Source organism: Pseudomonas sp. FW305-96 (assembly GCF_058783825.1).
In genome coordinates, this window is sequence record NZ_JBYSYW010000025.1 from 1 (window position 1) to 55,582 (window position 55,582).

Here is a 55,582-nt window from a genome sequence, read left to right on the forward strand (position 1 = left end):
GTACCTGTGGGAGCCGGCTTGCCGGCGATGGGCTGCATGGCAGCCCCACAAACGCGAAACTGACAGGCAATCAGCCCGCCCGCTCACCACTGCCGCTTGTCCGGCCGTGTCAGCCCAAGTTTTTCGATCTTGTAGCGCAGCATATCCCTCGACAACCCCAACAAACGCGCCGACTTGGTGACGTTCCAGTCGGTGCGATCCAGGGTACGACAGACCATATCGCGCTCCATGTCCGGCAAGCTTGCCGCTGCCGGGGGCTCGTGGCGCGGCGCCTCGAATGCCAGCACCTGCGCCGGCTGTGCCAGCGGTTCGTCGACCAGGGTCATGCACAGGTTCAGCTGGTGGGCGCCGATCACCTCGCTGGGCGTCAGCAACACCGTCTGTTCGAGCATGTTGCGCAGTTCGCGCACATTGCCCGGCCAGCTGTAACCCAGCATCAGCGCCTCGGCCTCGGCCGAGAAGCGCAGGTTGGGCTTGCCATAGCGCCGCCCGTGGTGGGCCAGGAAGTGCCGGGCCAGGCGCAGGATGTCCTGGCCACGGGCAAACAGGCGCGGCACCTTGAGGGCGATGATGCGCAGGCGGAAGAACAGGTCGCGGCGGAACTTGCCCTGCTGGACCATCCGCTCCAGGTTGCAGTTGGTGGCACTGATCACCCGCAGGTCGACCTTGCGCTCCTTGACCGCGCCGATGCGGCGGATGGTGCGGTCCTCCAGCAGTTTGAGCAGCTTGGCCTGCAGCACCAGGTCCATCTCGCCGATCTCGTCGAGGAACAGGGTGCCGCCGTCAGCCGCCTCGACCAGGCCCACGCGACGCTCCTTGGCATCGGTGAACGCGCCTTTTTCGTGGCCGAACAGTTCGGCCTCCAGCAGGTTGGCGGGAATCGAGGCGCAGTTGAACTCGATGAACGGCCCCTTGGCCCGGCTGCCGTCGAAATGCAGGGCGCGCGCCACCAGCTCCTTGCCGGTACCGGTCTCGCCCTCGACCAACACCGGCGGCAGGTCGCCGCTGGCCATGCGCCGTTCGGCATCGAGCAGCTGCTGCAAGGTGTGCTTGAGTTCTAGCATGGCCGGCGACTCACCGATCAATGCCTGCAAACCGGACTTCTGCGCCTCGCGTTCCTGGTAGAACGACAGCGTGCGCTCCATGCGTTCGGCGGCCAGGGCCTTGTCCAGCATCAGCTTGAGCTCGGCCAGCACTACCGGCTTGGTGAGGTAGTGGAACGCGCCCTCCTTCATGGCCAGCACGGCGTCTTCGACGTTGCCGTAGCCGGTCATCATGATCACTTTGAGCTCCGGCGCCTGGGCTACCAGCGAGCGCAACAGGTCGTGGCCGCTCATGCCGGGCAGCGAATTGTCGGTCAGCACGGCGTCAGGCCGGGCGCGCTTGATCTGCTCCAGCGCCAGTTCCGCGCTGTGGCACACCGTGACCTCGAACCCTTTGAGGTTCAGGTAGGTGCGAATGTTGTCGGCAAGGATTTCATCATCCTCGACCACCAGGATGCTGTGCTCCATGGTCCCCTCCCGCTGCAATATTGAAAGTCAGGCTGACGCGGGTTCCTTCCTCTTCGCGGCTGGTCAGTTCGACCGCGCCGCCAAAGCGTTCCATGATCCTTTTGACCAGGGCCAGACCAACCCCCAGGCCGCCTTGTTTGGTGGTGAAGAACGGCTTGAACACCATGCGCCGCTGCTGCTCGCTCATGCCCTTCCCGGTATCGCTGAGCTGCAGTTGCGCCTGCTGCCCCTCCAGCTGGCGCACCTCGGCGCGCAGCTCGCCGCCTTGGGGCATGGCCTCCAGGGCATTGGCAAACAGGCTGTTGAGGATCTGCGTCAGTTGCAACGGTTGGCTGGCCACCCATTGCGTCGCAGGCCCGACGAAGGCGAAGCGCACGTTGTTGCGCTCGATCTGCGGAGCGAAGGCCTGCCGCGCATCCTCGATGGCCGCCACCAGGTCGACCGACTCGGCTTCGTCGCTGGTCGGGCGCAGCGATACCAGCAGGTCGCGGACCCAGCGCGACATGCGATCGACCTGGGTAATGATGTCACCGATGTTCTTCTGCGCCGCCGGGCTGGCGATGTCCTGGGCCAGTTCTGCGCTGGAGCGGATATTGGCCAATGGGTTGCGCAAACTGTGAGCCACCGCCGAGGACATCTCGCCCAGGGCCACATAGGTCTCGCTGGCCACCAGGCGGTCTTGCTGGTGATGCAGCAGGCTGGCGGCGCGGCGCACGATCCAGAACAGGCCGAAGTAGATCAACGCCCCTCCGACCAGGGTGGAAGCCCAGATCAGCACATAACCGCGATGGATGCGCCGCACCAGGTCATGCGGCTCCTTGTAGATCTCGACCATCGCCAGCACCTGCTCGCCCTGGCTGTCGAACAGCGGGATGTAGTTCTCGATGAACAGGTGCCGGGGCTCGCGCTGGAACTTCTGCTCTTCGCGGTCCTCGTCGGCCTTGTGATAGCTGGCCGACACCGACTTGCGCGAGCGGAAGGCCCGCTCCAGATCGTCATCTTCATCGATGCGCTTGCCGATCAGGTGCGGGTTGGTCGACCACACCACCGTGCGGTCGCGGGCATAGACATTGGCCAGCAAGGTGTCGGGCAGGTGCTCGACGTGGTCGAGGAACTCCACCCGGGTCGACTCGGCCAACTGCGGAGTGAACTGCAGGTGCTGCTGGTCGAGGCGCGGATCGAGCAACTCGCCCATGGTGATGCCCGGCGGCAGCTGCGAGTGCCGCACCTCGGCCTGGGCCATGGCCTGGATGAACTGGGCGGTGAGCATGGCGTCGCGCTCGACGCTGTCGCGCACCACGAAACGTGTCGACACATAGCCCAATCCACCGGCGACCGAGGCGATGATCAGCAGGCTGACCAGCGAGAACCAGCGCAGCAGGTTGAACTCGTGCAGCGGCGTTGCCAACCCGCTGGCGGGAGGCGCGGCCTTGTCGGGGGCACCGTTTTCGAGCGTCTGCATCGCGTCGTTCCCACCTGAACGCCGATGAGGTTCACCGGCATGCTGCTCTGCTACCGGTGGTAGCAAAGTGATTCCATCGAACCTTTGCTGAAGGTGTCAGCGCGGGCTTGCGAGAGGTCTAGCAAAAAACCAGCCAGCAACTTGAATTTATGATTTTTCTTTATAAATCATTATGTTGAAGATCATTATTAATCTTGCTTGTTGGATAATTCCCCACTTTTGGGTAACGGTCACCCATTTTTGATAATATCCTTATAAATCAGTGTATTGGACTCAATATCTATAGCTTAAGGTTAAGTTGATGCCACCCGAAAATTCAGCTGTACCCGGGTCCCTGCCCCCTCACGACTGCTCAACCGCACCGAGCCGCCGAAGCGCTCCATGATCCTTTTCACCAGCATCAGCCCCACGCCCACGCCGCCTTGCTTGGTAGTGAAGAATGGCCGGAAGGCCATGCGCTGCTGTTGCTCGTTCATGCCCTTGCCGGTATCCGAGAGCCGCAGGCTCAGATTACGCCGATCATTGCGCACCACTTCAACACGCAGCTCGCCACCGGCCTCCATCGACTCCAGGGCGTTGGCGATCAGGCTGCTGAAGATTTGCCCGAGCAGCGCCGGCTGGCCCAGCACCTGCACGCTTGGCAGCTCAGGCAGCAGCAACCGCACGCCGCCGCGCTCCAGCGCGTGGGCAAACGCCTGCAAGCTGTCGCGCAGGCTCTGGGCTACATCCACCGCCACGGCTTCATCGCCAAGCGGGCGCAGCGATTGCAGCAGCTCACGCACCCACTGCGACATGCGGTCGACCTGGCTGATGATGTCGCTGATGTTCTTCTGCGCCGGGCCATCGTCGAAGGCCTGGGCCAGCTCGGCGCTGGAGCGGATGCTGGCCAGCGGGTTGCGCAGGCTGTGGGCCACCGCCGACGACACCTCGCCCAGGGCCACGAAGGTTTCGTTGCCGATCAGCCGCTTCTGCTGCACCGCCACCAGCCGGGCGGCGCGGCGCATGATGCCGTACAGACCGACATACACCAGGCCGGCACCCGCGGCGATGGCCAGCCAGATCAGCAGCAGGCCGTGCTCGATACGCACGATCAGATCATGGGGTTCCTTGTAGATCTCGACCATCGCCATGACGTTTTCGCCGTCGGCGTCGAACAAGGGGATGTAGTTCTCGATGAATAGCTGCTCGGGCGGGGTGACGAACTTCTGCTCGCTGCGCGCCTGCTCGAAGTCGTGGTAGCTGGCCGACACCCGCATCTTGTACTCGAATGCCCGGTCAAGGTCGTCGTCCGATTCGATCAGTTTGCCGATCAGCGCCGGGTTGCTCGACCAGATCACCGTGCGATCAGGGGCGTAGATGTTGGCCAGGAGCATGTCCGGCAGGTGCGCGATATGGTCGAGGAACTCGCCACGGGCCCGGCGCCGGGCCTCAGGGTCGACATCGGGCAAGGCATGGTCGGTGCGCGGATCAAGCAGCTCACCCATGGTCCGCACGTTGGGAATCGAGACATGGCGCACTTCGGCGTCGGCGATGGAGGTGATGAACTGGGCGGTGAGCAAGGCATCGCGCTCGACGCTCTCGTCAATGATGAAGCGGCTTGAGATCAGGCCCAGGCCAACCCCCACCGACAGGATGATCGCCAGGCTGACCCAGGCGTACCAGCGCAGCAGGTCGAACGGCTTGCGCGCCTGGCCGATTTCGGCGGGCAGCAATGTGTCGGGACGGGGGGCGAGGTCCATGGCGGGCTCCGCGGCTGGGCACCTCTACAGGTTATAGCCCAGAGTTGGGGAAAGCATGGGTGAGGTGAGGCTATTGAGCGCGTGAGGGCCGCCAGGTGCTCACCGCAACCCTTACAGGCGCTGCAAGGATCACGGAGAACACCTTGCCGCTCAAAGCGGCGCATCCCCAGCCAGCCCGCGCAGCAGGCGATAGTCGCGCAACACATTCGGCACGTAGCGCAGGGTCTCGGCGAACGGCGGCACCACCCGCCCACGGCTGAGAACCGCCTCAGGCCCCGCGTTGTAGGCCGCCACGGCCAACGTGATGTCGTTGTCGAACAGCGTGAGCATGCGCTTGAGGTAGCGCGCCCCTCCCTGCACGTTGGCCTGTGGATCAAGTACATCCTTGACGCCCATCTCCTTCGCCGTGTCCGGCATCAGTTGCATCAGCCCCGCCGCGCCCTTGGCCGAGCGCGCCTTGGGGTTGTAGCCGGACTCGGCCTTGATCAGCGCGTGCAGCAACGCCGGGGGCACACCGTGGGCCAACGCCGCGGCCGCCACCAGGTCGGCATAGGGCCGCCCGGTGATCAGTTGCGCATTGACTGGCCCGCCCGCTGTCGCACGTTCGCTGATGACCCGGTCGTAATGCCGGCCAGGCCGGTGCACATTGGACAGCACGAAGCCGCCCTTGCCGTCGCTGGAGACATAGATGTCGGCTTGGACGCCGAACGCCATCAGCCCCGCCGCCAATCCCAGGATCAGTCCTCGCATGTCGTTCGCCTCCCGCCGCAAATAACCCAAGCGTGGCCCCCGATGTGGGGGAGATGCCCCGTTAACCCGGGCTTTTCGACTGCGACGCAAGCCGCGTGCCGCCCGCCGCAGCCCATGGCGCAAGGGCCCGGCGCAGACGTGCACGGCTGTTGCATATCAGGGATAAATGCAACGGAGGGTTTCACCATGCAACGCAGCATCCGTCCCCAACGCGGCTTCACCCTGCTCGAATTGTTGGTGGTGCTGGTGGTGCTGGGCCTGTTGGCCGGCATCGTCGCGCCCAAGTACTTCAGCCAGCTGGGCCGCTCCGAGGCCAAGGTGGCCCGGGCACAGATAGAGGGGTTGGGCAAGGCCCTGGACCTCTACCGCCTGGAGGTCGGCCACTACCCCAGCAGCGAGCAGGGCCTGCAGGCCCTGGTGGTCGCGCCTGGTGGCGAAGCGCGCTGGTCGGGCCCCTACCTGCAGAAGACCGTGCCACAGGACCCTTGGGGCCGCCCCTACATCTACAAACAGCCCGGCGAGAACGGCGGCGAGTACGACCTGCTGTCGATGGGCAAGGACGGCCAACCCGGTGGTGACGGCGAAAACGCCGAGATCACCAGTTGGCAATGAGGACCCCGGCCATGCGCTATCAGCTCAAGGCCCTTGGAAGCCAGGGCGTGGTGCAATTGCAGGTGGAGGCCGAGGACAGCGACCAGGCCCGGCGCCAGGCCGAGGACCAGGGGCTGCGCGTGCTCAGCGTGCGCAGCCAGGGCCTGGCCCTGCGACGGCGCACGACGGCGTTCGACCTGATGCTGTTCAGCCAGGAGCTGGCCACCTTGCTCGGTGCCGGCCTGCCGTTGATCGACGCCCTCGAGAGCCTGGCCGAGAAAGCCCCGGGCGGCGCCACGCGCAAGACCTTGGAGCAACTGGTGCGCCAGCTCTACGAGGGGCGCTCGCTGTCCCAGGCCCTGGCCCTGCAGCCGCGGGTGTTCCCGACCCTGTACGTGGCCTTGGTGCAGTCCAGCGAACGCACCGGCGCCCTGGGCGACGCCCTCACCCGCTACATCGGCTATCGCCAGCGGCTGGATCTGGTCCGCCAGAAGCTGGTCGGTGCCTCAGTCTACCCGCTGCTGTTATTGCTGGTGGGCGGTGGCGTGGTGCTGTTCCTGCTGGGGTACGTGGTGCCCCGCTTCAGCCTGGTGTTCGAGGGCATGGGCACCGAACTGCCGTGGCTGTCGCGGGTGCTGATGCAGATCGGTCTGTTCCTGCATGCCCAGCAACTGCCCCTGGGGCTGGGCACGTTTGTCGGCGTCGGCACCCTGGTCGCCCTGCGCCGCCAGCCGGCCGTGCGCCGTGGCGCCGGCCGCCTGTTGCGCCGACTGCCCGCGCTGCACCAGCGTCTGATGATGTATGAGCTGGCGCGCTTCTATCGTTCGCTGGGGATTCTGCTGCAAGGGGGCATCCCCATCCTCACCGCGCTGGGCATGGCCCGCGGCCTGCTAGGCAGCACTGCGGCAGAGGGCCTGGAGCAGGCCAGTCAACGAGTCGCCGAGGGCCTGCCGTTGTCCGATGCGCTGCAGGCCGGCCAACTGGTGACCCCCGTCTCGCTGCGCCTGCTGCGTGCCGGCGAACAGTCGGGCAACCTGGGCGAGATGCTCGAGCGATGCGCGGATTTTCACGACCAGGAAATAGGGCGCTGGGTGGAGTGGTTCGTGAAGCTGTTCGAGCCATTGTTGATGACCTTTATCGGCCTGCTGATCGGGCTGATCGTGATCCTGATGTACATGCCGATCTTCGAGCTGGCATCGAGTATTCATTGAGCAGCCAAGGGTCTGCGGGGGCGGTTCCCACGATTGCCGCGATTCAGTAGTCGAACCGCTCCACAGCCCGCCGCCGCTCGTTGTCATCGCGCCGGTCATAAGCGGCCGTGGTCTGGATATTGGCGTGGTGCGCCAGCTTCTGCGCGATCGACAGGTCGTGCTCCTCGATCACCCGGGTGATGAATGCCCGGCGAAAATCATGCGGCATGATCTTCGCCCCCACCTGTGCCCCGCGCTGGCGGGCGATGTAGTAGATCGCGTGCTTGGTGATGCGCGCGCGGGTGATGTGGCTGCCACGACGGATGCGATTGAACAGGAAGCTGTCGTCGCGCTCGCCGGCCGGCAGGTGCTGGCGGCGCAGGTCGAGCCAGGCCTGCAGCTTGTCGAAGGCCCAGGCCGGGGCGTACTTGACCAGCTGACGGTTGCCCTTGGCCAGCACTTGCACGCTGCGCTCCTGGAAATCCACCTGGTCAAGGTTCACATCGACCGATTCCGATTTGCGCATCCCGGTGCCGTAGAGCAACGCCAGGATGGCCGCGTCACGCACACCCTGAGGACGCGGGTCGGCGGCACACACGTCCATCAGCTCGCGGATCAGGCTGCGCCGCAGGTTGCGCCCCGGCGGCAGGCGGCTACCGCCCGCTGGCTTGACCTCGCGGATCATCAACAACTGTTCGTGCTCGATCAAACCCTGGCGCCAGGCCTCGTTCATCACTCCACGCACGGCATTGACGTACAACGACGACGTGTTGGGCGCATAACCATCGGCGCGCAGCGCCGCGACCAGGGCGATCACATGGCCGGGTTCGAGGCGGTGCCAGGGCACCTCGGCGATATCGCAGTCGCCAAACCCCAGGCGGTCGGCGGCGTCCTGCAGGATGTAGCGCATGGTCAGCTGGCTGGACGGGGCCAGGCGGGCGAGGTACTGCAGCAGCGGATTGCGCAGGAGGTCGGTCACAACGGGGATCCTGTAGCAAAGCCGCCCTGGCGTATAGAGGCAAAGCGGCGCAAAACGAGTCATTTAAACCATGATCAAGGTCAAAATGACCAGAAACAAATTAAGTCATAATGACACAAAGCAGTGCCATCACCTTGATATTCAAGGATTTTGAACGCTGGCATGGTTCGTGATGGTACCCCATTCAACCGTTTCGATCGAACCAAGGTCCTCGCCATGCTCGTCCAGCCGATCACCGCCCGCCCCCGTCAGGCCCTCTGGGCCCTGGGTTTTCGACCCTTCTTCCTCGGCGGAAGCCTGTTCGCCCTGGTTGCCCTGCTGCTGTGGGCCGGCGTGCTGGTCGGCGCTTACGCGCTCGAGCCGGCCGGCGGAATGCTCGCCTGGCACCGCCACGAAATGCTGTTCGGCTTCGCTGTGGCTATCGTTGCCGGCTTCCTGCTCACGGCGGTGCAGAACTGGAGTGGCATCCCGGGTCTCAGTGGCCGACCACTGCAGGGGCTGTTTCTGCTCTGGCTGCTGGGTCGGGCAAGCTGGTTCCTGCCCTTGCCCGCCTGGCTACTGGTGCTGATTGAGGGCGCGTTCCTGCCCCTGGTGGCGCTGGCCCTGGCGCGGCCGATCATCCAGCGTCGGCTGCGCAACAACTACCCCATCATCGGCCTGGTATTGCTCATCGCGGCTTGCCAGTGGCTGACGCTTATAGGCTGGCTGCGCGACGACCCGCTGTGGCAACGGCGAGGCGTGCTGGCCGGGCTGTGGCTGGTGGCGGCGATGATGAGCGTGATCGGCGGCCGGGTCATTCCGTTCTTCACCCGCCGCGGCCTGGGCAACATGAGCCCGGCACCGGCCCGGCCCTGGCTGGACCGCGCCTGCCTGCTGGGCAGCGTGGCGCTGCCGCTGACCTATGTGCTGGGGCTCAACGATGCATCACACCCCCTGATGGCCGTGCTGTTCGCCGCCCTGGCGGTGCTGCATGGTGTCCGCCTGGCGCTGTGGCACGACCGTGGTCTGTGGCATGTGCCGCTGCTGTGGTCGCTGCACCTGGCCTATGCCTGGCTGATTCCCGCCTGCCTGGGGTTGGCGCTGTGGCATGCCGGGGTGCCGATCAACCCTAGCCTGGCCGCCCATGCGCTGACGGTCGGCGCCATGACCGGGCTGATCGTGGCGATGATGGCGCGGGTCAGCCTGGGGCATACCGGACGCCCTCTTCAGGTACCCCGCAGCATGAGTTGGGCATTCGCACTGATCCAGCTGGCGGCACTGGCCCGCGTGATCGTGGCGCCGTTCACGCCGCTGGGGCTGGGGTTGTCGGTATTGTTCGGCAGCGCGGCGCTGCTGCTGTTCCTCTGGCACTACCTGCCTATCCTGCTGCGTGCGCGGGTGGACGGCATGCCGGGCTAGCGGGCTTGCCCCGCGACAGGGCCGCATCTGGTCTACAGTTGAAGCCACGTTCAACCGCCAAGGGACCGCATGGCCTTCCACCACCTCACCCGCACTCACCCACGCCTGAGTATCGCCACCCTGGCCGGCCTGCTCGGCGGCTGGCTGATCCCCGCCGGCGATACCGTGCAGCACATCCTCGTCGGCTGGAACATCGGCGTCTGGCTTTACCTGGCCATGGTCCTGTGGCTGAGCCTGCGGGCCAATGCCGAGCGGGTACGCAAGGTCGCCCGCATCGAAGATGAAAACGCCGGCCTGGTGCTGATCACCGTTTGCGTCTCGGCCATCGCCAGCCTGGCGGCGGTCACCCTGCAACTGGTGTCCAGCCGCGGCCTGGAAGGCAGTGCGCTGGCCTTGCACTACCTGTACACCGGGCTGACGGTGGCTGGCTCCTGGTTGCTGATAGGCTGCATCTTCAGCCTGCACTACGCCCGACTGTTCTACACCGGTGACCGCCATGAGCCCCCGCTGCGCTTTGCCGATGGCGAGCGCAACCCGGACTACTGGGACTTTCACTACTTCTCGTTCACCATCAATGTCGCCGTGCAGACCTCCGACATCGGCGTCGGCGGGCGGGCCATGCGTCGGGTGGTGCTGGCCCACTCACTGGTAGGCTTCGTGTTCAATACGGCGATCCTGGGTTTCACCATCAATATCGCGGCCGGGCTGCTCGGCCAGGGCGCGTGAGGCACAGTTGCGGATGCGCTGGCATACCTGTGCCAGCACCTGCGCCTCGAGCACCAATCCCAGCCGCACATGCCCCGCTGCGCTGGGCCCGAAACCATCACCCGGCAACAGTGCCACGCCCTCTTCGTTCAACAGACGCTGGGCGAACGCCTGGGCGCTGAGCCCGGTGCCACGTATATCGAGCATCACGAACATGCCCCCGGCTGGCTGATGTGCATGGATGCCGGGGCAGTCCTCAAGCGAGGCGCACACCCGGTCGCGGCGCGCCCGGTACACCTCACGCATCCGCCGTACCTCATCTTCAGCCTGATCCAGAGCCACGCAGGCCGCCTGCATGACGAACTCCGGCAGGCCGAACAGCATGCTCATCACCAGGTTGCCAAGGTGTCGGGCGAACTCCGGCGGCCCGATCACCCAGCCGACGCGCCAGCCACTCATGGCGTGGGACTTGGACAGGCTGCCGATCGACACACAGCGCTCGGCCATACCCGGCAGGCCCAGCGGATTCGGTGCCTCGCCGTCGTACAGCAGTGACTGGTAGACATCGTCGCAGATCAGCCACAGGTCGTACTCCTGGCACAACCGCGCCAGACACTTCAGATCGGCCAGGCCGATTGCCGCCCCCGTGGGGTTGTGCGGGCTGTTGAGCAGAAGCCCGCGAGTGCGCGGCGTGATCGCCCGGGCCACGGCCGCTGGGTCCAGGCGGAACCCCTGCTCCGGCCGCACCGGAACCTGCACGGCGCGCGCGCCGCAGGCACCGAATACCGTGTGATAGGTGACGTACATGGGCTCGGCGACGATTACCTCATCATCGGCCTCGAATAGGCACTGGAAGGTTGCGAACAGCCCGCACTGTGCCCCGGCGGTCACCACCACCCGCTCGGCGTCGACGGCCTGCTGGCTGTGGCGCGCAACGGCCTGGCGCAGGGCGAGGCTGCCGCGTACATCGCTGTAATGGGTTTCGCCCTGGCGCAGGCTGGCAATGGCGGCCTCGACCACCGAGGCTGGTGTGTCGAAGTCCGGATCGCCCACCGACAGCAGGAAGATCTCGCGCCCCTGGCGGCGCTGCTCGAGGGCCTGATAGTGGATGTCCCAGGCCGCGACTGCGTGACCGGCGATGCGTTGGGTGAGCGTGGAATACCGCATGACTGTCTCCCTGTCTGCCGGCCTGCACCGCTGGTCCGAAAAGCGCTGACGGTAAACATAGCAGAGCGCTGCTGGCTGCCAGGCGCTGGCCCACGGGGAAAACGTTTGCCTGCCCCCTGCGCGCCCACCGTTCATCGTGACAGGACTGTGACCGCCGTCATGCATTAGTACATCTGCCATATTTTCCAGCGAATACTGCCATGGCAGGTGCTAAGGTTAGAGTCCTGACGGCCAGGACGGCCTAGGCTGTTACCGCTTTGCAATCACCACGTTCACGAACAAGGAGGCTGGCATGAACAAGATGACGTTCCCCAACGCCTGCCAGGTGATGCGTTGGCATTTTCATCCGCTGGGTTTCGAGGCCAGCATGGATGCCCCGCGCAGCATGGTCGCCCGGCTGTTCGACCGGGCCACCGGCGAAACCCTGCTGGCCATTGCCGGCATTCCCTGCGCAACCATCATGCACGCCGCCGATGTCGAGCGGATCATCGAGGCCGTGGAGGCCGAGATGGAGACCTTCGACCTGCTTGTCAGCCCACTGCGCAGCGCTGTCTAGCCTTCCTGGGCCTGACGCGCCTTGAGCGCCTGCAATCCTTTCATGAACTGCTCGGGCGGCACCGGCTGGCCGAGCAGATAACCCTGCAGCGAATCGCAACCCAGGCGGGTGAGAAAGTCCTGCTGGCCGTCGGTTTCCACGCCTTCGGCGACAATGCGCAAGCCCAGTGCCTGCCCCAGGGCGACGATGGCCGAGACGATCGCCGCGTCATCGCTGTCCTGCTCCAGGTCGCGCACGAAGCCGCGATCGATCTTCAGCTCGTTGGCCGGCAGGCGCTTGAGGTACATCAGGCTGGAGTAGCCAGTGCCGAAATCGTCGATGGACAGGTCCACGCCCATGTCCGACAGGCGCTGCAGCACGTGCAAGCTGGCATCGGCATCGCGCATGGCGGTGGTTTCGGTAATTTCCAGGGTCAGGCGATTGGGCGGCAGGCCGTTCTCATCCAGTGCGCGGGCCACGCTGTCGACCAGCCCGGTATGGCAGAACTGGATGGCCGACAGGTTGACCGCGATCCGCCACTCTTCATTGCCCTGGTCCAGCCACTGGCGCATCTGCCGGCAGGCCTCACCCAGCACCCACTCGCCGATCGGGATGATCAGCCCGGTCTTTTCCGCAAGGCCGATAAAACGGTCCGGCAGCATCAGCCCATGTTGCGGGTGCTCCCAGCGCAGCAAAGCCTCGGCACCGATGGGCAGGCGCTGCACGGCGTCGAACTTGGGCTGATAGTGCAAGCGGAACTGGCCATGCTCCAAGGCCGTGCGCAGGTCCTGCAACAGTTGCAGCTGCTGGCGCGCGTTACTGTTCATCGACGCATCGAAGAAGCTGTAGCCGTTCTTGCCGGCGCTCTTGGCGTGGTACATGGCGGCATCGGCGTTGCGCAGCAGTTCGTGCTGGTCCAGGCCATTGCCGGGATACAGCACGATGCCCAGGCTCGCCGACAGCTGCAGGTCGTGCTCGGCCACACGGAACGGCTTGGCCATCAGATTGACCTGCTTGGCCGCGACGTTCATGGCGTCGTCCGGCTCGTCCAGCTCCACCAGCAGCACGAATTCGTCGCCGCCGATGCGCGCCAGGGTGTCCTGGCTGTGCAGGTGGCCGCGCAAACGCGCCGCCACTGCCTTGAGCAGCAGGTCGCCAACATGGTGGCCGAAGGCATCGTTGACGGGCTTGAAGCCGTCGAGGTCGATAAACATCAGCGCGAAGCAGCCGCCCTGCTCCGCCACGCGGCCGACGGCCTGGGCGATACGGTCGGCCAGCAGCGTGCGGTTGGGCAGCCCGGTCAGGGTGTCATGCAGGGCCAGCTGGGTCAGTTCCTGGTTGGCCAGGGTCAGCGAGCGCGCCAATTCCGCCGTGCGCGCCTCCAGCCGAGCGTCAAGCACCGAAGTCAGCAAGGCCACCGCCAGCACTGCCAGGGTGGTGATCAGCACCAGGTAATCCAGGCCGTCGCCCGCGAGCCCCGTGGCAAGTGCGCCGCAGAAGCTGCCCGCCGGGAAGTTGGCCGCCGCCATGCCGGTGTAGTGCATGCCGACGATGGCGACCCCCATCACCACCGCCGCCACGCCACGGATCTGCCGTACATAGGGCGTGTGCTGGCGCAGGCGGAAGGCTATCCATAGCGCCGCCGCCGAAGCGCCCACCGCAATGGCCAGGGAGGCGCTGAACAGCGTCGGGTCGTAGTCGATGCCCGGCTGCATGCGCAGTGCGGCCATGCCCATGTAGTGCATGCAGGCGATGCCGGTGCCCATGATCAAGGCACCGAAGGCCAGTTGCAGCCACGGTAGTTTCGGCTGGCTCACCAGCCACAGGGCGAAGCCCGACGAAGCCACCGCGATCAACAACGACAGGCCAGTCAGCGCAGTGTCGTAACCCAGCTCGATGGGCAGGCTGAACGCCAGCATGCCGATGAAGTGCATCGACCAGATGCCAATACCCATGGCCAATGCCCCGCCGCCCATCCACAGGTACACCGCCCGGCCCTTGGCCGTGGCAATGCGCCCGGTCAGGTCCAGGGCCGTGTAAGAGGCAAGGATGGCCACGCACAGCGAGATCAACACCAGCGAGGAGGAGTAGCTACCGATCAGCATTCGCACGTCCAGGAACGAACCGGGGAGGCCCGGGAAAAGCCGATGATTGTACTCAAGCTTTGCTGAAACGCACGGGGTTTTCGCGCTTCGCCATGGATCCAAAATCCACTCCGAAGCCCCGCAGTGAAGGGGTTAGAGCGTTTGTGCGAGTAACTGAAGGCATAATGCCACTTGTCGTTTGCTTCTGCTCATGGCGTTGATCGCGGGCGAACCCATCGATCTGGCATCCCTGACCACGAGAAACACCAAGCCAAGCGAAGCGACTCCGGCTAAGCTCAACACACCAACACGCCGTTCCCGGAGCCTGCAATGGCCACCCTGTCCAGGCATGCAGTGCCGCTCGCCCTGCTCGCCATCACCCTGTCCGTCTCGACTGGTTGTTCGAACAAGCACACCAGCACCCGCTACGCCGCCCAAGGCGCCAATTGCTACGCCAAAGCCCTGCCCAGCAGCGGCGAAGGCGGCCTGGCCTTCGGCGCGACACTGGCCATGGCGAGCAGGAAGTCGCTGGACAGTTGCATGCGCTACGCCGGCAGGTCCGGGGGCACGCCGCGAACCTGTCAGGTCGTCGTGGCCAAGTGCAAGAGCTGAACTAGCCTGACGCTTCTTCGATCAGCGCGGCCACCTCACCTGCCCGCGAAGCCAGCGACGCGTGGCTGGCATCCAAGGTGATGACTTTGCGCGCCTGCAGGCGCGCGGCCATCATTTGCTGATTGACCGGGGCGATCATGTGGTCCTGGCTGGAAATCTGATACCACGAGGGCCTGTGCTTCCAGGCCGGGTCGCTGATGGTGTCACCGAAGGTACTCGCCAGCGGCGCCTTCTGCGTCACCGCCATGACCCATGCCTCATCCACCGACAGATCCTGGCAAAAGCTTTCGTGGAACTTGTCGGCCTTGATCCACAGATAGCCATCGCTGTCCGGCGCAAGGTTCGCTACCGCGATGGGTGGATGCTGCTGTGTCAGCCCACCAGGGCTTTCACCCGCGTCTGGGGCAAAGGCCGCGATAAAGACCAGTCCCTTCACGTTCGCGGCGTTGCCGGCCTCGGTGATTACCGCCCCACCGTAAGAGTGCCCTACCAGCAGCACCTCGCCTGGCGCCTGCGCCACCATCTTGCGGGTGCGTTCGGCATCGTCGGCCAAGGACGTCAGAGGCAGCTCCACGGCGCGCACGTCTTTGATGCCCTTGCGCGCCAGCTCGACAATCACCTTTCCCCAGTGGGCGGCCCCGCCCCAAAAACCGTGTACAAGCACGACAGTAGGCTGGCTCATGAGAATACCTTCGCGAGAAAACAAGGATGGGGTTTCGCCACAACAGCATAGGCCCAAGAGAACGTGGCCTTAGATCAAAGGCATCGGACAGGGTGCCGACTAATGACGCAATCGCTTCACTTGCCGGCCTGCTGACGCTGCCAGCGCTCCAGGTTCTCGGCCACCAGTTTCTCGGGCAAGGGCCCCGCCACCAGCTCCCGCATCTTGCGCGCCAGCGCTTCGCGCAGCGCCGGCTGGTTGCAACCCGATTTGTGCGACAGCGCCAGGTACAGCCCTTCGCTGGACACCGGCGGCTCAAGTACCTCCAGTTCCTTTTCCTTGCCCAGCGCGCGCGCCAGGGCCATGCCGGGGTACTGCTCGAAGATCACATAGTCGCTGCGCTTGAGCAGCAGCTTCTGGAAAGCCTGGGTAACGCTGGGCACCGCTTCGAGGTCGAGCTGCGCCCGGGCGTAGTCGTCGAACGCCTGGCCATGGCTGTTGTTGACCAGCGTCCCGCCACGTCGCCCTTTCAGGTCGGACCAGTCGCTGTAGGCGAAGCCTTCGCCCTTGCGCACCCAGACCACACTGGAATTGAACAGGAATGGCGGGCTGATGAAGTCGGTCAGCAGTTCGCGCGCCTGGGTGCGAAAGTAGCCGGCCAGCATGTCGATGCGTCCGCTGCTCACTTCCTCCTGCGCCCTGGACCACGGCCCGACATACATCACATCCACCACCAGGCCGAGGTCCTTGGCCACCTGCTTCAGCAAGTCGGCATTGGCGCCGATCAGTTGCGCGGGGTTATGCGGGTCGCGCCAGAGATAAGGTGGGTACTCCGGGTTGCCGGTGGCGGTGAGGTGCTGGCAGTTGTCCGCGGCAAAGCCGCGCAGTGGAACCACGGCCAGCAGGCACGACAACCACACAGACAGGCCCAGACAACGTCCGCTCATGGCGCTCCTCGTGCAATGGATTACGCCACCGACGACGTGGCCTTACACAGTTTGCACGAGAAATGGCCGAACGCCACGTGCCATGTGGCGAACTGTGATGCGGTACAGCGTCACGGGCAAAGTCACCAACAGCAGGTCACTGCTCGGCCAACTCCGTCCGGGCATCCCAGCCACCGCCCAGCGCCGCGATCAACTGCACGCTCGCCACCAGCCGCCCCTGCAACAGCGTCAACACGCTGCGTTCACTGCTCAGCGCCGTGGTCTGCACGTTCACCACGTCCAGGTAACCGATCAACCCGGCCTTGTACTGGTTCTCGGTCAAGCGCAACGACTCCCGCGCCGCCTCGAGCGCTTCCTGCCGGACAACGGCTTCGTCGCCGTACACCTTGAGCTGCACCAGATAGTTCTCCACCTCCTTGAAGCCATCCAGCACCGTCTGCCGGTACTGCGCCACGGTCTGGTCGTACACCGCCACGGTGCGGTCCACCTCGGCGCTGCGCTTGCCGGCATCGAACAGCGTCAACGCCAACTGCGGGCCGACGGACCAGTAGCGGTTGGGCAGCTCGATCCAGTTGTTGAAACTGCTACTGGAGTACCCGCCATTCATGCTCAGGGACAGGTCGGGGAAGTACGCTGCCCGGGAGACGCCGATATTGGAGTTGGCCGCCATGACCTTGCGCTCGGCCGAGGCGATGTCGGGCCTGCGCTCGAGCAACTGCGACGGTAGCGACACCGGCACCTGCGGCAACGCCGGAATGTCGCGGGTCGCCGCCAGGGCGAAGTCGGCCGGTGCCTTGCCCATCAACACGGCAATGGCGTTCTCGTACTGCGCGCGCTGCCAGGCCAGGTCGATCAGGTCGGCCTGGGTGCTCTTGAGCTGGGTACGCGCCTGGGCTACGGCATCCGGCCCGGCAACCCCGGCGCGGTACTGGTTCTCGTTCATCTTCAACGACCGCTCATAGGCCGCTACCGTGGCCTCGAGCAAGCGTTTCTGCGCGTCGATCACCCGCAGTTGCAGGTAATTCTGCACCAGTTCCGACTGCTGGCTCAGGCGAATGGCCGCCATATCGGCCAAGCTGGCGTCGGCACTGGCTTCGTTGGCGTTCATGGCTTCACGCAGCTTGCCCCACAGGTCGATCTCCCAGCTCACGCCGAGTTGCGCGTTGTAGGTGTTGCGGATGCCGCTGCTGTTGTTCGACAGGCTCGAGCTGGAGCTCCCGGTGCCCTGGGCCGAACGGTTCTTGCCAGCGGTGAGGTTCAACGAGGGGAACAGCGCGGCGCGGCTGCTGCGCACCAGTGCCTGGGCCTGGCGGTACTGCGCCTCGTACTGCGCCACCGTCTGGTTGCTGCGGTTGAGCTCTTCCACCAGGGCATCGAGCTGTTTGTCGCCATACAGCTCCCACCACGCCCCGCGGGCGATGGCATCGGACGGGTTGGCCTGGGTCCAGCCCTGGGCCTGCTTGAACTGCGCCGGAGTGCTGATCTCCGGGCGGTGATAGTCCGGGCTCAAGGTACAGGCGCTGAGCATGGCCACGCACAACCCGGCGCTGACCAGGCGCGAGCCGCGCCCTTGGGTCAGCAGCCTGAGGGCGCGATGGATTCGGGTATGGGCAAAGTTCATAGCGGGGTATCCAGGGCAGCGTCGGTGCGCACGCCGCGCCAGCGGTTGAACCGGTGGCGCAGGCGATCGAGGTACAGGTAGACCACAGGCGTGGTGTAGAGGGTGAGGATCTGGCTGAACACCAGGCCGCCGATGATGGTCAGGCCCAGCGGCTGACGCATCTCGGCGCCCTCGGCGCGGCTGAGCAGCAGCGGCAGCGCGCCGAGGATTGCGGCCAGGGTGGTCATCAGAATCGGCCGCAGGCGCAGCAGGCAGGCACGGCGGATCGACTCCTCCGGCGACAGGCCTTCATGGCGCTCCAGCTGCAGGGCCAGGTCGATCATCAGGATGGCGTTCTTCTTCACCACGCCGATCAGCAGAAACAGCCCCAGCAGCGAGATCAGGCTGAATTCGCCACCGGTCAGGTACAGCGCCAACAAGGCGCCGACCCCGGCCGAAGGCAGAGTGGAGAGGATCGTCAGTGGGTGGATGTAGCTCTCATAGAGAATGCCCAGCACCAGGTATACCAGCACCAGGGCGCCAAGAATCATGAACGGCTGGCCTTCGGCGGTCTTGGTGAAGGCGTCGGCATCGCCACCGAGCTTGGCGATCACCGACTCGGGCAGGCCGAGCTTGGCCACTGCCCGCTCCAGCGCGGCCAGGGCCTGGTCTGGGCTGTAGCCTTCGGCGACATCGAACGAGATGTCCTCGGAGGCGAACTGCCCTTCGTGGCTGACGCGGTCGTTGGCCAGGCTGTTCTCGTAGCGGGCGAAGGTGGACAGCGGCACCCGGGCGCCATCGGCAGTGATCACCTGCACTTGCTCCAAGGTACTTGGGTCCCAGGCGTATTTCGGGTTGATCTCCAGCACCACCTGGTACTGGTTGAGGCTGTCGTAGATGGTCGAGATCTGCCGCTGGCTGTAGGCGTTGTTGAGCACTGCGGTGACCATATCCATGTCGATGCCCAGGCGCTTGGCCTGGTCACGGTCGACCACCAGGGTCACCTGCTGGGTGCCGGCGCCGTCGTGAGCGTCGATGGCGGTCAGCTCGGGCAGTTTGCGCAGTTCGGCGGTGACCTTGGGGAACCACTCGCGCAGAGCGGCCAGATCGCCGCTCTGCAGGGTATAAAGGTACTGCGAGGTGGTCTGGTCGCGACCGCCGCCACCGAGTTGCAGGTCCTGGTCAGCCATCAGGTACAGACGCCCGCCAGGGATCTTCGGCAAGTCCTTGCGCAGGCGATCGATCACCTTCTGCGCATTCTCCTTGCGCTCGCCGATCGGCTTCAGGCGCACCAGCACGAAGGCGTTGTTGGTGCCGCTGTTGCCGCCAATGAAGCCGGCGACGCTCTCCACGGCCGGGTCCGCGAGCAGAGCGCGGCGGTAGATTTCCATCTTCGGCTGCATCACGGTGAACGACAGGCCGTCGTCGCCGCGGATGAAGCCTTGCAGCTGGCCGGTGTCCTGCTGCGGCATCAGGGTCTTGGGTACCACCACGTACAACGCGATGTTGAGCACGATGGTGGCCAGCAGGCTGAGCAGGGTCAGGCGCCTGTGGCGCAGCGCCCAGCCCAGGCTCCGGTCGTAGCCGGCGACCATGCGCTGGTGGATACGGTCGCTCCAGCGTTGCAGGCGGGTCTGCTGCTGCGGGCCATGTACCTTCAGCCAGCGCGAGCAGAGCATCGGCGTCAGCGTCAGCGACACCACCAGCGAGACGATGATCGCCGCCGCCAGGGTGATCGAGAACTCCTTGAACAACCCGCGCACGATCCCGCCCATGAACAGGATGGAGACGAACACCGCCACCAGCGAGACGTTCATCGACAGCAGGGTGAAACCGACCTCCTGCGCGCCCTTGTAGGCGGCCCGCATCGGGCTCTCGCCTTTCTCGATATGCCGGGAGATGTTCTCCAGCACCACGATGGCATCGTCCACCACCAGGCCGGTGGCAAGGATCAGCGCCATCAGCGACAGGTTGTTCAGCGAGAATCCGCACAGGTACATGACCGCGAAGGTGCCCACCAGCGACACTGGCACCGCCAGGCTCGGAATCAGCGAGGCGCGGAAGTTGCCGAGGAACAGGTAGACCACCAGGATCACCAGCACCACGGCGATCAGCAAGGTGTGCTCGGCCTCCTTCAGGGTGGCCTTGATCACCGGCGAGCGGTCCATGGCCACGTTGAGCTTGACGCTGGCCGGCAGCAGCGACTGCAACGCCGGCAGCTCTGCCTTGATCTGCTCGACGGTCTGGATGATGTTGGCGTTGGTCTGGCGGTTGACCACCAGCAGCACCGCGCTCTCGTCGTTGAAGAAGCCGCTGTTGTAGCGGTTCTCCACGCCATCGCTGACCTTGGCCACGTCCGACAGGCGCAGGATCGAGCCATTCTGCTGGCGGATGACGATGGGTTTGTAGTCCTCGGCCTGCTCCAGCTGGTCGTTGGCGCGCACCTGCCAGTTGCGCTCGCTGTCCTCGACGAAGCCCATGGGCCGGCGCTGGTTGGCATTGGCCACGGCGGTGCGCACATCGTCCAGGGACAGGCCGTACTGGTTGAGCAACTGCGGCTCGAGCTCGATGCGCACCGCCGGCAGCGAACTGCCGCCGATCTGCACTTCCCCAACCCCGCTGACCTGCGACAGGCTCTGGGACAGGATGGTGTCGGCCAGGTCGTACAGCTTGCCCTTGGACAGCACCTGCGAGGTCAGTGACAGCACCATGATCGGCGCCTGGGACGGGTTGATCTTCTTGTAGGTGGGCATGCTGCGCATGCCGCTGGGCAGCAGGTTGCGAGTGGCGTTGATCGCTGCCTGCACCTCGCGTGCCGCGCCATCGATGTCGCGGCCCAGCTCGAAGCCGATGATCACCCGGGTCGAGCCCTGGTTGGAACTGCTGGTCAGGGTAGTGACGCCGGCAATGGCGCCGAGCTTGCGCTCCAGCGGCGTGGCCACGGTGGACGCCATGACCTCGGGGCTGGCGCCAGGCAGGCTGGCCTGCACCACGATCACCGGGAAATCCATCTGCGGCAGTGGCGACACCGGCAGCAGGCCGAAACTCACCCCACCCAGCAGCATGATCGCCAGGCTCAGCAGCATGGTGGCCACGGGCCGGCGAATGAACGGTCCGGACAGGTTCATGCTTCGGCCTGCCGCGCATCGTCAACCGGGCGCCAGCGACGTGCCAGGCGGTCGAAGTACAGGTAGATGACCGGCGTGGTGAACAGGGTCAGCACCTGACTCACCAACAGGCCGCCGACCATCACCAGGCCCAGCGGCTGGCGCAGCTCGGCGCCGGAACCGGTGGCGAGCATCAGCGGCACCGCGCCGAACAGCGCGGCCAGGGTGGTCATCAGGATCGGCCGGAAGCGCAGCAGCGCCGCCTGGTAGATCGCATCACTCGGGCTCATGCCTTGATGGCGCTCGGCCTCGAGGGCGAAGTCGATCATCATGATCGCGTTCTTCTTGACGATGCCGATCAGCAGGATGATGCCGATAATGGCGATCATGCCCAGGTCGTTGCCGCTCAGCAGCAGCGCAAGCAACGCCCCTACCGCCGCCGAAGGCAACGTCGAGAGGATGGTCACCGGGTGGATGTAGCTCTCGTAGAGCACGCCGAGCACGATGTACATGGTCACCACGGCGGCAAGGATCAGCAGCAAGGTACTCGAAAGCGAGGCCTGGAACGCCTCGGCGGCGCCCTGGAAACGGGTCTGCACGCCGATCGGCATGCCGATGTCCTGCTGCACCTGCTCGATCACCTTGACCGCCTCGCCCAGGGACGCGCCATGGGCCAGGTTGAACGACATCATCACCGCCGGGAACTGGCCGATGTGCGAGATGGCCAGCTGGGCCTGGCGCTGCTCGATGCGCGCCAGGGCCGACAGGCGCACCTGGCCGCCGTCGGCGGCCTTGACGTGGACCGCCTCCAGGGCCTGCGGGCCGAGGTTGGCCGCGGTCTGCGACTGCAGCACCACGCGGTACTGGCTGGCCTGGGTATAGATGGTCGAGATCTGCCGCTGGCCGAAGGCGTCGTACAGGGCGTTGGTGATCTGCGCCACGGTGATGCCGAGGCGGCTGGCCATGTCGCGGTCGATCACCAGGTACACCTGCAGGCCCTTGTCCTGCAGGTCGCTGGCCACGTCCTGCAGTTCCGGGCGGTCCTTCAGTGCCTGCACCAGCTTGCCGCTCCACTCGGCAAGCATGTCGGCATCCGGCGAGCTGAGGCTGAACTGGTACTGGGTGCGGCTGACCCGATCCTCGATGCTCAGGTCCTGCACCGGCTGCATGAACAGGCGGATGCCGACCAGCTTGTCGAGCTGCGGCTGCAACCGGCTGATCACCTCGGCTGCCGTCACGTCGCGCTCACCATGGGGCTTGAGGTTGATCAGCAGGCGGCCGCTGTTGAGGGTGGCGTTGTCACCATCCACACCGATATACGAAGACAGGCTCTGCACCGCCGGGTCCTGCAGGATCACCTCGGTCAGGGCCTGCTGGCGTTGACTCATGGCGGCGAACGAAGTCGACTGCGGTGCCTCGGAAATACCCTGGATCACCCCGGTGTCCTGGGCCGGGAAGAAGCCCTTGGGCACCATCAGGTAGAGCACCACGGTCAGCGCCAGGGTTGCCACGGCCACCAGCAGCGTCAACGGCTGGCGCTTGAGCACCCAGGTCAGGGCACTGGCGTAGTGCTTGATCAGCCAGTCGATCCAGGCGCCGCTGGCACGGTAGAAGCGGCCCTGCTCCTCTTCCTTTGGTTCACGCTTGAGCAGCCGGGCGCACATCATCGGCGTCAAGGTCAGCGACACCACCAGGGAAATCAGGATGGCCACCGCCAGGGTGATGGCGAACTCGCGGAACAGCCGCCCGACCACGTCGGCCATGAACAGCAGCGGGATCAATACCGCGATCAGCGAGAAGGTCAGCGAGATCAGGGTGAAACCGATCTGTTTCGCGCCCTTGAGCGCGGCCTGCAGCGGTGTCTCGCCCTCTTCAATATGCCGGGAGATGTTTTCCAGCATGACGATGGCATCGTCCACCACGAAACCGGTGGCGATGGTCAGGGCCATCAGCGTGAGGTTGTTGACCGAGAAGCCGGCCAGGTACATCACCCCGAAGGTGCCGATCAGCGACAGCGGCACGGCGATCGACGGGATGATCGTGGCCGAGACCCGACGCAGGAACAGGAAGGTCACCATCACCACCAGGGCAATGGCGAACAGCAACTCGTGCTGCACGTCGCGCACGGCGGCGCGGATGGTCTGGGTACGGTCGGTGAGGACACTGACGTCGAGGCCCGCCGGCAGGTTGTCGGTGATCGACGGCAGCAGCTCCTTGATCCGGTCGACCACTTCGATGACGTTGGCGCCGGGCTGGCGCTGGATGTTCAGCAGTACCGCCTCGTTCTGGTTGGCCCAGGCGGCCAGGCGCTCGTTCTCGGCGCCGTCGACGATCTCGGCGACGTCCCTCAGGCGCAGCGGCGCGCCATTGTTGTACTTGAGGATGAGATTGGCGTACTCGGCCGGCGAGCGTAGCTGGTCGTTGGCGTCGAGCATCGACACCCGGGTCGGGCCATCGAAGTTGCCCTTGGGCTGGTTGACGTTGGAGGCGCCGATCAGGGTGCGCACGTCGTCCAGGTTGAGGCCGTTGGCCGCCAGGGCGTCGACGTTGACCTTGATACGCACCGCCTGGCGCTGGCCACCGGCGATACTGACCATGCCGACGCCGCTGATCTGGGCGATTTTCTGCGCCACGCGGGTATCGACCAGGTCGTTGAGCTTGGGCAGCGGCATGGTCTTGGAGGAAATGGCCAGGGTCAGCACCGGTGTGTCGGCCGGGTTGACCTTGTTGTACACCGGCGGCGCCGGCAGGTCGCTGGGCAGCAGGTTGCTGGCGGCGTTGATCGCGGCCTGTACCTGCTGTTCGGCGACATCCATGTTCATGTCGAGGTTGAAACGCAGGGTCAGCACCGAAGCGCCGCCGGAGCTGGTCGAGGCCATCTGCTCGAGGCCCGGCATCTGCCCGAACTGACGCTCCAGTGGCGCGGTGACGGCGCTGGTCATCACCTGGGGGCTGGCGCCGGGGTACAGGGTCATGACGCGGATGGTCGGGTAATCGACCTGAGGCAAGGCCGCCACCGGCAGCAGCTTGTAGGCGATCAGGCCGGCCAGGACGATGGCCAGCATGCTCAGCGTGGTGGCGACCGGCCGCAGGATGAACAGGCGCGAGAGGTTCATGCGCCCGCCTTGGAGCCTGGTTCACCGGTCTGCGCCGAGCCCTTGGCGCCCTGCCCCTGCAGGTGCTGGCCGGGGGTGGTCGGCACTTGCGAACTGTCTTCGACCACCTCCACCTTGGAGCCTTCGCGCAGGCGGTCGGTGCCTTCCAGCACCAGGCGGTCACCGGCGGCCAGGCCCTCGAGGATCACGCTGTTCTCGCCATCGCTGGCACCGACCTTGAGCGGGCGGATGTTGATCGTGCTCTCGGCGTTGACCACATAGGCGAAGGTGCCGTCATTGCCGAACTGGATGGCCGCGGCCGGGGCCAGCACCACCTGCTTCAGGGTGTCGGCCAGCAGGCGCACATTGACGAACTGGTTGGGGAACAGCGCATGGTCGGTGTTCTGGAAGGTGCCCTTGAACTTCAGGGTGCCGGTGGCGGTGTCGATCTGGTTGTCGAGGCTGCCCAGCACGCCAGTGGACTGCAGCTTCTGGTCGCCACGATCCCAGGCCTCGACCGGCAGGCTGGCGCCGCTGCGGTAGCGGGCGAGCACGGTGTCGAGCTGGGTTTCCGGCAAGGTGAAGGCAACGCTGATCGGCTCGGTCTGGGTGATGATCACCAGCGCCGTGGTGTCGTTGGCGGCGACCAGGTTGCCCAGGTCCAGCTGGCGCAGGCCCAGGCGACCGCTGATCGGCGCACGGATCTGGGTGAACTCCAGGTTCAGGCGGGCATCGTTGACCTGCGCCTGGTTGGTCTTGACCAGCCCCTGGAATTGCCCGACCTGTGCCTCGGCGGTGTCCAGGGTCTGCTTGGCGATGCTGTCTTCGGCATACAGACCTTTATAACGGGCCAGGTCGACCTGGGCGTTCTTCAGTTGCGCCTGGTTCTGCGCCAGGGTGCCTTCGGCCTGCTGCAGGGCGATGCGGTAGCTACGCGGGTCGATCTCGGCGAGCAGGTCGCCGGCCTTGACTTGCTGGCCTTCCTTGAAGTGGATCTTGACCAGTTCGCCGGCCACCCGGCTGCGCACGTTGACCGTGTTGGTCGCGGTCACGGTGCCAAGGGCCTTGTAGTACAGCGGGAAGTCACCCACCCGCGCAGGCTCGACGCGCACCGGCACCGCTTCGGTGGAGGCGCCGAAGCCCGGCCGGCCGCCCATGCCTTTGCCCGGGCGATGCCCGCCACTCTCATTATGGGCGGTCGTTGCGGGCCACAGCCACCAGGCCAGCAGGGCCACCAGCAGCAGGATCAGCAGGCCGAACAGCCAGCGACGAGGGGAACGGGAATTGGAGGCTTGCATGGGTCGAACGAACCTTGTTCAGAGAATGACGGCGTGGAGAGCGTGAACGATAAGCACTGGCATCGTTTTAGCAAAGGGGCTTTACCAGTGCTTTACCTTCGGCTGACGTTGGCAAAGGCGTGAACTTTAAATGAAAACGGCCTGGAACAGGGTCCAGGCCGTTACCGGGTGTTACCTGGTTCGCCGGCAAGCCGGCGAACACTTACTTCAAGACAGCCAGCGCCGCCTCGTAGTTCGGCTCGTCGGCGATTTCGCCCACCAGCTCGCTGTGCAGCACCTTGTCGTTTTCGTCCAGCACCACCACGGCGCGGGCGGCCAGGCCGGCCAGCGGGCCATCGGCGATGGCCACGCCGTAGTTTTCCAGGAACTCGCGGCCACGCAGGGTCGACAGGTTCTTCACGTTCTCCAGGCCTTCAGCGCCGCAGAAGCGCGCCTGGGCGAACGGCAGGTCGGCGGAGATGCACAGCACCACGGTGTTGGCCACGTCATTGGCCTGGGTGTTGAACTTGCGCACCGAAGTGGCGCAGGTCGGGGTGTCGACGCTTGGGAAGATGTTCAGCACCTTGCGCTTGCCGGCGAAGTCGGCAAGCGACTTGTTCGACAGATCGCCAGCGACCAGGGAGAAGGCAGGTGCCGCGGCGCCTTGCTTCGGCAGTTCACCGCTGACTTGAACCGGGTTGCCTTTGAGAGTCACTTGAGCCATGGCGGAAATCCTTATGCGGGTTTGGAAAAAGACCTCGAGTTAAGCACGAAGCCGCGCAAGTGCCTATAACCAAACATGAAATTGTTGCATTGCCAGACAATTCTTGTGGACAAAAAAATGCCCGGATCGCGACAAGCCATCCGGGCATATTGCTTTCAGCGATGCATCAGGCCAGCAGGCCGTACACCACCGAGGTCAAGGCCACCAGGCCGACCACCACCACGAACACGTTGGACAGCGCACCGCTGTACTTGCGCATCGATGGCACGCGGCGGATGGCGTACATCGGCATCAGGAACAGCAGCACGGCGATGATCGGGCCGCCAAGGGATTCGATCATGCCCAGGATGCTCGGGTTGAGGGTGGCGACGATCCAGCACACCACCAGCATCAGCGCGGCAACGATGCGGTCCAGGGCCTTGGCGCCTGGGCGCATGCCGGACTTGACGATCATGCCCTTGAGGCCTTCGCTGGCACCGATGTAGTGACCCAGGAACGACTTGGCGATGGCGATGAAGGCGATCAGCGGCGCGGCGAAGGCGATGGCCGGCTGCTCGAAGTGGTTGGCCAGGTAGGACAGGATCGACAGGTTCTGCGCCTTGGCTTCAGCCAGCTGGGCGCTGCTCAGGGTCAGCACGCAGCTGAACACGAAGAACAGCACCATCAGCACCATCAGCAGATGGGCGCGGCGCAGGATCTGGCCGCTGCGCTCGTCGGCGTGCTCGGCGTAGCGGCGCTTCTGATCAACGGCAAAGGCCGAGATGATCGGCGAGTGGTTGAACGAGAACACCATCACCGGAATGGCCAGCCACACGGTGTGCAGGAAGGCCGAGCCGGACGGCACCTGGGTAGCGGTGTCGAGGATGCCGCCGGTCCAGTGCGGCACCAGGTACAGGGCCAGCAGCGCCAGGGCAACGATGAACGGGTACACCAGCAGGCTCATGACCTTGACCGTGGCCTGTTCACCGCAGCGCACGATGGCCAGCAGGCCGAGGATCAGCACGAACGACAGGATCGCACGCGGCGGCGGCGCGATATGCAACTGGTGCTCCATGAAGCTGCTGACGGTGTTGGTCAGCGCCACGCTGTAGATCAGCAGGATCGGGAAGATGGCGAAGAAGTACAGGACAGTGATCAGCGCACCGGCGGTGATGCCGAAATGCTCCTCGACCACGTCGGTGATATCGCCGCCCTTGCTGCCCGAGAGCACGAAACGGGTCAGCCCGCGGTGGGCGAAGTAGGTCATGGGGAAGGCCAGCAAGGCCAGGACCAGCAGCGGCCAGAAACCGCCAAGGCCGGCGTTGATGGGCAGGAACAGGGTTCCGGCGCCGATGGCCGTGCCGAACAGGCCCAGCATCCAGGTGGTGTCTTGACGCGACCAGCTACCGAGGGTGGCGGGGGTCGATTCTACAAAGCGTTGTTCAACGCTTGGGGCCTGCTCATTCATTCCGGGTGAAGCTCCACTCGCAAGACTGCAACAGGCTGAGAATGGCGAAATAGACGATTCGCCCAACTCAACCGGGGAAGAGGGGCGCGATTGTGCATGCAAAGGTTGCACTTGGGGAAGCCCCGCCCGAGGGACGGTTGCACTTGTCTTTACAAGAAAGCGGGTTTTCGGGTTGCAAAAACAATCGCGGGGCAAGTCGCATCGGTGCGCCGATGCGATTTGCCCCGCGATAAAGCCAGTTCGGCCAGCGCCGATGTCAGCCCTTGTGCACGGCGGCAAATGCCTCGGCAACCTGGCGCAGGTTGGCCGGACGCAGCCCGGACATGCACACCCGGCCGCTGTCGATCAAGTACACGCCGAATTCGTCACGCAGACGGCGCACCTGTTCGACGCTGAAGCCGGTATAGCTGAACATGCCGCGCTGGCGCAGGAAGAATTGGAAGTCCTGGCCTGGCAGCAGCTCGCCGAGCAGGTCGACCAGGCCCTGGCGCATATCGAGGATGCGCTTGCGCATTACTTCCACCTCTGCGGCCCATTGCGCGTTGAGCACGGCGTCACCGAGCACGCCGGCCACCAGCTGGGCGCCGAAAGCGGGCGGGCTGGAGTAGTTGCGGCGCACGGTGGCCTTGAGCTGGCCAAGCACGCTGGAAGCGGTGGCGGCATCGTCGCAGACCACCGACAAGCCCCCTACCCGCTCGCCATACAGCGAGAAGATCTTCGAGAACGAGTTGCTGACCAGGCAAGGCACGCCGGCACGGGCCATTTCGCGGATCGCATAGGCGTCTTCGACCAGGCCTTCGCCGAAGCCCTGGTAGGCGATATCGAGGAACGGGATCAACTGGCGCGCCTTGACCACCTCGACCACCTGCTGCCACTGCTGCTGGTCCAGGTCGACGCCGGTGGGGTTGTGGCAGCACGGATGCAGCAGGACCACGCTGTTCTGCGGCAAGGCCTGCAGGCTGGCCAGCATGCCGGCGAAGTCGACGCCGCGGGTGTCCGGGTCGAAGTACGGGTAGGTGTGCACCTTGAAGCCCGCGCCTTCGAAGATTGCCCGGTGGTTGTCCCAGGTCGGATTGCTCACCCACACCTCGGAGCCTGGGAAGTAACGCTTGAGGAAGTCGGCACCGACTTTCAGGGCGCCCGAGCCGCCGACGGTCTGCACGGTGGCCACGCGGCCAGCGGCGACGGCCGGGTGCTCGGCACCGAACAGCAGCGCCTGGATCGCCTGGCGGTAGGCGGCCAGGCCTTCCATCGGCAGGTACAGCGAGGCTTCATGGGGCTGGCCGGCCAGGCGTTTCTCCACCTCGGCCACCGCCGCCAGCTGCGGCACCACGCCGGCTTCGTCGTAGTACAGGCCGATACTCAGGTTGACCTTGGCGGCCCGCGGGTCGGCCTTGAAGGTTTCCATCAACGAGAGGATCGGGTCGCCGGCATAGGCATCGACATGTTTGAACACAGCGTGCAGCTCCTTGGAAATCAGGACAGTTCAGGAAAGGCTCAGCCGAGGATACCCGCAGAGCGCCACGAGGAACATCACCGATGTGCAAGGAAACCCTGCAGGTTTGCAAGACCGAACCCGCAGCCCACGGATTTTGCCAAGCGCCGCCGCCCAACAGCTTGATACCACCCCTGGATCGCACCCTGATCGTTGCAATTGCCACCTGCCTGCCCCAAGCTCTGCCGTACCGCCACCCCGGACCGCGAGATGCCCACACGTCGCCCTCTCCTGATCGCCCTGTTGCTGTTGTTAGTGCTGCCCGCGTCGATCGGTTACCTGTGGCGTGACCGCCAACCCGCACCGCCCAGCCTGCCGCCCCACAGCTACGCCAAGGCCCTGCGCCAGGCACACGATGGCCTGCCGGGCGCCGCGCGGGTGCTGTACCAGCAGTTGCAGCGTGACGACCTGCCACCCATCCGCCGCGCCGCGCTGCATGCCGAACTACCCAATTACCCCTCGCCACAGGCGTTGAAACTGGCCAGCCAGGACCTCGAGCACGCCGACCCATTGGTCCGCCGCGCCGCCATTACCAGTATCCGCCGGCTGTTGCCGGCGGCCCAGCGCAGCCTGGTGCTGGGCCCATTGCTGGAAGATGACGAGCAAAGCGTGCGCTTCGCCGCGGTGGACGCTCTGCTGGGTCTCGACCCCGACGCCATCGGCCTGTACTTCGGCCCCTTGCAGGATGCCCTGGAGCAGTACGAGCAGACCTTGGAGCAACAGCCCGACGACGCCGCCGCCCAGCTGCACCTGGCCCGGCTATACATGCATGAACAAGCCTACGAGGCAGCCTCCAGGGCCCTGCGGCGTAGCCTGGCCGTGGCCCCTGAAGGCCTGGACGCCCTGGCCACCCAGGTTCGCCTGCTGGAGCAACAGGGCCAGCACGACGCCTCCCGCGAGGTGCTCGCCAAGGCCCTGGCGCTACGCCCGGATTCCGCGTTCCTGCAATACGAACTGGGCCTGTGGCTGACTCGCCATGAGCAGCAGGAATACGCCCTGCTTGCCCTCTCGCGGGCTGTCGAGCTGGAACCGGAAAACAACGATTATCGCTACACCCTGGCCATCACCCTGCACCAGCTGGAACAGCTCAATGCCGCGCAAAAGCAGCTGGAAACCGTGCTCAACCGCCAACCGGCCAATCGCCGGGTGCGGGTACTGCTGATCGAGTACTGGAAGGAAACCGGCCAATTGCAGAATGTCCAGGTCCTGCTGGCCGAGCTGGAGCGGCAGAACCCGGACGACCCTTTCCTGCAGCAGGGGCTGTGATCGCCGGCCTCAGGCCTGCAGCATGTGCTGAATCTGCACCACCAGCTTCTGCAGCGAGAACGGCTTGAACATCAATGCCGTGCCCGGCTGGTCGAGCAGGGCCTGCTCCACCGGATCGGCGGTGAAGCCAGTGATGAACAGGATCTTCTGTTCGGGCTCGATCATGCGCAGCGCCTTGGCCACCTGGCGGCCACTGAAGCCCCCCGGCAGACCGATATCGGTGATCACCAGATCAAACGGCCCTGCATGCCTGAACTGCCCCAGCGCGCTGTTGGCATCGGGCACGGCACACACCTCGAAGCCGCAATCGACCAGCGCCTCCCTTATCAGGCCACGCAGGTTTTCTTCATCATCGACCAGCAACAATCGTTCACCCTGGACCTGTGGCGGCAGTGCATCCCGAGCGGGACTCTCCGGCAATATCCCCTGGTAGCGTGGGAACATCATCACGACCCGGGTACCCTGGTCGATCGTCGACTCGATCCACATCTGGCCGCCCGACTGCTGCACGAAGCCATGCACCATGGGCAGCCCCAGGCCTGCCCCCTGCCCCAGGGGCTTGGTGGTGAAGAACGGTTCAAATACCCTTGCCAGGTCCTCGCGACTCATGCCATGGCCATCGTCCTCGACCTGCAGCATGACATAGTCCCCCGGCAGCAAGGCTGCCGCCCCTTCGCAGGGCAGTGCCATCCGTTCGTTGGCGGTGCGGATCATCAACCTGCCCTTGCCCAGGCAGGCATCGCGTGCGTTGCTGCACAGATGCAGGAGGGCGTTGCGCAACGTATCCGGGTCGACCTGTAAAGGCCAGGGCGCCACATCCAGCTGCATGTTCAGGTCTATCTCGCAGCCCAGGGTCTGACGCATTATCGGCTCTGCGTCCCGCAACAGGTGGTTGATGTTCAGTGGATTGGGCGACAAGGGTTGGCTACGCGCAAAGGCCAGCAGGTTCTGGGTCAGGCCGATGGCTCGCTGGGCGCATTCCCGGGCCATCCGCACATACTCTTCCACGCGGTCCATCCGCCCTTGGGCGAGGCGTCGCTCGAGCAATTCCAGGCTGCTACCGACGCCGGACAGTACGTTGTTCATTTCGTGTGCCAACCCGCCCGCCACCTTTACAACGCCCTCCATGCACTGGCTGTCGCGCACTGCCGCCTCGGCCAGGCGCTGGACCGCATTGCGGTCCTCGGTGATGTCCCTCCCCACCAGCGTCGGCAATGCCTGATTAGCGTTGCCGATCCAACGGAACCAGCAGTAATGGCCGTCGCTATGGCGAACCCGCCCCTCGAAGGGCGGCGCGCCGCGCCCCTGGACAAGCGCCATCAGCGCCAGCTGCGCTTCGGTACGGTCCGCGGGATGGAACAACTCGGGCAGGGTGACTCGCAACTGCGCTGCCTCACCCCAGCCCAGAAGCCGATCCCAGGCAGGGTTGGCTGTGCGCACGCGCAGATCGGCCTCGAGTATCAGCATCACATCGGGCGACAACTGCCAGGTATGTTCCGGGTCGCCCAGGTACTGCGTCAGGCGCGCTTCGAAGGACTGCGCCAGCTCGCGCCACTCGCGGCTGGCGCCGACACTGGCAGTGGTCTCGATCAGCGCGTGGAGGAACCCGGCCACCACACCCTGGTCGTCGCGGATGGGCGAGAAGCAGCCAGTGACCCAAGCCGTGGCCGCGATACCCTCACGATGCACCGGTAATGGGGCATCCTCGATCAGGCTACCCTGCCCCTGCAACACCTTGAAAACGGTTGCCCCCATGCTCTCCCAGGATTGCTCCCACAGCGCGTCGAAGGCACACCCCTGGTGGTTGACAGCACCGCCGAGCAGGGCCTGGTAGGCATCGTTGTGTATGACTGTCAGGGCCGCGCCCCAGACCAACGCACAGGGAAACGGTGACATCAATACCATGTCGACGGCGATGCGCAGGGTCGGCGGCCAGGAGGTCAACGCCCCCAACGGTGTCGCGCTCCAGTCGAAGCCAGCGATGGGCATGCCCACCTCGGCCAGAGAAGATGACGGCGGTGCCAGATGAATGACCTGGACCTCTGCGCCCCTGGTGTTCAAATCAGTGGCCAATATCTTCGTTCCACAGCTCTGGGTTGGCTTCGATGAACCGGCGCATCAGCGCCTTGCAGGTCTCATCGTCATGCACCTCAAGGCGCACGCCGCGGTCGCCGAGCAACTGCTCTTCGCCCATGAAGGTGACGTTCTCGCCGATGATCACGTGCTTGATGCCATACAGCAGGATTGCGCCACTGCACATGGCGCAGGGCGACAAGGTGGTATAGAGGGTGGCCTGCTGGTAAACCCGGGCCGGCTGTCGGCCGGCATTCTCCAGGGCATCCATCTCGCCATGCAGGATGGCACTGCCCTGCTGCACGCGGCGATTGTGGCCACGGCCGATGATCCTGCCCTCGTGCACCAGTACCGAGCCGATCGGAATGCCACCTTCCTCGAGCCCCTTGCGGGCCTCGTCGATGGCGGCCTGCATAAATCTGGAAGTGTCCTGGTCCATGGCGTCTCCCGGTAGCGCGTCGACTTTTGCAGCAGCCTAGCACAGCGCCCGTGCCCATGGCGCATTGCGTGGCGGGGGCTATGCTCAAATGGCTTTTGATCTTGCTGGCCAAACGTTTTCCCATGGATTCGACGGGCATGCGCACATGAACAAGAAGCTCCTGGTCGTGCTGACCAATACCGCCAAGTATCCCGATATCAAGCGCGCCACAGGATTGTGGCTGGGCGAGGCCGTGCACTTTGTCGACGCAGTGCAAAAAGCGGGTTTTGCCGTCGACTATGTCAGCCCGGCGGGCGGCTATGTACCGATCGACCCACACAGCCTGCAGATGGCGCCAGACCTGGACTGGCAATGGTACAACGACAAGGCGTTCATGAACCGCCTTGGCGCCACCTTGAGCCCCGGCCAGGTCAAGGCCGACCAGTACAGCGCGATCTACTACACCGGTGGCCACGGCGTGATGTGGGACTTCCCCGACAACCAGCCATTGCAGGAGCTGGCACGGCGCATCCATGAGCGCGGCGGCGCGGTCGCCGCGGTGTGCCATGGGGTGGTGGGTCTGCTCAATATCAAGCTCAGCGACAACAGCTTGCTGCTCAAAGGGCGCAGGGTCACCGGCTTTTCCAATACCGAAGAAAAACTGGTTGAGCTGGACAAGGTGGTGCCGTTTCTCACCGAGAACGAACTGGGTGCTCGCGGTGGCGAGTACAGCAAGACGGATGACCCGTGGGCGGCCTATGTGGTGGAGGACGGCAGCTTGATCACCGGGCAGAATCCGGCATCAAGCGCCAAGGTAGCCGAAGCGGTGATCCGCTACCTGAACAGGCAACAATAAACGCTCACCACAACAAAGCGCGGGGCAAGCCCGCTCCCGCCACCTTCCGGCGTGGGAGCGGGCTTGCCCCGCGATGGTGTGCTCGACCGATTACTCGGTGCTCAACACGCCGCGACGCACCTGGTCACGCTCGATCGACTCGAACAGCGCCTTGAAGTTGCCTTCACCGAAGCCGTCGTCACCCTTGCGCTGGATGAACTCGAAGAACACCGGACCCAGCAGGGTCTCCGAGAAGATCTGCAGCAGCAGGCGCTTGTCGCCGGCCTCGGAGGCACCGTCCAGCAGGATACCGCGGGCCTGCAGCTGGTCGACCGGCTCGCCATGCCCTGGCAGGCGCTCCTCGAGCATCTCGTAGTAGGTCTGCGGCGGCGCGGTCATGAAGCGCATGCCGAAGCCCTTGAGCGCGTCCCAGGTCTTGAGCAGGTCGTCGGTGAGGAAGGCCACGTGCTGGATGCCCTCGCCGTTGAACTGCATCAGGAACTCTTCGATCTGCCCCGCCCCTTTGGACGATTCCTCGTTGAGCGGGATGCGGATCATGCCGTCGGGCGCGGTCATGGCCTTGGAGGTCAGGCCGGTGTACTCGCCCTTGATGTCGAAGTAACGGATCTCGCGGAAGTTGAACAGCTTCTCGTAGAAGCCGGCCCAGTAGGCCATGCGCCCGCGATAGACGTTGTGGGTGAGGTGGTCGATGATCTTCAGGCCCGCGCCGACCGGGTTGCGGTCCACGCCTTCGATGAACTTGAAGTCGATGTCGTAGATCGAACTGCCTTCTTCGTAGCGGTCGATCAGGTACAGTGGCGCGCCGCCGATACCCTTGATCGCCGGCAGGCGCAGTTCCATCGGGCCGGTCTCGATTTCTACCGGCTGGGCACCCAGTTCCAGGGCGCGGGCATAGGCTTCATGGGCGTTGCGCACGCGGAATGCCATGCCGCACACCGAAGGACCATGCTCGGCCGCGAAGTACGAGGCGGCGCTCTTGGGTTCGTTGTTCAGGATCAAGTTGATGCCGCCCTGGCGATACAGGTGCACATTCTTGGAACGGTGGGTAGCCACCTTGGTGAAACCGAGAATCTGGAATACCGGCTCCAGCACGCCGGGGGTCGGCGAGGCGAGCTCGATGAATTCGAAGCCTTCCAGGCCCATCGGGTTTTCGAAGATATCTGCCATGTTCTTTTCCTCATCTGCAGCGAAAAACGGTTGATTACAGGCTTTCGATGTGGAGATGGCGTGGTGGTGAGCACGGGATCCCGCGCACGCTGCGGGCCAGGAAGTCACCAATGATCAGCTTGAACCCATGGTATGTCATATGGACCCATTCTCGGCGGGCTTGATTCCCCAGGAGGTGGAGAACCTTATTGTTGTATTCGTAACCCGATTCTACAGTGCGTAAATTTGTTTGTCGCGCTTTAGTTCGCAGGTTGTTCCGACAAACGGCTATCCTCTGCATCATCAATTCAGCCCGCAGAAGGTTCCCTCGCGCATGCCCCTGACCATCAGACGCCCCTCCCGCTGGAGTTGGCGCACCCTGCTACCCTGGGGCGTGGGCGTGTTGCCGCTACTGTGCGGGCTGACGGTGATGCGCTGGCAGACCGAACAGGAACTACAGGCCGACAGTCGAGCCACGGCTCAGGAGGTAGCTGGCCATATCGAAGAGATCCTCGACAGCCTGGCCGCGACCGCCCATCGATTGCTGCCTAAGGCCGGGCAACCGTGCGACGAGGTGCAACTGGAGCTGCGCATCGAGCTCACCCGCAACGCCTTCGTGCGTTCGACCAACCTGTTCGATCACGACAGGCTGTATTGCACCTCGCTGTACGGTAATTTCGACGAACCGGTGAATGCCAGGGACTACGCCAACGGGCAGCTGTGGCTGATGAACGGCAACTCGGTCACCCCGGGGCATGCACTGCTGGCATATCGTGCCAGCCAGCCGGAGCGCGGCGACCGGGGGGCGATCACCACGGTCGATGGCCGCCACCTGCTCACCGCGCTGCACCTGATCGCTGCCGACAACCTGGTGAAGGTACATGTCGGCAATCACTGGATGGGCAGCGATGGCCAGGTTCACGAAGGCAAGCCGCCGGTCGCGACCATCGCCGCCACGCAGCATGCTTCCACCCGCTACCCATTCGATGTGCACGCCGGCTACGACGCAGGTAAGCGCACCGCGTTGATGCGCTCACGCTACCCCGCCCTGCTGAGCCTGCTGCTGATGCTGGGCGTGGCGGCCGGCGCGGCTTGTCGCTGGCAGATCCGTCGGGCCAGCTCATCGCGTGGCGAGCTGGACCGGGCCTTGGATGCCGACGAGTTCGTGCCGTATTTCCAACCGGTGGTGCGCAAGGGCGACTACCATTGGGCCGGGGTCGAGGTGCTGATGCGCTGGCAACACCCCCGCGAGGGACTGGTGCGCCCAGACCTGTTCATTCCTTACGCCGAGCACAGCGGCCAGATCGTCGCCATGACCCGCTCACTGATGCTGCACACGGCCCAGGCGCTAGCCCCGCATGCGGCCCTGTTGGAGGAAGGTTTCCACATCGGCATCAACATTACCGCAGACCACTGCCGCGACCTGAGCCTGCTCGATGATTGCCAGACCTTTCTCCAGCACTTTCCGCCCGGGCGCGTGGTGCTGACCCTGGAGCTGACCGAACGCAAGCTGATCGAACCCACGCCGATCACCCTGGAATTGTTCGAAAAATTGCACGCCATGGGCGTGATGATCGCCCTGGACGACTTCGGCACCGGCCAGTCCAGCCTCAATTACCTGCGTCAGTTCAACGTCGACTACCTCAAGATCGACCAGAGCTTCGTCGCCATGATCGGCGGTGACGCCCTATCCCAGCACATCCTCGACACCATCATCGAACTGTCGGCCAAGCTGGCCCTGGGCATCGTCGCCGAAGGCGTGGAAACCGAGGTGCAGCGCGACTACCTGGCGCGCCATGGCGTGGACTTCCAGCAAGGGTACCTGTTCGCCCGCCCCATGCCCGCCAGCGAGCTGCTGCTGGCCCTGGCTGCTCGCCCGGGCAGCCCGCAGTTGCCGCAAGACAGTGCCCCTGAGATCATGCGCGGCTGATCCACCCGCTCACTTCCCGTTTTCCGAGGCATTCGTGTCAAAAGGCATTGTTTCGTCGGTCATGGCGTCCTGTCTGTTCGCCGTGATGTATTTCTATACCTCCTTCCTCAAGCCCCTGGACGGCGAGGAGATCTTCGGCTGGCGGACCCTGCTGACCCTGCCCTGCCTGACGCTGTTCATGCTGGCATCCAGGGACTGGAAGCGGGTCGGCGAGCTGCTCGGGCGGGTGCGCCGCACGCCGCTGCTGTTGCTCGGCATGGTCGGCACCTCGTGGTTGATGGGCGTGCAGTTGTGGCTGTTCCTCTGGGCGCCGCTGCACGGGCGCAGCCTGGAGGTATCGATGGGCTACTTCCTGTTGCCGCTGGCCATGGTGCTGACCGGGCGCGTGGTCTATGGCGAGCGCCTGTCGCGCCTGCAGAAGGTCGCGGTGAGCTTTGCCGCGCTGGGGGTTGGCCACGAGCTGTACCAGCACGGCAGTTTTGCCTGGGAAACCCTGCTGGTGATGATCGGCTACCCGATCTACTTCGTCCTGCGGCGGCGTTGCCGCACCGACCACCTGGGCGGTCTGTGGTGCGACATGTGCCTGTTACTGCCCTGGGCCCTGTACTTCGTCATCCAGGGCCCGCTGTCGGCAACCGATCTGGCCGAGCATCCAGGCTTGTACGGCCTGATCCCGCTGCTCGGGGCGATCAGCGCCTGCGCCCTGATCGCCTACGTGCTGGCCAGCCGCCTGCTGCCGTTCAGCCTGTTCGGCCTGCTCAGCTACGTCGAGCCGGTGTTGCTGGTAGGCGTGGCCCTGCTACTGGGCGAGACCATCGGCCCCGACCAGTGGCTCACCTACCTGCCAATCTGGGCCGCCGTGCTGGTACTGGTGCTCGAGGGCTTCAAGCATCTGCTGCGCCAGCGTCGGCGTTCGGTGTAAGGCGTACCTGGCGGACCCGGCGCTCCTCCACCGCCACCACGGTCATGCTCCAACCATTCCAGGCCAGGTGATCACCCACCACCGGCAAGCGGTCCAGCAAGCTCATCACCAGGCCCGCCAGGGTCTGGTAGTCCTCGGTGGCACGGGCGGCAAAGCCGGTGCGCGCCTGGACCTGGGCCAGGTTCAAGGCACCGCTGACCACAAAACCGTCCGCCTCCTCGATCACACCTGGCCCCTCCACCTCGCTTGCGTCCGGCAGTTCGCCGGCAATCGACTCGAGAATATCGGTCATGGTCAACACACCGATGAAATCACCGAACTCGTTGACCACGAAGGCGATGTGCGTCGACTGCCCGCGCATCTGCTCCAGGGCATTAAGGATGCTGAAGCTCTCCAGCAGGTTCAGCGGCGCACGAGCCAGGGCTTCCAGGTCGGGCTGGCTGCCGGACAGCAGCTCCTTGAGTAGCTCCTTTTTGTGCACGAAGCCCAGCGGTTCCTCGATGTGGCCGTCACGGATCAGCGGCAGGCGCGAGTACGGCGAGTTGACCAGCGCCTGGGTGATGGCTTCGCCCGGCTGCGACAGGTCGATGGCATCGACCTTGGCGCGGGCCGTCATCACCGTGCGGATCGGCCGCTCGGCCAGATTCAGCACACCACTGATCATCACCCGCTCACGGCGGTCGAACACCACCTGTTCTTCGCCACCCTCGACCAGGTCGGCGATTTCCTCGCCCACCTCGTCAGCCTCCACCCGGCGCCCGCCCATCAGGCGCAGCACGGCATGGGCGGTGCGTTCACGCAGCGGCCGGTGCTGCTGCACACTGCGTTTGCGACGGGCACGGGCCAGCTGGTTGAACAGCTCGATCAGCAACGAGAAGCCGATGGCCGCATACAGGTAGCCTTTGGGGATATGGAAGCCCAGGCCTTCGGCGGTGAGGCTGAAGCCGATCATCATCAGGAAGCCCAGGCACAGCATGATCACTGTCGGATGGGCGTTGACGAAACGGGTCAACGGCTTGCTGGCGACGATCATGATGCCGATGGAGAAGATCACCGCGATCATCATCACCGACAAGTGCTCGACCATGCCCACGGCGGTGATCACCGCATCCAGCGAGAACACCGCATCCAGCACGACGATCTGCGCCACGATCGGCCAGAACGCGGCATGGCGGGTCACGCCGCCGCTTTGGGCAACATGGCCCTCGAGGCGTTCGTGCAGTTCCATGGTGGCCTTGAACAACAGGAACACACCACCGAACAGCATGATCAGGTCACGGCCGGAGAAGGTCTTGCCGAACACCTCGATCAGCGGCGCGGTTAGGGTCACCATCCACGAGATGCTGGCCAGCAGGCCAAGGCGCATGATCAGTGCCAACGACAGACCGATCACCCGGGCGCGGTCGCGCTGGTGCGGCGGCAGCTTGTCGGCAAGGATGGCGATGAACACCAGGTTGTCGATACCCAGCACCAGCTCGAGGACGATAAGCGTCAGCAGGCCTAGCCAGGCCGTGGGGTCGGCTAGCCATTCCATTAGCGGGTACTCACAGGGGATGCGTCACGAGGACGGGGGAAGGAAGGCCGGGATGGCCAGGGACTGGGGGGCTCCGCGAAGGTGCTCATAGGGACCTTGATAACAATTAGGGACGACGATCCTACAATCGAAGCAGAATTTTCCGATAGCGCAAAACTATTACAAAAGCTGTAAAAGGTATGACTCAGGCTTCAGGCCCCCGTGGCGACGCTTCGGCCTGCGCAGTCCTGGCGTTGGCCGGTGGCGTCAGGCGCAGCACCCGGTCGCGGCCGCCCTCGGCGAGCAGGTATCCACCCTTGCCATCCGGGACGATGGCCTGCGGCGCCTTCAGGTAGCTGAGAACCGTGTGGCGCGTACCATCACCATCGATACGCAACAGCCGCGCACGATGGGTCGAATCCTCGCTGATCCACAGCCCGCGCTGGTCGCAGAGCAGGAAGGTCGGGTTGCGCAGACCTTCGATCACCACCGGGTCATTCCCGCCTTCGCTCAACGCACGAATCTTGCCGGTGGCCTTTTCGGTATACAGCAGACGCCCGTCGGCGCAACGGGTCAGGCCCTCGGTTTCGGTGAGTCCCGAGCGCAACACGTCGAGCTCGCCGCTCTGCCAGTCATATCGCATCAACCGCCCATCCCCCTTGCGGTCCTCGATGGCGTAAAGATGCAGGCCATCGTTATACAGCCCCTGCACGTTGTTGCCGTCAAACAGCTGACTGACCTGGCCATCGCGCGACACGCTGACCGGTGCCCCGCCGATCTCCTGGCTGAACGCCCAGCCACCGTCGACAGCGACCATGCCGTCCGGCTTGGACAGGCCTTCGAGCACTACCATCCGGTCCCCCTCGGCAGTAATGCGCAGGATGCTGCCCTTGCCGCCGTTCAGCTCGCGACTGACCAGCAGGCTGCCGTCGTCCTGAGGCAGCAGCGAAGCGGCCCGGGTCACCGAGTTGTGCAGCACCTGCACGTTCCAGCCCTCGGCGGCCTGCACCGGGTAGAAGCTCTGCCAGGCGAAAAAGCCCACGCTACAGGCCACCAGGCCCGTGGTGACCGCCAGGGCGAGGCGGACACCGCGTTTGCGTAGCACATGGATCATCAAATCGGCTCCTGGAAAGTGCGGGCGATGCTAGCAAGGTGATGTGAAAAAAATGTCGATGCCACGATTTCCAGGCATTTTCCTACACACATCATTCAGCAAATGGATACCGAGTATTTCAACATTTAATTTGTGGATGACAGCACCCGCCCCCTATGCTGTCCCGGCATCCCCTGCACGCACCGGCCGGTGTGGTCCAAGGCATGGGGAGAGAACAACAAAGTCGAGACCGTTCATGTCGAAATCCTCCTACTTCGCCCCCCACGGTGGGCACCCGGCTCAGACCGAGCTGCTGACTGACCGTGCCATGTTCACCGAAGCCTATGCCGTAATCCCCAAGGGCGTGATGCGTGACATCGTCACCAGCCACCTGCCGTTCTGGGACAAGATGCGCATGTGGGTCATCGCCCGCCCGCTGACCGGTTTCGCCGAGACCTTCTCGCAGTACATCGTCGAAGTCGCTCCCGAAGGCGGCAGCGAGCGCCCTGAACTGGACCCGAACGCCGAAGCGGTGCTGTTCGTGGTCGAAGGCGAGATCGACGTCACCGTCGAAGGCAAGCACCATACCCTCGTGCCGGGCGGCTATGCCTTCCTCGCCCCCGGCGCCGACTGGAGCCTGCGCAACAACAGCAAGGCCAACGTCACCTTCCACTGGCTGCGCAAGCACTACCAGAAGGTCGAGGGTCTGCCGGTTCCCGAGTCGTTCGTCACCCACCGCGACAACGCCACCGTCATCGAGATGCCGGGCACCGATGGCGCCTGGAAGACCACCCGTTTCGTCGACATGGCCGACATGCGCCACGACATGCACGTGAACATCGTGACCTTCCAGCCCGGCGGCGTGATCCCGTTCGCCGAGACCCACGTCATGGAACACGGCCTGTACGTCCTGGAAGGCAAGGCGGTGTACCGCCTGAACCAGGACTGGGTCGAGGTCGAGGCCGGTGACTTCATGTGGCTGCGCGCCTTCTGCCCGCAAGCCTGCTACTCCGGCGGCCCAGGCCCGTTCAGCTACCTGCTGTACAAGGACGTCAACCGTCACGTGCACCTGACGCTCAACCCGCAGCGTTGATGACCTTGCAGGAGCGGCAGCCCGCCGCTCCTGCAGTCTTGAGCCATACTAAGCGGACAATCCTCTCCCGGCTTCCCGCCATGACCTTCCATCGCCTTCTTCTTGTCCTGCTGCTCCTGCTGCCGGGCGCGTTGCCGTGGGCAGACGATTGGCAACTCGCGCACCAGGAAGATGGCATCGACGTCTACCTGGCCAGCGTCAGCGGTTCGGCCTACCAGCAGTTTCGCGGCGTCACCCGGATCAAGGCCAGTGTCCGTACCCTGAGCGACCTGCAGGAAAACCTGCGCGTGGCCTGCAAATGGCTGTACGCCTGCGCCGACATGCGCCTGCTGGAAGTGGACGGCGATACCACCTGGGTCTACCTGACCACCGCCCTGCCCTGGCCAGCCAAGCCCAGAGACATGGTGCTCAAGGTGCGCACCGAGCGCCTGGACGACGACACCTTGATCCGCCATCTGAGCGCCGAGCCTGGGCGGGTACCGACCGAGCCCGGGCTGATCCGCGTGCGCCGCCTCAGCGGCGAATGGACCATGCGTCCCTTGGGCGAGCGCGAGACCGAAGTCACCTACCAGCTGCGTGCCGACCCGGCCGGTGATGTGCCGGGTTGGCTGGCCAACCGTTTCGTGGTGGATGCGCCGATGGTCACCCTGCGCACCCTGCGCGCCGTGGCCGAACGCCAGCCGTAAAGCTCAGCGGCTGCGCAGCAGCAGCGACGCCGCGGCGCAGGCCAGCAGCGCCACGCACGACAGGTAGAACGCATCCGAATAGGCCATCAGGTACGCCTGCTCGCGCACGCTCTGGTCGATCAACGCCAGCGTCTGCATGACCTGTGGCGACTGCGGGTCGACCATGCCGCCCGGCAGGCGCTGTTGCAGCGCGCCGTCGAACAGCGTCAGCCCTTCGCCGACCCGCACCGAATGAAAGCGCTCGCGCTGCGACACCAGTTGCGTCAGCAACGCCGTGCCCAGCGCGCCGCCGAGGTTGCGCAGCATCGAGATCAGCGCCGAGGCCGAGCCGGCCTGGGCCTTGTCCAGGCCTTTCACCGCCAGGACCGACAGCGCCACCATGATCAGCGGCTGGCCGATGCCGCGCACCACGGTCGATGGGATGATCACATTACTGCCCGAGTCCACTGTCAGCGTCGACCCCAGCCAACAGCCCAGGGCCATGATGGCGAAGCCGCTGGCCACCAGCAGCTTGGCGTTGAGCCAGCGCATCAGCCGGGGCAGCAGCGGCGCCAGCAGTAGCTGGACCATGCCGTAGGCGATCAGGCTCTTGCCGATCTCGCTGGCGCTGTAGCCCTGTACCAGCGACAGGTAGTTGGGCACCAGGAACACCAGGCCGAAGGTGGCCGCGCCGAACACCGCCATGGCCAGGCTGGACACGCCGAAGTTGTAGCTGCCCAGCAGCCGCAGGTTGATGAACGGCCGTTCCCCCCACAGCTGGCGCTGGATGAACAGAGCCAGGGCGATCACCGCAACGATGCTGAAAGCGACGATGAAGCGGGATTCGAACCAATCCTTGCGCCCCCCTTCCTCCAGCACCACCTGTAATGCCCCCAGCCCCAGCGCCATGGCCGCGATGCCCAGCCAGTCGGCTCGGCGCAGGGCGCCGCGGTCACCGGCCTGGCCCTTGATCGACCAGGCCACCGCCGCCAGTAGCGCCACCCCCGGCGGCAACTGCAGCAGGAAGATCCAGCGCCAGGAATACATGTCGGTGAGCCAACCACCGATCGACGGGCCGGCGGCCTGGGCCACGCTGTTGGACAGGCTGAACAGCGCCATCCCCAGCGCCAGGCGGCTGGCCGGCAGCTCGGTGATGATCAGTTGCATCGACAGCGGGATCAGCACCGCGCCCGAAGCGCCCTGGATCACCCGCAAGGCGATCATCGCCTCCAGGCTGCCGGCCATCGCGCAGCTCACCGAGCTGACCAGAAACACCGCCGAGCCCACCAGCATCACCCGGCGCAGCGAGAACACCTGCACCAGCCAGGCGGTCAGGGGGATCATGCTGATCTCGGCCACCAGGTAGGCGGTGGAAATCCAGGACCCTTCCTCGAAGCTGGCCCCCAGCGCGCCCTCGATCTCGGGCAAGGCAGCGCTGGTGACATGCACGTTCATGCCAGCCATGAAGCAGCCGAACAAGCCGCCGATAACCGCCACCCAGGCACGCAGGGAGACTTTGTCCTCAGCGCTCATGGCGGGCCTGCCGGGTGTCGACGGTAGCGATCACCGACATGCCGGGCAGCAACCGTGGGCTGTCATCGCCCTCTGGGTCGAGGTGGATACGCACCGGGAAGCGCTGGACGATCTTGGTGAAGTTGCCGGTGGCGTTGTCCGGCGGCAGCAAAGCGAACACGGCGCCGGAGCCTGGCGAGACGCTGTCCACGGTGCCGCGCCAGTGTTGGCCGAAGGTGTCCACTTCCAGCGTCACCGCCTGGCCGGGACGCATGTGCGCCAGCTGGGTTTCCTTGAAGTTGGCGACCACGTACGCCTGCGCCACCGGCACCACAGCCAGCAGCGGCAGGCCGGGGGTGACGTACTGCTGTTGGCGCACCTTGCGCTGGCCGACCACACCATCGAAGGGCGCGCGGATTTCGGTGTCGGCCAGGGCGCTGCGGGCCAGGTCGGCCTCGGCAGCAGCCTGGTCGAGGTCGGCCTGGCGCTGCAGCAACTCGGCCTCCAGCTGCTTGCCCTGCTGCTCCAGCATCGTCTTGCGTGCGTGCTGGCGGGCCAGTTCGGCATCAGCGGCGCGCTGCAGCGCCTGAGACTGGATGCGGGTGGCGCGGGCCTGCTCCATCCGCTGCACACTGACCGCCTGCCATTGCGCCAGGTGCTGGTAACGCTGCCAGTCGGCCTCGGCCCGCTGCGCCTCGCCTCGGCTACCGCCGCGTTCGGCATCGGCGCGGGCGATGGCGTGGGTCTGCTCGTCTTGCTCGGCGACGAAGGCGCGAAGGCGCATGCGCTGTACTTGCAATGCCGCCTCACTCACCGCCAGGTGCGCCTCAGCCTTGCGCAGGCGGTCGCGAAAATCGCGCGCGTCCAGGCGTACCAGCAGGTCGCCGGCCTTGACCGTGGCGTTGTCCGCCACTGCTACCTCGGCCACGTAGCCACTGACCCGGGCACTGATCGGCGCCCAGTCGGCGCGCACGTAGGCGTCGTCGGTCTGTTCCAGGAAACGCCCGTCGAGCCACCAATAGGCGCCATAGGCCGCCACCAGCAACCCCAGGCCCCCGGCCAGGCCGAAGCGCAGCAGGCGCTGGCGGCGCCTGGCGCGGATTTGCTCGAGGGTGTGCTGGGGATCTGGGCTGACCGCCTGGTTCATGCTGGGCTCCATCCGATGGGGGGGAGCGCCAGAGTACGGAATCTGAGATTGTCATTCGCTCGCGAACAGGCTTTTGATCGTCGCAAAATGGACAGCAGATCAACCCTCCGAGCGGACCACTTTCAATGTTGCAAGAATGCCACCACCTGCTCTGTGGCCGTTATCGGATCTTCCTGCATGAAGCAGTGCCCACCCGCTACCTGCTGCGCGCTCACCTGGCCATTGAGCGCCACCAGGCGATGCACCGAGTGCGGCACGAACGGATAGGTCTGCTCACCGTACAGGATCCGCGTCGGCGTCTGGATACGGCTCAGTTGCTGCCACATGCGTTCGGGGAACGAGCTGAAGATCTCCACCTCGCGACTGGGCCGGCACTTGAGCACCACTCCCTCCCCGCAATCGCCGATGGCATGCTCCACATAGGCCTGCAAGGCCGCATCGGTCCAGCCCTTGAAGATACCGCGCCCCTGCAGCGAGGCCTGGGCCGCCTCACGGTCGGGCCAATGACTGCGGCGGGTGGCCGCCTTGCGCGCCAGGGCATGACGCCGATGCAAGCCGACCATGGCGGCGGCCCCCATCACCCCGATCATGCGCCGGCTGAACAGGACCGGATCCAGCAACACCGCACGCTGGAACAGCTGCGGCTCGGCGGCCAGGATCAAGCCGGTGAGCACGCCGCCGAAACTGTGGCCCAAGGCAAAGCGCGGCACGTCGCCGTATTCGCCGCGCCCGGCCTCGAAGGCCTCCACCGCCAGTGCTGCGGTGCGGTTCCAGCCAAGGAACACGCCACCATGGTCGCTGTCGCCATGGCCCTGGACATCGCTCAGCCACAGGTCGAAATGTTCGCCCAGACGCATCAACATGGGCTGGTAGGCCAGGCTGCAGAAGCCATTGCCATGCAGGAAATGCAGCAGCGGCCTGCCACTGGCGGGGGTGCGCCATCCGCGCAGGGTGAAGCCTTCGGCGCATTCATGGGACCAGGGAATCAACTCCATCGACTGCACTCATCGGCTCTAGGAAAACGCCGATTCTACAAACAGCAACGGATACAGTGAAATCACCAGCAGCACGGCCATCAGGACATTGAACAGCACCACCGCGCGCGGATTGCGCAGCAGGTTGCGCAAGGCACTGCCGAACATCACCCAGATGCCGACGCTGGGTAGGTTCACCAAGGCGAACACTGCTGCGATGACGATCACGTTGAACACGTAGCCCTGGGCCGGGGTGTAGGTGGTGATCGCCCCGATCGCCATCACCCAGGCCTTCGGGTTGACCCACTGGAACGCCGCGGCTCCCCAGAATCCGAGCGGTTTGCGGCTGCCATTGGTGTCGCCGGACATCGGCCCTGAGGTGGCAATCTTCCAGGCCAGGTACAACAGGTAGGCCGCGCCCGCGTAGCGCAGGATGCTGTACAACGGTGGCCAGGCCTTGAACACCTCGCCAAGCCCAAGGCCAACCGCCAGCACCATCACCATGAAGCCGACGCTGATGCCCAGCGCGTGGGGAATTGTGCGGCGCACGCCAAAATTGACCCCCGAGGCCAGCAGCATGGTGTTGTTCGGACCGGGGGTAATGGAAGAGACGAAGGCGAACAGGACGAACGCGCTGAGCAGATCGAGCGAGGCAAGCATGGCGGCAGTTTCCGGCTTTTCTGATTATCGAAATGCCACGGTAGCGGAGGCTTGTAGGAAATGACCGGTACAGTTACGCAGAATTGAATGAATACACATTTCTGTTTCACTCAATTGCGTGCCTCCACGCCATCGTCGCAGCAAAGCTGCGGCGAATCTTCCGCCAGACACCTGGCGGTCTTCCCTCATCCTACCTGACACTACTGAAGCCTTCGCACCCTATCCCGCACAAGGAAGCCCCATCATGCCCGTGACCATCCGCCCCGCAGTCCTGGCCGACGCCACCCAGATCCTGGCCTTCATCACCGAGCTGGCCGACTACGAGCGCGCCCGCCACGAAGTGGTGGCGACCCTCGCCGACATCGAGCACAGCCTGTTCGACGCAGGCAGCACAGTGCGTAGCCTGATTTGCGAGCGCGACGGCCAGGCCATCGGGTTCGCCGTGTATTTCTACAGCTACTCCACCTGGCTGGGGCGCAACGGTATCTACCTCGAGGATCTCTACGTCACCCCGCAGCAACGCGGTGACGGCGCGGGGCGCAAGCTGCTGCGGCACATCGCCCGCGAGGCGGTGGAAAACGGCTGTGGGCGCCTGGAGTGGAGCGTGCTGGACTGGAACGAACCGGCCATCGGCTTTTACCAGTCGCTGGGTGCCGAGCCTCAGGACGAGTGGATCCGCTATCGTCTCGACGGCGAGCGCCTGCGTCAGTTCGCCGAGGGCTGAGGCGCCTCGCCCCAGAACGACGCCTGGGCCAGTACCGGCACCTCGACGCGGCTGCGCTGGCCGCCGCGCTCGATCACCAGGCCGCGCCCCTCGATGGCCACCAGGCGCACCCCGCGAGCCAGCTCCTCGCCACTGCGCACGGCGCGTGCCGGGCCACCATCGAGGCTGACGATGGCCACGGCGCCTTGGCTGCCGGCCATCACCCCGCTGACCTGGATCTGCACCTGCAGGGGAATATCGGCAAACCATCGCCCGGCCGGTGTTCCGGCCACTACCGGGGCATCGGCAGCCCGGACCGTGGCCTGACCCGCCGCTGGCGGCCACAACAGTTGCCCCCAGGTCGCCAGCCCGGCCATGGCGACCAGCAGCCCCAGCGCCTGCAACAACAGCCCGAGTGACAAGTCGGGACGAACGATACGCATGGTCACGCGCTCCTTGTGTGCCTGCGCCCAAGCATACCGGGTGATTCTCACGGTTTTGTTTCACACGCCGATCATCTTGCTCGGGCAAGCTGCCTTGCCAGGACAAGGAGCGCCCCGTGAACGGACAACGTGGTTTCACCCTGATCGAACTGATGGTGGTGCTGGTGATCGTCGGCATCGCCAGCGCCGCCATCAGCCTGAACATTCGCCCCGATCCGGGCAAGCAGTTGCGCGCAGACGGCGAGCGCCTGGCGCGCTTGCTGGAGCTGGCGCAAAGCGAAGCCCAGGCTGACGGTCAGCCGCTGCGCTGGCAGAGCGACCGCGACGGCTACCGCTTCGTGCGCGCCGATGGCCAGGTGCTGGCGGAGGGACCACTCAAGCCGCGCCGCTGGCAGGCCGAGACAGTGAAGGTGCAGGCCGAGCCCCGTGGCGCGGTGTGGCTCGATGGCGAGTGGATCGGCGCCCCCCTGACACTGCGCCTGCACAGCGGCACGCTGCGGCTGGAACTGGCGCGCAACGCCGCCGGGCAGGTGCGGGTGAGCCAGCCATGACCCGCCAACGCGGTTTTACCCTGATCGAAGTGATGATCGCCATCCTGCTGATGGCGGTGGTCAGCCTGATCGCCTGGCGTGGCCTGGACAGCGTCAGCCGCGCCGACCAGCACCTGCGCCAGGCCAGCGATGACCATCAGGCGGTGATGCGTGTACTGCAACAGCTGGAGCGCGACCTGGCCTTGCGCGCCACGGTGGAACTGGTCGAGCCGGTGTTGCCCGGCCACGAGCCGCCGGGCAAGCCCTTGCTACCCGCCATGCGCGCCCGCGCCGAGCGCCTGGAGCTGGTGCGCGCCGGTGCCGTGTCTGGCAGCGGCCTGCAGCGGGTGCGCTGGTATGTGCGCGGCAGCACCTTGTACCGCGCCGCCGCGCCACTGCGCGAAGGCTTCCCATTGCCCGCGCCGAAAGCCGCGGTGGCGGTGCTGGACAACGTCAGCGCATTCAGCCTGCGCACCTGGCAGGCCAAGGGCGGCTGGCGCTCCCCGGCCAGCGAGGCCGACGACAACCCCATCGGGCTCGAGGTGCGCCTGAACCGGCGCGGTCCCCAGGGCGAGGAACACTACCGCCAGGTGCTGGGGCCATTCAACTGACCAGCACCACCCCGCCGGGCAGTTCCAGGCAGCGCGCGCCATAGGCGACGCGGATCAGTTCGGCGGCCTGGCGCAACTGATCGAAACTGAACCGCGCCTGCACCCTGCGGCGCCCCAGTGACGGGTTGAGCAGTACCAGGCGCCCGGGGCGGTAGCGGTTGATCTCGTCGATTACCTGAGTCAATGGTGCATCACGGAACACCAGCATGCGCTCGCGCCAGGCCGTCACCTGGCCAATGTCGAAGGCCTCGGGCACGCCGACGCCTTGCGCACCATAACGCAACTGGCGGCCGGCCGGCAGCGCCTCGAGCCGGCCCTGGGCAAAGATGCGCAGCTCGCCACTCAGGCAGGTGACGCATACGCTGTCGTCGTCCTCGCGCACATTGAATCGGGCCTGCTCGGTACTGATCACCCCTTCCTGCGCCCGCACCTGCATGGGCTGGCGGGCCTGCACTTCTATTTCGCCTGCCAGCAGGGCGATACCCTGTGCCTCGCGGCTGACGCGTGTGCGTACATTCAGCTCCAGTTCGATGCCAGGCGCCAGTTCGACCCGCTGCTGCTCATCCACCTGGGTGGCGAACGCCGCAGGCGGCGCCATGGCCTCGTCCAGCCAGCCGCCACGCCAGGCAACCACCGCCAGTGACGCGGCCAGCGCCCCGCCCAACAACGCCCGGCGCCCGAGCAGCGGCGCCGATGGCGCCTGGCTGGCTTGCTGCGCCGCTGGCCCGAGCAAACACCAGAGCTGACGCGCCTGGGCGAACGCCTCGGCGTGCGCGGGGCTGCGCGCGCACCATTGGCGCAGGGCCCGGGCATCGGCCTGGGTGGCCTGGCCGGAGGTCAGCCGCAACAGCCAGCCCTGGGCCTGGCGCTGCAAGTCGGGATCGGGCGGAATCTGGGGCATGGTGCTCACATGAAGAGGTCGACTATCGTTCAAGACGGTTTTCCCGCGCCGGGACCGAAGCGCTGAAACACTTTTCTGTCCAGACGCATCGCGCAATGCCCCAGTGCCGCCTTGAGTTCCTTCTCCACGGTGCGTGTGGAAATGCCGAAGCGCTGGGAGATTTCCTGGTGCGAGGCCTCCTCCAGCCGCGCGGCGATGAAGATCCGCCGACGTCGGGCCGGCAGCTCGTAGAGCGCGCCCAGCAGGCTCTGGATCTCGCGCTGACCGCCGACGATGCGTGCCGGGTCCTGGTCCTCGGCCACCTGCAGCAGCGTTTCGATCTCGGCGCCGGTGAGCAGCCGGGCATCGGCCTCGCGGCGGTCGGCGGCAACGTTCAAGGCCATGCGGTACAGGTAGGCACCAGGCTTGTGCAGGTCGTGCGCGGCGTCCATGCGATCCACGCGCAAGTAGGTTTCCTGCAGCACGTCGTTGGCCAGGTCGTCCGAGCCGAGCCGCCGCCTCAGACGGACCCTGAAGGTGTCGTAGGAGGTCAGAAACAGCTTGACCAGCGCACTGTCCCGAGGTTTGTTCATGCCGCCGCAGCTCCTTGCGAAAGAGGGCAATCCATAGGTTCCGGGCGCAGCAACAGGGTCAGCGGCTGTGCCAGTGAAGTCGGCGGCGCCTGCTCCAGGCGCACCGCCCGCAGCCGCTCGACCAGCGCGGCATCGCGGGCAAAGTCGCCCGTGGAGGCCAGCAGCCGGCTCTGCACCAGCTGCCCGCTGGCATCGATCCAGACCTGCACGGCCGCCCGGTAGCTGCCCGGGCGGGTCGACGACCAAGCGCACAGGGCGCGCTCGACCGCGAGTTGCAATGCCACCGCATAACTGCCCGACGCCGGGCCTTCACTCCGGCCACGCCCGGGCGTTGTTCGCAGGCGCAACGGTTGCAGGGTGAATCCACCGCTGCCGTGGCGCGCCTGCAGACCGGTACCTTGCAACAAGCGCTGCAAACCCTCGCGCGGCGTGTAGCGGCCGCGCAGCGGGCTGGAGCGCTGGCCGGCGAGCAACGCCTGGTCGACCAGCACCGCCAGGCCACTCTGCCGGCCGAAGCTGTCCAGCGCCCGGTCCAGCGCCTGCGCCGGTAGGTCGAAGGTCAGTATTGGCTGGCCACGCGCCCCTGGCGCCGCCACCAGCCAGGCCAGTATCAGCGCGCCGGCTACAAGCAATGCACGCACGGGAGATCAGGCCTCCTTGCTGGCCGCCGTCGCCGGGGGAAACGTCATCCTGGGGCCTGTGTATGACGCTGTGGTGACAGGCCTCGGCAATCAAAGCTTCACCCCGTCCCATGCTGGCAGCGAATAGACTGGCGCAGGGTCTGTATGAAAAGTCTTGAGACGAAGGTCAGGCAAGGCGAAAACAGCCGAGGAAGCGGAGTTTACGGGTTGTAAATGAGCATTCCGAGGCTGTTTTCAACGCAGCATCACCGAGTATCAAGGCTTTTCATACAGACCCTAGGAATGACTGCACGGAGAAGCACCATGATTCGACTGTCGCTGATCACTTTGCCGCTGCTGCTGGCCTGCGCCCTGCCGGCGCTGGCCGAACCGTCCAAGGGCTGCATCGACGTGCAGGTCGGGCAATCGCGGGCACTGGCCTACGATTGTCTGACCCGACAGCTGCAAGGGGCCGATCCGCGCGCCGCCAAGGGCCTGCGCGATCAGCTCGACCCGGTCAGGCAGATGCAGCGCAGGGCACCAAACCAGATGGGCTTGGCGACACCGGCAGCGACCTCGACGCGCATGGGCAACCGCTTTGGCAGTTCGGTGTTGCCACAGCGGCCTTGAAGTGCCTGACAGGCGTTTCGAATCACCTGCCCAGGGTTACTCTTCACGACGCAGCAGATAGGTATCCATGATCCACCCCTTGCGCCGTCGCGCCTCATCGCGCAACTGAAGGATGCGCCCCTTCACCGCCTGCAACGGCCCGCTCACCAGCAGCTCGTCCGGCGTGCCCAGGTAGGCGCCCCAGTAGATCACCAGTTGCGGATCATCCAGGGCGGCGAACGCGCACTGGCCATCGAGCATCACCAGCACATTGTCGATTCGCGTCTGTTCGCCCAGGCGTCGCCCCGGCAGCACGGTCAGCGGCTCGCCGATACGGTTGAGCGGGATCTGGTGACGGGCGGCCAGCGCCTGGATGCTGCTGATGCCGGGAATCACCTGCAAGGCAAGCGTCAGGCCGCGTTCGCGGACCAGGTCGAGAATACGCAGGGTGCTGTCGTACAACGCCGGCTCGCCCCAAAGCAGGAACGCGCCGACATCATCGCTGCCCAGCTCATCCTCGATCAGCCGGGCGTACAATGCGGCGCGCTGGGCGTGCCAGTCCTGCACGGCGCCGACATAATCCGGCGCCTGGCCGTCCCGGCGCGGGTCCTCGACCTGCACCAGGCGGTAACCGCCCTCGGGCAGGTAGCGCTCGAGGATGGCCCGGCGCAGGCGCACCAGTTCGTCCTTGTCGCTGCCCTTGTCGAGCACGAAGAACACCGTGGCGCGCCGCAGCGCCTCCACCGCCTCGTAGGTGACCTGGCGAGGATCGCCCGGTCCGATACCGATCAGTAGAAGCTGTTTCATCGCCTGCCCTGCCTGGTTGCCGGTGGTCATTGTCGACCGACCACCGACCGTTTGGCAAAGCGGGTCAGAAGATCGAGAAGTTGTAGCTGATAATGACCCGGGTTTCGTCCATGTCACGCGCCCACTTCTCGTAGTTGCTGCGGTAGGTGGAGTTGCGCAGGCGCACGCTGACGTCCTTGAAGGTGCCGCTCTGCACCTGGTACTTCAGCTCGCTGTCGCGTTCCCATTCCTTGCCTTCGGCGTTGCTGCCAGGGACCTTCACATTGTCGCCATTGATGTAGCGGGTGAAGAAGGTCAGGCCGGGCACGCCCAGAGCCTTGAAATCGTAGTCGTAGCGCACCTGCCAGGAACGCTCCTGGGCGGCGGCGAAGTCGTTGACCTGGGCATAGTTGACCAGGTAGGGGTTGGTGCCGTCGAGGTACGGCATGGCGCTGTCGCCGTACATGCGCTGCCAGCCGGCGCTGAGCTTGTGCCCACCCAGGCTGTAGCCAAGCATGCCGCTGAAGGCGCGGTGGTCGATGCGCCCGGCACGGGCATTGCCGATGTCGTCGCTCTTGATCACCCGCAGGTCCGCCGACAGCGTGCCGACTTCCAGCGGCTGGCTGGCGACCAGCCCGAGGAAGTGCTGGCGGTAGATGTTTTCCAGCTTGGACACCTGGTACTGCGCGCTGACGCGGTCGTTGAAGCGGTAGTCGACGCCGGCCAGGTCGAAATGATCGGCCTCGATATCGCAGGCATAGCGCTTGTTCTTGCAGTGCACGCGGATGTCCTGGCGGTCGGTGGAGTCCCGCGCGGTGTACTGGTTCAGGCGTGCCAGGGTGAACTTGAGGTCGCGCACTTCCTCGGAGGTCAACCAGGCGCCATGGAACATGGTCGGCAGCAGGCGCCCGTCGTTGTACTTGAGCAGCGGCACGTCCGGCATCATCGAACCGTACTTGAATACCGTGTTGGACACCTTCACCTTGCCGGCGATGCCCATCTTGGCGTACTGGTCGGCGGAATGGCGCGGGTCGTGCCCGGACGACGGCAACAGGCCGCTATTGCTGTCGGCGGGGCTGGAGTCGAGCTTGAAACCAATCATCCCCAGCGCATCCACGCCGAATCCGACCGGTCCCTGGGTATAACCGGACTGAACATTGAGAATAAAGCCCTGCGCCCACTCTTCGCGCTTCGACGCGCCTTGCTTGGAACTGGTGTGGCCGTCACGGAAGTCCCGGTTGAAATAGACATTGCGTGCTTCGACCTTGGCACTGCTGTCTTCAAGAAAACCGGCGGCCTGGGCGTTGACACCGGCACACAGGAAGAACAAGCCGGCAACTCGGCGCCCGGGGGCGAGGGGGAAAGGGGCAAACATGCGAAGGAACATCCAGAAGAAAGACGAAAAACCATCCGGGCAGTCATCTGCACCGGCACTACGCGATGAACGAATACACTTCGACCATCATCCATAATTTTCCGCCAAGGGCTCTAGCCTAAGCCATGGGACCATGGTCTAAGGTGGTTGGCCGGGTCTTTTCGAATAACGCGTAAAAAATCGGCAAAGTTCCCGAGTAATTGATAGAAAGTTTGCTGTTTACCCACTCGCAAGCGACTACTACACTCTCGCTTAGCGAACAGCTTTACCCATCCACGTGGCCGGCGTTCAGTCTGGTTTCATGTTCGTCACGTCCCGCCACGGCAGACTTACAGGAGTGAAGACAGTGTCCAGACTTGCAGAGTTTCGTGCTGCCGAAAAAGCGCTCAAGGAACAGATGGCACAACTGGAAGCGCTGAAAAAGGATGCCGGCCTTAAACGCGAAATCGAATTCGAGCAGAAACTAGTCGGCCTGATGAAAAGCTATGACAAGAGCCTGCGCGATATCATCGCCATTCTCGACCCGAAAGCCGTGACCCGCGCCCCGGCCGCGGTCAAGCAGCAACGCCGCCCGCGGGTGGTAAAGGTCTACGCGAACCCCCATACCGGCGAGCGGATCGAGACCAAAGGCGGCAACCACCGCGGGCTGAAAGCCTGGAAGGAACAGTACGGGGCGCAGACGGTGGAAAGTTGGGTGCGCTGATGAAACCTCGACACCTGCTTCACACTTTTTTCACACCCGCAGGCTCAGTATCGAACCAGCTAAAGGACTAGCGACCCCATCACGCGCCCGCACATGCGGGCCTCTAATTCCGGCGCCCCGCACTCGTGCGGGGCGCTTTCATTTGCGCTGCTGGTTGACTTCCGTATCATGGCAAACCTATTCAAGGCCCTGATTCCGGAGTACCCATGAGCCTGCACGATCTGCAAACCCTCCCCGGCGTGACCGCCCAACCAGACACCGCCACCGCCCAATTCGTGTTCAACCACACCATGCTGCGGGTCAAGGACATCGAGAAGTCCCTGGACTTCTACACCCGCGTGCTGGGCTTTCGCCTGGTGGACAAGCGCGACTTCCCGGAGGCGGCTTTCAGCCTGTATTTCCTGGCCCTGGTCGACCCGGCGCAGATTCCTGCCGATGACGCCGAGCGCCATCAGTGGATGAAATCGATCCCCGGCGTACTCGAGCTGACCCACAACCACGGCACCGAGAACGACCCCGACTTCGCCTACCACAATGGCAATACCGACCCACGCGGTTTCGGCCACATCTGCATTTCGGTACCGGACGTACGTGTTGCCTGCGCCCGCTTCGAGGCGCTGGACGTCCCGTTCCAGAAGCGCCTGCAGGATGGCCGCATGAACCACCTGGCCTTCGTCAAGGACCCGGACGGCTACTGGGTCGAGGTCATCCAGCCGACCGAACTCAAGGGCTGATACCCACCGGTCGCGCTCGTCGGGCCGGGAACTCCCGGCCCCTCGCTGTGGTATATGGAAGTAACGCCTGCTCCAAGCCACAGCGAGGTAAGGACGATGCAAACCCTTCACTGTGAATACCGCGACCACACCATCACCGCCAGCGTGATGCCCCACCCCGACTCTCCCCTGCCCTATGCTGCAGGCTGCGTGATCACCGACCCTGCCGGCCACAGCAGCAGGCGACTATCGATGCCGATGAAGTTCTTCGCCGACCTGGAGAATGCCCAGCACGTGTCCCTGGCCCATGGCCGGGCGCTGGTTGACCAGCAGTTGGATGACAAGGATCAGCGGGTGTTCTGATAACCCCACGCCAGCAGCCAGCACCCACAGTGTGGGAGCCGGCTTGCCGGCGATGCGGCGCGCAGCGGCGCCCTTCTACACCTAATCATCCTTCACGGGCATACGCCACGGCAGCCGCCACCTGTTCGGCTGTCGGCCGGACCCCGGTGTACAACACGAACTGCTCCAGCGCCTGAAGCGCGATGACGTCGAGGCCGGTGATCACCGGTTTGCCCAGCGCCTCGGCGGCGCGGATCAGCGGTGTGCGTGCAGGCAGGGCAACCACATCGAATACCCGCTCGGTCGCCGCGATGGCGGTTTCGCTGAAGG

At 65.0% G+C, this 55,582-nt stretch carries 51 protein-coding genes (1 of these 51 cut by a window edge); 19 read left to right on the plus strand and 32 right to left on the minus strand.

Annotation, left to right across the window (positions count from 1 at the left end; translation table 11 throughout):
* Positions 1-83: 83 nt before the first annotated feature.
* From AC3WL2_RS18080 to AC3WL2_RS18095, 4 genes are all read right to left on the minus strand, one after another.
* The gene (locus AC3WL2_RS18080) at positions 84-1,511 is read right to left on the minus strand and encodes a sigma-54-dependent transcriptional regulator (protein ID WP_102685489.1); all 1,428 of its coding nucleotides are present in this window, start codon (positions 1,509-1,511) and stop codon (positions 84-86) included.
* Entirely contained in the window at positions 1,480-2,973 is a 1,494-nt protein-coding gene (locus AC3WL2_RS18085) for a sensor histidine kinase (protein ID WP_102685490.1), read from the minus strand. The genes AC3WL2_RS18080 and AC3WL2_RS18085 overlap by 32 nt, the downstream gene beginning before the upstream one ends.
* Before the next feature lie 293 nt (positions 2,974-3,266).
* On the minus strand, positions 3,267-4,712 hold the full coding sequence (locus AC3WL2_RS18090; RefSeq protein WP_102683926.1) for an ATP-binding protein: 1,446 nt from the start codon (positions 4,710-4,712) through the stop codon (positions 3,267-3,269).
* Between the two features lie 150 nt (positions 4,713-4,862).
* Positions 4,863-5,462 (minus strand): lytic transglycosylase domain-containing protein, encoded by a 600-nt coding sequence (locus tag AC3WL2_RS18095; protein ID WP_102683925.1) that lies wholly within the window; start codon positions 5,460-5,462, stop codon positions 4,863-4,865.
* A gap of 186 nt (positions 5,463-5,648) precedes the next feature.
* Between AC3WL2_RS18095 and gspG the strand changes: the two genes are divergently transcribed.
* Positions 5,649-6,074 carry a type II secretion system major pseudopilin GspG gene (gene gspG, locus AC3WL2_RS18100; RefSeq protein WP_102683924.1) on the plus strand — a complete coding sequence of 142 codons (426 nt, stop codon included), beginning with the start codon at positions 5,649-5,651 and terminating at the stop codon, positions 6,072-6,074.
* 11 nt (positions 6,075-6,085) lie between these two features.
* Positions 6,086-7,264 carry a type II secretion system F family protein gene (locus tag AC3WL2_RS18105; RefSeq protein WP_102683923.1) on the plus strand — a complete coding sequence of 393 codons (1,179 nt, stop codon included), beginning with the start codon at positions 6,086-6,088 and terminating at the stop codon, positions 7,262-7,264.
* A 43-nt stretch (positions 7,265-7,307) separates the two neighbouring features.
* On the opposite strand, the gene AC3WL2_RS18110 is transcribed toward AC3WL2_RS18105, so the two are convergent.
* A complete protein-coding gene (locus AC3WL2_RS18110) occupies positions 7,308-8,222 on the minus strand; it encodes a site-specific integrase (protein ID WP_102683922.1) in 915 nt (304 codons plus the stop codon).
* A 216-nt stretch (positions 8,223-8,438) separates the two neighbouring features.
* Here AC3WL2_RS18110 and AC3WL2_RS18115 point away from each other — a divergent pair, with 216 nt between their 5' ends.
* Positions 8,439-9,620, plus strand: coding sequence for an NnrS family protein (locus AC3WL2_RS18115; protein ID WP_102683929.1), 1,182 nt, complete (start codon positions 8,439-8,441; stop codon positions 9,618-9,620).
* A gap of 69 nt (positions 9,621-9,689) precedes the next feature.
* Complete coding sequence (locus AC3WL2_RS18120) at positions 9,690-10,346, plus strand: DUF1345 domain-containing protein (protein WP_102683921.1); 657 nt, start codon at positions 9,690-9,692, stop codon at positions 10,344-10,346.
* On the opposite strand, the gene AC3WL2_RS18125 is transcribed toward AC3WL2_RS18120, so the two are convergent.
* Positions 10,263-11,492 (minus strand): pyridoxal phosphate-dependent aminotransferase, encoded by a 1,230-nt coding sequence (locus AC3WL2_RS18125; RefSeq protein WP_102683920.1) that lies wholly within the window; start codon positions 11,490-11,492, stop codon positions 10,263-10,265. The genes AC3WL2_RS18120 and AC3WL2_RS18125 overlap by 84 nt on opposite strands.
* A gap of 292 nt (positions 11,493-11,784) precedes the next feature.
* Between AC3WL2_RS18125 and AC3WL2_RS18130 the strand changes: the two genes are divergently transcribed.
* Entirely contained in the window at positions 11,785-12,048 is a 264-nt protein-coding gene (locus AC3WL2_RS18130) for a DUF1652 domain-containing protein (protein WP_046855737.1), read from the plus strand.
* Here AC3WL2_RS18130 and AC3WL2_RS18135 read toward each other — a convergent pair.
* Positions 12,045-14,132: a putative bifunctional diguanylate cyclase/phosphodiesterase gene (locus AC3WL2_RS18135; protein WP_102683919.1), complete on the minus strand. Its 2,088-nt coding sequence runs from the start codon at positions 14,130-14,132 to the stop codon at positions 12,045-12,047. The genes AC3WL2_RS18130 and AC3WL2_RS18135 overlap by 4 nt on opposite strands.
* 309 nt (positions 14,133-14,441) lie before the next feature.
* On the opposite strand from AC3WL2_RS18135, the gene AC3WL2_RS18140 reads away from it, so the two are divergent.
* A complete protein-coding gene (locus AC3WL2_RS18140; RefSeq protein WP_102683918.1) occupies positions 14,442-14,723 on the plus strand; it encodes a hypothetical protein in 282 nt (93 codons plus the stop codon).
* Between the two features lies 1 nt (position 14,724).
* Here the strand turns inward: AC3WL2_RS18140 and AC3WL2_RS18145 are convergent, their stop codons facing one another.
* The 9 genes from AC3WL2_RS18145 to AC3WL2_RS18185 all read right to left on the minus strand — a co-directional run bounded on the left by AC3WL2_RS18145 (position 14,725) and on the right by AC3WL2_RS18185 (position 29,037).
* Positions 14,725-15,405, minus strand: coding sequence for an alpha/beta hydrolase (locus AC3WL2_RS18145; protein ID WP_102683917.1), 681 nt, complete (start codon positions 15,403-15,405; stop codon positions 14,725-14,727).
* 116 nt (positions 15,406-15,521) lie between these two features.
* On the minus strand, positions 15,522-16,331 hold the full coding sequence (locus AC3WL2_RS18150) for a substrate-binding periplasmic protein (RefSeq protein WP_102683916.1): 810 nt from the start codon (positions 16,329-16,331) through the stop codon (positions 15,522-15,524).
* A 136-nt stretch (positions 16,332-16,467) separates the two neighbouring features.
* Positions 16,468-17,952, minus strand: a complete 1,485-nt coding sequence (locus tag AC3WL2_RS18155) for an efflux transporter outer membrane subunit (RefSeq protein WP_102683915.1) — start codon at positions 17,950-17,952, stop codon at positions 16,468-16,470.
* Positions 17,949-21,059: a multidrug efflux RND transporter permease subunit gene (locus AC3WL2_RS18160; RefSeq protein ID WP_102683914.1), complete on the minus strand. Its 3,111-nt coding sequence runs from the start codon at positions 21,057-21,059 to the stop codon at positions 17,949-17,951. The genes AC3WL2_RS18155 and AC3WL2_RS18160 overlap by 4 nt, the downstream gene beginning before the upstream one ends.
* Positions 21,056-24,154 carry an MdtB/MuxB family multidrug efflux RND transporter permease subunit gene (locus tag AC3WL2_RS18165; RefSeq protein ID WP_102683913.1) on the minus strand — a complete coding sequence of 1,033 codons (3,099 nt, stop codon included), beginning with the start codon at positions 24,152-24,154 and terminating at the stop codon, positions 21,056-21,058. The genes AC3WL2_RS18160 and AC3WL2_RS18165 overlap by 4 nt, the downstream gene beginning before the upstream one ends.
* Complete coding sequence (locus AC3WL2_RS18170; protein WP_102683912.1) at positions 24,151-25,431, minus strand: MdtA/MuxA family multidrug efflux RND transporter periplasmic adaptor subunit; 1,281 nt, start codon at positions 25,429-25,431, stop codon at positions 24,151-24,153. The genes AC3WL2_RS18165 and AC3WL2_RS18170 overlap by 4 nt, the downstream gene beginning before the upstream one ends.
* Positions 25,432-25,633: 202 nt before the next feature.
* Positions 25,634-26,134 carry a thiol peroxidase gene (gene tpx / locus AC3WL2_RS18175; RefSeq protein ID WP_102683911.1) on the minus strand — a complete coding sequence of 167 codons (501 nt, stop codon included), beginning with the start codon at positions 26,132-26,134 and terminating at the stop codon, positions 25,634-25,636.
* Between the two features lie 166 nt (positions 26,135-26,300).
* Complete coding sequence (locus tag AC3WL2_RS18180) at positions 26,301-27,581, minus strand: serine/threonine transporter (RefSeq protein ID WP_102683910.1); 1,281 nt, start codon at positions 27,579-27,581, stop codon at positions 26,301-26,303.
* A 256-nt stretch (positions 27,582-27,837) separates the two neighbouring features.
* Positions 27,838-29,037, minus strand: coding sequence for an amino acid aminotransferase (locus tag AC3WL2_RS18185; protein WP_102683909.1), 1,200 nt, complete (start codon positions 29,035-29,037; stop codon positions 27,838-27,840).
* Between the two features lie 249 nt (positions 29,038-29,286).
* Between AC3WL2_RS18185 and AC3WL2_RS18190 the strand changes: the two genes are divergently transcribed.
* Positions 29,287-30,342, plus strand: a complete 1,056-nt coding sequence (locus AC3WL2_RS18190; RefSeq protein ID WP_102683908.1) for a tetratricopeptide repeat protein — start codon at positions 29,287-29,289, stop codon at positions 30,340-30,342.
* Positions 30,343-30,351: 9 nt separating this feature from the next.
* Here the strand turns inward: AC3WL2_RS18190 and AC3WL2_RS18195 are convergent, their stop codons facing one another.
* Positions 30,352-32,331, minus strand: a complete 1,980-nt coding sequence (locus AC3WL2_RS18195) for a hybrid sensor histidine kinase/response regulator (protein WP_102683907.1) — start codon at positions 32,329-32,331, stop codon at positions 30,352-30,354.
* 73 nt (positions 32,332-32,404) lie between these two features.
* The gene (locus AC3WL2_RS18200; protein WP_102683906.1) at positions 32,405-32,854 is read right to left on the minus strand and encodes a nucleoside deaminase; all 450 of its coding nucleotides are present in this window, start codon (positions 32,852-32,854) and stop codon (positions 32,405-32,407) included.
* Between the two features lie 145 nt (positions 32,855-32,999).
* Between AC3WL2_RS18200 and AC3WL2_RS18205 the strand changes: the two genes are divergently transcribed.
* The gene (locus AC3WL2_RS18205; protein WP_102683905.1) at positions 33,000-33,689 is read left to right on the plus strand and encodes a type 1 glutamine amidotransferase domain-containing protein; all 690 of its coding nucleotides are present in this window, start codon (positions 33,000-33,002) and stop codon (positions 33,687-33,689) included.
* A 90-nt stretch (positions 33,690-33,779) separates the two neighbouring features.
* Here AC3WL2_RS18205 and hppD read toward each other — a convergent pair whose 3' ends face one another.
* Positions 33,780-34,856, minus strand: coding sequence for a 4-hydroxyphenylpyruvate dioxygenase (hppD, locus tag AC3WL2_RS18210; protein WP_023629687.1), 1,077 nt, complete (start codon positions 34,854-34,856; stop codon positions 33,780-33,782).
* Between the two features lie 313 nt (positions 34,857-35,169).
* On the opposite strand from hppD, the gene AC3WL2_RS18215 reads away from it, so the two are divergent.
* Positions 35,170-36,765 (plus strand): EAL domain-containing protein, encoded by a 1,596-nt coding sequence (locus tag AC3WL2_RS18215; protein ID WP_102683904.1) that lies wholly within the window; start codon positions 35,170-35,172, stop codon positions 36,763-36,765.
* A 34-nt stretch (positions 36,766-36,799) separates the two neighbouring features.
* The gene (rarD, locus tag AC3WL2_RS18220; protein WP_102683903.1) at positions 36,800-37,687 is read left to right on the plus strand and encodes an EamA family transporter RarD; all 888 of its coding nucleotides are present in this window, start codon (positions 36,800-36,802) and stop codon (positions 37,685-37,687) included.
* On the opposite strand, the gene AC3WL2_RS18225 is transcribed toward rarD, so the two are convergent.
* Positions 37,650-39,221 (minus strand): TerC family protein, encoded by a 1,572-nt coding sequence (locus AC3WL2_RS18225; RefSeq protein ID WP_102683902.1) that lies wholly within the window; start codon positions 39,219-39,221, stop codon positions 37,650-37,652. The genes rarD and AC3WL2_RS18225 overlap by 38 nt on opposite strands.
* Before the next feature lie 184 nt (positions 39,222-39,405).
* Positions 39,406-40,314, minus strand: a complete 909-nt coding sequence (locus AC3WL2_RS18230; RefSeq protein WP_102683901.1) for an NHL repeat-containing protein — start codon at positions 40,312-40,314, stop codon at positions 39,406-39,408.
* Positions 40,315-40,549: 235 nt separating this feature from the next.
* On the opposite strand from AC3WL2_RS18230, the gene AC3WL2_RS18235 reads away from it, so the two are divergent.
* Both AC3WL2_RS18235 and AC3WL2_RS18240 read left to right on the plus strand, forming a co-directional pair.
* A complete protein-coding gene (locus tag AC3WL2_RS18235; RefSeq protein ID WP_046855442.1) occupies positions 40,550-41,386 on the plus strand; it encodes a bifunctional allantoicase/(S)-ureidoglycine aminohydrolase in 837 nt (278 codons plus the stop codon).
* A gap of 80 nt (positions 41,387-41,466) precedes the next feature.
* Positions 41,467-42,072 (plus strand): START domain-containing protein, encoded by a 606-nt coding sequence (locus tag AC3WL2_RS18240; protein ID WP_102683900.1) that lies wholly within the window; start codon positions 41,467-41,469, stop codon positions 42,070-42,072.
* 3 nt (positions 42,073-42,075) lie between these two features.
* Here the strand turns inward: AC3WL2_RS18240 and AC3WL2_RS18245 are convergent, their stop codons facing one another.
* From AC3WL2_RS18245 to AC3WL2_RS18260, 4 genes are all read right to left on the minus strand, one after another.
* Positions 42,076-43,584, minus strand: a complete 1,509-nt coding sequence (locus AC3WL2_RS18245) for an MDR family MFS transporter (protein WP_046855440.1) — start codon at positions 43,582-43,584, stop codon at positions 42,076-42,078.
* Complete coding sequence (locus AC3WL2_RS18250) at positions 43,574-44,710, minus strand: HlyD family secretion protein (RefSeq protein WP_102683899.1); 1,137 nt, start codon at positions 44,708-44,710, stop codon at positions 43,574-43,576. Before AC3WL2_RS18250 ends, AC3WL2_RS18245 begins: the two co-directional genes overlap by 11 nt.
* 122 nt (positions 44,711-44,832) lie before the next feature.
* On the minus strand, positions 44,833-45,705 hold the full coding sequence (locus AC3WL2_RS18255; RefSeq protein ID WP_102683898.1) for an alpha/beta fold hydrolase: 873 nt from the start codon (positions 45,703-45,705) through the stop codon (positions 44,833-44,835).
* Positions 45,706-45,723: 18 nt separating this feature from the next.
* On the minus strand, positions 45,724-46,344 hold the full coding sequence (locus tag AC3WL2_RS18260; protein WP_046855437.1) for a LysE family translocator: 621 nt from the start codon (positions 46,342-46,344) through the stop codon (positions 45,724-45,726).
* Positions 46,345-46,588: 244 nt separating this feature from the next.
* On the opposite strand from AC3WL2_RS18260, the gene AC3WL2_RS18265 reads away from it, so the two are divergent.
* Positions 46,589-47,068: a GNAT family N-acetyltransferase gene (locus AC3WL2_RS18265; protein ID WP_102683897.1), complete on the plus strand. Its 480-nt coding sequence runs from the start codon at positions 46,589-46,591 to the stop codon at positions 47,066-47,068.
* Here AC3WL2_RS18265 and AC3WL2_RS18270 read toward each other — a convergent pair.
* Complete coding sequence (locus AC3WL2_RS18270; RefSeq protein WP_102683896.1) at positions 47,050-47,490, minus strand: general secretion pathway protein GspC; 441 nt, start codon at positions 47,488-47,490, stop codon at positions 47,050-47,052. The genes AC3WL2_RS18265 and AC3WL2_RS18270 overlap by 19 nt on opposite strands.
* 116 nt (positions 47,491-47,606) lie before the next feature.
* Here AC3WL2_RS18270 and AC3WL2_RS18275 point away from each other — a divergent pair, with 116 nt between their 5' ends.
* Both AC3WL2_RS18275 and AC3WL2_RS18280 read left to right on the plus strand, forming a co-directional pair.
* The gene (locus AC3WL2_RS18275) at positions 47,607-48,041 is read left to right on the plus strand and encodes a GspH/FimT family pseudopilin (protein WP_094012116.1); all 435 of its coding nucleotides are present in this window, start codon (positions 47,607-47,609) and stop codon (positions 48,039-48,041) included.
* Complete coding sequence (locus AC3WL2_RS18280) at positions 48,038-48,631, plus strand: type II secretion system protein GspJ (protein WP_102683895.1); 594 nt, start codon at positions 48,038-48,040, stop codon at positions 48,629-48,631. The genes AC3WL2_RS18275 and AC3WL2_RS18280 overlap by 4 nt, the downstream gene beginning before the upstream one ends.
* On the opposite strand, the gene AC3WL2_RS18285 is transcribed toward AC3WL2_RS18280, so the two are convergent.
* From AC3WL2_RS18285 to AC3WL2_RS18295, 3 genes are read right to left on the minus strand one after another with little or no spacing between them, the layout of a single operon-like run.
* On the minus strand, positions 48,624-49,532 hold the full coding sequence (locus tag AC3WL2_RS18285) for a FecR family protein (RefSeq protein WP_102683894.1): 909 nt from the start codon (positions 49,530-49,532) through the stop codon (positions 48,624-48,626). The genes AC3WL2_RS18280 and AC3WL2_RS18285 overlap by 8 nt on opposite strands.
* Positions 49,533-49,561: 29 nt before the next feature.
* Positions 49,562-50,104, minus strand: a complete 543-nt coding sequence (locus tag AC3WL2_RS18290) for an RNA polymerase sigma factor (RefSeq protein ID WP_102683893.1) — start codon at positions 50,102-50,104, stop codon at positions 49,562-49,564.
* Positions 50,101-50,745, minus strand: coding sequence for a secretin and TonB N-terminal domain-containing protein (locus AC3WL2_RS18295; RefSeq protein WP_256582605.1), 645 nt, complete (start codon positions 50,743-50,745; stop codon positions 50,101-50,103). The genes AC3WL2_RS18290 and AC3WL2_RS18295 overlap by 4 nt, the downstream gene beginning before the upstream one ends.
* A 303-nt stretch (positions 50,746-51,048) precedes the next feature.
* Here AC3WL2_RS18295 and AC3WL2_RS18300 point away from each other — a divergent pair, with 303 nt between their 5' ends.
* Positions 51,049-51,354: a hypothetical protein gene (locus AC3WL2_RS18300; protein ID WP_102683892.1), complete on the plus strand. Its 306-nt coding sequence runs from the start codon at positions 51,049-51,051 to the stop codon at positions 51,352-51,354.
* Positions 51,355-51,390: 36 nt separating this feature from the next.
* On the opposite strand, the gene cobF is transcribed toward AC3WL2_RS18300, so the two are convergent.
* The gene (gene cobF / locus AC3WL2_RS18305; protein ID WP_102683927.1) at positions 51,391-52,140 is read right to left on the minus strand and encodes a precorrin-6A synthase (deacetylating); all 750 of its coding nucleotides are present in this window, start codon (positions 52,138-52,140) and stop codon (positions 51,391-51,393) included.
* A 64-nt stretch (positions 52,141-52,204) separates the two neighbouring features.
* On the minus strand, positions 52,205-53,494 hold the full coding sequence (locus tag AC3WL2_RS18310; RefSeq protein ID WP_102683891.1) for an OprD family porin: 1,290 nt from the start codon (positions 53,492-53,494) through the stop codon (positions 52,205-52,207).
* Between the two features lie 346 nt (positions 53,495-53,840).
* Between AC3WL2_RS18310 and AC3WL2_RS18315 the strand changes: the two genes are divergently transcribed.
* From AC3WL2_RS18315 to AC3WL2_RS18325, 3 genes are all read left to right on the plus strand, one after another.
* Positions 53,841-54,197: a histone-like nucleoid-structuring protein, MvaT/MvaU family gene (locus AC3WL2_RS18315; protein WP_046855429.1), complete on the plus strand. Its 357-nt coding sequence runs from the start codon at positions 53,841-53,843 to the stop codon at positions 54,195-54,197.
* A 206-nt stretch (positions 54,198-54,403) separates the two neighbouring features.
* Positions 54,404-54,931, plus strand: coding sequence for a lactoylglutathione lyase (gene gloA / locus AC3WL2_RS18320; protein WP_102683890.1), 528 nt, complete (start codon positions 54,404-54,406; stop codon positions 54,929-54,931).
* Positions 54,932-55,027: 96 nt separating this feature from the next.
* Entirely contained in the window at positions 55,028-55,273 is a 246-nt protein-coding gene (locus AC3WL2_RS18325; protein ID WP_023630255.1) for a hypothetical protein, read from the plus strand.
* 85 nt (positions 55,274-55,358) lie between these two features.
* On the opposite strand, the gene AC3WL2_RS18330 is transcribed toward AC3WL2_RS18325, so the two are convergent.
* Positions 55,359-55,582: the end of a shikimate 5-dehydrogenase gene (locus AC3WL2_RS18330; RefSeq protein ID WP_102683889.1), read on the minus strand. 598 nt of this gene lie beyond the right edge of the window; the window shows 224 of its 822 coding nt (coding positions 599-822); its start codon lies off the right edge, out of view; it ends in the stop codon at positions 55,359-55,361.

What these genes read in the sequence shown, in the direction of transcription:
- AC3WL2_RS18245 (WP_046855440.1), bottom strand. Translation starts at nt 43,584, where the DNA reads ATGAGCGCTGAGGACAAAGTCTCCCTGCGTGCCTGGGTGGCGGTTATC.
- AC3WL2_RS18095 (WP_102683925.1), bottom strand. Translation starts at nt 5,462, where the DNA reads ATGCGAGGACTGATCCTGGGATTGGCGGCGGGGCTGATGGCGTTCGGC.
- AC3WL2_RS18255 (WP_102683898.1), bottom strand. Translation starts at nt 45,705, where the DNA reads ATGGAGTTGATTCCCTGGTCCCATGAATGCGCCGAAGGCTTCACCCTG.
- hppD (WP_023629687.1), bottom strand. Translation starts at nt 34,856, where the DNA reads ATGGCAGATATCTTCGAAAACCCGATGGGCCTGGAAGGCTTCGAATTC.
- AC3WL2_RS18200 (WP_102683906.1), bottom strand. Translation starts at nt 32,854, where the DNA reads ATGGACCAGGACACTTCCAGATTTATGCAGGCCGCCATCGACGAGGCC.
- AC3WL2_RS18165 (WP_102683913.1), bottom strand. Translation starts at nt 24,154, where the DNA reads ATGAACCTCTCGCGCCTGTTCATCCTGCGGCCGGTCGCCACCACGCTG.
- AC3WL2_RS18130 (WP_046855737.1), top strand. Translation starts at nt 11,785, where the DNA reads ATGAACAAGATGACGTTCCCCAACGCCTGCCAGGTGATGCGTTGGCAT.
- AC3WL2_RS18225 (WP_102683902.1), bottom strand. Translation starts at nt 39,221, where the DNA reads ATGGAATGGCTAGCCGACCCCACGGCCTGGCTAGGCCTGCTGACGCTT.
- AC3WL2_RS18085 (WP_102685490.1), bottom strand. Translation starts at nt 2,973, where the DNA reads ATGCAGACGCTCGAAAACGGTGCCCCCGACAAGGCCGCGCCTCCCGCC.
- AC3WL2_RS18290 (WP_102683893.1), bottom strand. Translation starts at nt 50,104, where the DNA reads ATGAACAAACCTCGGGACAGTGCGCTGGTCAAGCTGTTTCTGACCTCC.
- tpx (WP_102683911.1), bottom strand. Translation starts at nt 26,134, where the DNA reads ATGGCTCAAGTGACTCTCAAAGGCAACCCGGTTCAAGTCAGCGGTGAA.
- AC3WL2_RS18310 (WP_102683891.1), bottom strand. Translation starts at nt 53,494, where the DNA reads ATGTTTGCCCCTTTCCCCCTCGCCCCCGGGCGCCGAGTTGCCGGCTTG.
- AC3WL2_RS18160 (WP_102683914.1), bottom strand. Translation starts at nt 21,059, where the DNA reads ATGAACCTGTCCGGACCGTTCATTCGCCGGCCCGTGGCCACCATGCTG.
- gspG (WP_102683924.1), top strand. Translation starts at nt 5,649, where the DNA reads ATGCAACGCAGCATCCGTCCCCAACGCGGCTTCACCCTGCTCGAATTG.
- AC3WL2_RS18080 (WP_102685489.1), bottom strand. Translation starts at nt 1,511, where the DNA reads ATGGAGCACAGCATCCTGGTGGTCGAGGATGATGAAATCCTTGCCGAC.
- AC3WL2_RS18205 (WP_102683905.1), top strand. Translation starts at nt 33,000, where the DNA reads ATGAACAAGAAGCTCCTGGTCGTGCTGACCAATACCGCCAAGTATCCC.
- AC3WL2_RS18090 (WP_102683926.1), bottom strand. Translation starts at nt 4,712, where the DNA reads ATGGACCTCGCCCCCCGTCCCGACACATTGCTGCCCGCCGAAATCGGC.
- AC3WL2_RS18265 (WP_102683897.1), top strand. Translation starts at nt 46,589, where the DNA reads ATGCCCGTGACCATCCGCCCCGCAGTCCTGGCCGACGCCACCCAGATC.
- AC3WL2_RS18280 (WP_102683895.1), top strand. Translation starts at nt 48,038, where the DNA reads ATGACCCGCCAACGCGGTTTTACCCTGATCGAAGTGATGATCGCCATC.
- AC3WL2_RS18115 (WP_102683929.1), top strand. Translation starts at nt 8,439, where the DNA reads ATGCTCGTCCAGCCGATCACCGCCCGCCCCCGTCAGGCCCTCTGGGCC.
- AC3WL2_RS18240 (WP_102683900.1), top strand. Translation starts at nt 41,467, where the DNA reads ATGACCTTCCATCGCCTTCTTCTTGTCCTGCTGCTCCTGCTGCCGGGC.
- AC3WL2_RS18285 (WP_102683894.1), bottom strand. Translation starts at nt 49,532, where the DNA reads ATGCCCCAGATTCCGCCCGATCCCGACTTGCAGCGCCAGGCCCAGGGC.
- AC3WL2_RS18155 (WP_102683915.1), bottom strand. Translation starts at nt 17,952, where the DNA reads ATGAACTTTGCCCATACCCGAATCCATCGCGCCCTCAGGCTGCTGACC.
- AC3WL2_RS18180 (WP_102683910.1), bottom strand. Translation starts at nt 27,581, where the DNA reads ATGAATGAGCAGGCCCCAAGCGTTGAACAACGCTTTGTAGAATCGACC.
- AC3WL2_RS18190 (WP_102683908.1), top strand. Translation starts at nt 29,287, where the DNA reads ATGCCCACACGTCGCCCTCTCCTGATCGCCCTGTTGCTGTTGTTAGTG.
- AC3WL2_RS18145 (WP_102683917.1), bottom strand. Translation starts at nt 15,405, where the DNA reads ATGAGCCAGCCTACTGTCGTGCTTGTACACGGTTTTTGGGGCGGGGCC.
- AC3WL2_RS18195 (WP_102683907.1), bottom strand. Translation starts at nt 32,331, where the DNA reads ATGCCCATCGCTGGCTTCGACTGGAGCGCGACACCGTTGGGGGCGTTG.
- AC3WL2_RS18230 (WP_102683901.1), bottom strand. Translation starts at nt 40,314, where the DNA reads ATGATCCATGTGCTACGCAAACGCGGTGTCCGCCTCGCCCTGGCGGTC.
- AC3WL2_RS18300 (WP_102683892.1), top strand. Translation starts at nt 51,049, where the DNA reads ATGATTCGACTGTCGCTGATCACTTTGCCGCTGCTGCTGGCCTGCGCC.
- gloA (WP_102683890.1), top strand. Translation starts at nt 54,404, where the DNA reads ATGAGCCTGCACGATCTGCAAACCCTCCCCGGCGTGACCGCCCAACCA.
- AC3WL2_RS18270 (WP_102683896.1), bottom strand. Translation starts at nt 47,490, where the DNA reads ATGCGTATCGTTCGTCCCGACTTGTCACTCGGGCTGTTGTTGCAGGCG.
- AC3WL2_RS18325 (WP_023630255.1), top strand. Translation starts at nt 55,028, where the DNA reads ATGCAAACCCTTCACTGTGAATACCGCGACCACACCATCACCGCCAGC.
- AC3WL2_RS18150 (WP_102683916.1), bottom strand. Translation starts at nt 16,331, where the DNA reads ATGAGCGGACGTTGTCTGGGCCTGTCTGTGTGGTTGTCGTGCCTGCTG.
- AC3WL2_RS18140 (WP_102683918.1), top strand. Translation starts at nt 14,442, where the DNA reads ATGGCCACCCTGTCCAGGCATGCAGTGCCGCTCGCCCTGCTCGCCATC.
- AC3WL2_RS18250 (WP_102683899.1), bottom strand. Translation starts at nt 44,710, where the DNA reads ATGAACCAGGCGGTCAGCCCAGATCCCCAGCACACCCTCGAGCAAATC.
- AC3WL2_RS18120 (WP_102683921.1), top strand. Translation starts at nt 9,690, where the DNA reads ATGGCCTTCCACCACCTCACCCGCACTCACCCACGCCTGAGTATCGCC.
- AC3WL2_RS18235 (WP_046855442.1), top strand. Translation starts at nt 40,550, where the DNA reads ATGTCGAAATCCTCCTACTTCGCCCCCCACGGTGGGCACCCGGCTCAG.
- AC3WL2_RS18170 (WP_102683912.1), bottom strand. Translation starts at nt 25,431, where the DNA reads ATGCAAGCCTCCAATTCCCGTTCCCCTCGTCGCTGGCTGTTCGGCCTG.
- AC3WL2_RS18215 (WP_102683904.1), top strand. Translation starts at nt 35,170, where the DNA reads ATGCCCCTGACCATCAGACGCCCCTCCCGCTGGAGTTGGCGCACCCTG.
- AC3WL2_RS18135 (WP_102683919.1), bottom strand. Translation starts at nt 14,132, where the DNA reads ATGCTGATCGGTAGCTACTCCTCCTCGCTGGTGTTGATCTCGCTGTGC.
- cobF (WP_102683927.1), bottom strand. Translation starts at nt 52,140, where the DNA reads ATGAAACAGCTTCTACTGATCGGTATCGGACCGGGCGATCCTCGCCAG.
- AC3WL2_RS18125 (WP_102683920.1), bottom strand. Translation starts at nt 11,492, where the DNA reads ATGCGGTATTCCACGCTCACCCAACGCATCGCCGGTCACGCAGTCGCG.
- AC3WL2_RS18105 (WP_102683923.1), top strand. Translation starts at nt 6,086, where the DNA reads ATGCGCTATCAGCTCAAGGCCCTTGGAAGCCAGGGCGTGGTGCAATTG.
- AC3WL2_RS18260 (WP_046855437.1), bottom strand. Translation starts at nt 46,344, where the DNA reads ATGCTTGCCTCGCTCGATCTGCTCAGCGCGTTCGTCCTGTTCGCCTTC.